56 protein-coding genes, 1 tRNA gene, 1 pseudogene and 1 riboswitch (1 of these 59 cut by a window edge) are annotated in these 54,958 nt (G+C 74.6%); of the genes and pseudogenes, 25 read left to right on the top strand and 33 right to left on the bottom strand.

The features are described 5' to 3' along the window. Window positions 1–347, top strand: the 3' portion of a protein-coding gene (locus ACWENR_RS05385; protein WP_452275824.1) for an STAS domain-containing protein. 16 nt of this gene lie to the left of the window's left edge; the window shows 347 of its 363 coding nt (coding positions 17–363); the start codon falls outside the window, past its left edge; it ends in the stop codon at window positions 345–347. A 142-nt stretch (window positions 348–489) separates the two neighbouring features. Here the strand turns inward: ACWENR_RS05385 and surE are convergent, their stop codons facing one another. Next, a complete protein-coding gene (gene surE, locus ACWENR_RS05380) occupies window positions 490–1,314 on the bottom strand; it encodes a 5'/3'-nucleotidase SurE (RefSeq protein WP_452275823.1) in 825 nt (274 codons plus the stop codon). Further along, window positions 1,311–2,288 carry a 1-phosphofructokinase family hexose kinase gene (locus ACWENR_RS05375; RefSeq protein WP_452275822.1) on the bottom strand — a complete coding sequence of 326 codons (978 nt, stop codon included), beginning with the start codon at window positions 2,286–2,288 and terminating at the stop codon, window positions 1,311–1,313. Before ACWENR_RS05375 ends, surE begins: the two co-directional genes overlap by 4 nt. A 176-nt stretch (window positions 2,289–2,464) precedes the next feature. On the opposite strand from ACWENR_RS05375, the gene ACWENR_RS05370 reads away from it, so the two are divergent. Beyond that, window positions 2,465–2,923, top strand: coding sequence for an SRPBCC family protein (locus tag ACWENR_RS05370; RefSeq protein WP_452275821.1), 459 nt, complete (start codon window positions 2,465–2,467; stop codon window positions 2,921–2,923). Window positions 2,924–3,052: 129 nt separating this feature from the next. Here ACWENR_RS05370 and ACWENR_RS05365 read toward each other — a convergent pair whose 3' ends face one another. From ACWENR_RS05365 to ACWENR_RS05350, 4 genes are all read right to left on the bottom strand, one after another. Next, window positions 3,053–4,129, bottom strand: coding sequence for a coiled-coil domain-containing protein (locus ACWENR_RS05365; protein ID WP_452275820.1), 1,077 nt, complete (start codon window positions 4,127–4,129; stop codon window positions 3,053–3,055). A 13-nt stretch (window positions 4,130–4,142) separates the two neighbouring features. After that, window positions 4,143–4,274: riboswitch (cyclic di-AMP (ydaO/yuaA leader) on the bottom strand. A gap of 153 nt (window positions 4,275–4,427) precedes the next feature. Beyond that, window positions 4,428–5,345 carry a cation diffusion facilitator family transporter gene (locus ACWENR_RS05360; protein ID WP_452275819.1) on the bottom strand — a complete coding sequence of 306 codons (918 nt, stop codon included), beginning with the start codon at window positions 5,343–5,345 and terminating at the stop codon, window positions 4,428–4,430. A gap of 87 nt (window positions 5,346–5,432) precedes the next feature. Beyond that, entirely contained in the window at window positions 5,433–7,550 is a 2,118-nt protein-coding gene (locus ACWENR_RS05355) for a HelD family protein (protein WP_452275818.1), read from the bottom strand. A gap of 197 nt (window positions 7,551–7,747) precedes the next feature. After that, the gene (locus ACWENR_RS05350) at window positions 7,748–8,671 is read right to left on the bottom strand and encodes an alpha/beta fold hydrolase (protein ID WP_452275817.1); all 924 of its coding nucleotides are present in this window, start codon (window positions 8,669–8,671) and stop codon (window positions 7,748–7,750) included. Between the two features lie 147 nt (window positions 8,672–8,818). Here ACWENR_RS05350 and ACWENR_RS05345 point away from each other — a divergent pair, with 147 nt between their 5' ends. Beyond that, window positions 8,819–9,448, top strand: coding sequence for a carbonic anhydrase (locus tag ACWENR_RS05345; RefSeq protein ID WP_452275816.1), 630 nt, complete (start codon window positions 8,819–8,821; stop codon window positions 9,446–9,448). 86 nt (window positions 9,449–9,534) lie between these two features. Here the strand turns inward: ACWENR_RS05345 and ACWENR_RS05340 are convergent, their stop codons facing one another. Continuing rightward, entirely contained in the window at window positions 9,535–9,864 is a 330-nt protein-coding gene (locus ACWENR_RS05340; protein WP_452275815.1) for a hypothetical protein, read from the bottom strand. A gap of 306 nt (window positions 9,865–10,170) precedes the next feature. Here ACWENR_RS05340 and ACWENR_RS05335 point away from each other — a divergent pair, with 306 nt between their 5' ends. Then, on the top strand, window positions 10,171–10,662 hold the full coding sequence (locus ACWENR_RS05335; protein WP_452275814.1) for a DUF3145 domain-containing protein: 492 nt from the start codon (window positions 10,171–10,173) through the stop codon (window positions 10,660–10,662). 116 nt (window positions 10,663–10,778) lie between these two features. Continuing rightward, the gene (locus ACWENR_RS05330; protein ID WP_452275813.1) at window positions 10,779–12,515 is read left to right on the top strand and encodes a glycoside hydrolase family 3 protein; all 1,737 of its coding nucleotides are present in this window, start codon (window positions 10,779–10,781) and stop codon (window positions 12,513–12,515) included. Window positions 12,516–12,520: 5 nt separating this feature from the next. Here ACWENR_RS05330 and ACWENR_RS05325 read toward each other — a convergent pair whose 3' ends face one another. Next, on the bottom strand, window positions 12,521–13,162 hold the full coding sequence (locus tag ACWENR_RS05325; RefSeq protein WP_452275812.1) for a lipoprotein: 642 nt from the start codon (window positions 13,160–13,162) through the stop codon (window positions 12,521–12,523). Window positions 13,163–13,236: 74 nt separating this feature from the next. Continuing rightward, a complete protein-coding gene (locus ACWENR_RS05320; RefSeq protein ID WP_452275811.1) occupies window positions 13,237–14,142 on the bottom strand; it encodes a helix-turn-helix domain-containing protein in 906 nt (301 codons plus the stop codon). A gap of 88 nt (window positions 14,143–14,230) precedes the next feature. Here ACWENR_RS05320 and ACWENR_RS05315 point away from each other — a divergent pair, with 88 nt between their 5' ends. Beyond that, complete coding sequence (locus ACWENR_RS05315) at window positions 14,231–14,449, top strand: hypothetical protein (protein WP_393001792.1); 219 nt, start codon at window positions 14,231–14,233, stop codon at window positions 14,447–14,449. Window positions 14,450–14,502: 53 nt separating this feature from the next. On the opposite strand, the gene ACWENR_RS05310 is transcribed toward ACWENR_RS05315, so the two are convergent. The 8 genes from ACWENR_RS05310 to ACWENR_RS05275 form a co-directional block, all read right to left on the bottom strand. Then, window positions 14,503–15,888 carry an acyl-CoA carboxylase subunit beta gene (locus ACWENR_RS05310; RefSeq protein ID WP_452275837.1) on the bottom strand — a complete coding sequence of 462 codons (1,386 nt, stop codon included), beginning with the start codon at window positions 15,886–15,888 and terminating at the stop codon, window positions 14,503–14,505. A gap of 61 nt (window positions 15,889–15,949) precedes the next feature. After that, window positions 15,950–17,176 (bottom strand): beta-ketoacyl-ACP synthase II, encoded by a 1,227-nt coding sequence (gene fabF, locus ACWENR_RS05305; RefSeq protein ID WP_452275810.1) that lies wholly within the window; start codon window positions 17,174–17,176, stop codon window positions 15,950–15,952. 2 nt (window positions 17,177–17,178) lie between these two features. After that, on the bottom strand, window positions 17,179–17,418 hold the full coding sequence (locus ACWENR_RS05300; protein WP_007072348.1) for an acyl carrier protein: 240 nt from the start codon (window positions 17,416–17,418) through the stop codon (window positions 17,179–17,181). Between the two features lie 83 nt (window positions 17,419–17,501). After that, window positions 17,502–18,446 carry a beta-ketoacyl-ACP synthase III gene (locus ACWENR_RS05295; protein WP_452275809.1) on the bottom strand — a complete coding sequence of 315 codons (945 nt, stop codon included), beginning with the start codon at window positions 18,444–18,446 and terminating at the stop codon, window positions 17,502–17,504. Then, on the bottom strand, window positions 18,443–19,612 hold the full coding sequence (locus ACWENR_RS05290) for an acyltransferase domain-containing protein (RefSeq protein WP_452275808.1): 1,170 nt from the start codon (window positions 19,610–19,612) through the stop codon (window positions 18,443–18,445). Before ACWENR_RS05290 ends, ACWENR_RS05295 begins: the two co-directional genes overlap by 4 nt. 78 nt (window positions 19,613–19,690) lie before the next feature. Continuing rightward, on the bottom strand, window positions 19,691–20,947 hold the full coding sequence (locus ACWENR_RS05285; RefSeq protein ID WP_452275807.1) for a PucR family transcriptional regulator: 1,257 nt from the start codon (window positions 20,945–20,947) through the stop codon (window positions 19,691–19,693). Between the two features lie 130 nt (window positions 20,948–21,077). Further along, window positions 21,078–21,746, bottom strand: coding sequence for a response regulator (locus tag ACWENR_RS05280; protein ID WP_452275806.1), 669 nt, complete (start codon window positions 21,744–21,746; stop codon window positions 21,078–21,080). A 16-nt stretch (window positions 21,747–21,762) separates the two neighbouring features. Next, window positions 21,763–22,953 (bottom strand): sensor histidine kinase, encoded by a 1,191-nt coding sequence (locus ACWENR_RS05275; RefSeq protein ID WP_452275805.1) that lies wholly within the window; start codon window positions 22,951–22,953, stop codon window positions 21,763–21,765. A gap of 385 nt (window positions 22,954–23,338) precedes the next feature. Here ACWENR_RS05275 and ACWENR_RS05270 point away from each other — a divergent pair, with 385 nt between their 5' ends. Together ACWENR_RS05270 and ACWENR_RS05265 are read left to right on the top strand one after the other, a co-directional pair. Next, window positions 23,339–23,680 (top strand): hypothetical protein, encoded by a 342-nt coding sequence (locus ACWENR_RS05270; protein ID WP_452275804.1) that lies wholly within the window; start codon window positions 23,339–23,341, stop codon window positions 23,678–23,680. A 36-nt stretch (window positions 23,681–23,716) separates the two neighbouring features. Further along, complete coding sequence (locus tag ACWENR_RS05265; RefSeq protein WP_452275803.1) at window positions 23,717–24,643, top strand: NADP-dependent oxidoreductase; 927 nt, start codon at window positions 23,717–23,719, stop codon at window positions 24,641–24,643. A 76-nt stretch (window positions 24,644–24,719) separates the two neighbouring features. Here ACWENR_RS05265 and ACWENR_RS05260 read toward each other — a convergent pair whose 3' ends face one another. Then, entirely contained in the window at window positions 24,720–25,367 is a 648-nt protein-coding gene (locus tag ACWENR_RS05260) for a hypothetical protein (protein ID WP_452275802.1), read from the bottom strand. A gap of 246 nt (window positions 25,368–25,613) precedes the next feature. Between ACWENR_RS05260 and ACWENR_RS05255 the strand changes: the two genes are divergently transcribed. Next, the gene (locus tag ACWENR_RS05255) at window positions 25,614–26,213 is read left to right on the top strand and encodes a copper resistance CopC family protein (protein ID WP_452275801.1); all 600 of its coding nucleotides are present in this window, start codon (window positions 25,614–25,616) and stop codon (window positions 26,211–26,213) included. Between the two features lie 69 nt (window positions 26,214–26,282). On the opposite strand, the gene gltX is transcribed toward ACWENR_RS05255, so the two are convergent. The 3 genes from gltX to ACWENR_RS05240 are packed head-to-tail and all read right to left on the bottom strand — an operon-like array spanning window position 26,283 to window position 30,348. Next, window positions 26,283–27,692 carry a glutamate--tRNA ligase gene (gltX, locus tag ACWENR_RS05250; protein ID WP_452275800.1) on the bottom strand — a complete coding sequence of 470 codons (1,410 nt, stop codon included), beginning with the start codon at window positions 27,690–27,692 and terminating at the stop codon, window positions 26,283–26,285. A gap of 50 nt (window positions 27,693–27,742) precedes the next feature. Beyond that, complete coding sequence (locus ACWENR_RS05245) at window positions 27,743–29,020, bottom strand: MFS transporter (protein ID WP_452275799.1); 1,278 nt, start codon at window positions 29,018–29,020, stop codon at window positions 27,743–27,745. Continuing rightward, a complete protein-coding gene (locus ACWENR_RS05240; protein ID WP_452275798.1) occupies window positions 29,017–30,348 on the bottom strand; it encodes a GH1 family beta-glucosidase in 1,332 nt (443 codons plus the stop codon). Before ACWENR_RS05240 ends, ACWENR_RS05245 begins: the two co-directional genes overlap by 4 nt. 186 nt (window positions 30,349–30,534) lie before the next feature. Between ACWENR_RS05240 and ACWENR_RS05235 the strand changes: the two genes are divergently transcribed. Then, a complete protein-coding gene (locus ACWENR_RS05235) occupies window positions 30,535–30,981 on the top strand; it encodes an SRPBCC family protein (RefSeq protein WP_250795157.1) in 447 nt (148 codons plus the stop codon). A gap of 142 nt (window positions 30,982–31,123) precedes the next feature. Here ACWENR_RS05235 and aceE read toward each other — a convergent pair whose 3' ends face one another. Then, window positions 31,124–33,868, bottom strand: a complete 2,745-nt coding sequence (gene aceE, locus ACWENR_RS05230) for a pyruvate dehydrogenase (acetyl-transferring), homodimeric type (protein ID WP_452275797.1) — start codon at window positions 33,866–33,868, stop codon at window positions 31,124–31,126. Window positions 33,869–34,070: 202 nt separating this feature from the next. Here aceE and ACWENR_RS05225 point away from each other — a divergent pair, with 202 nt between their 5' ends. Both ACWENR_RS05225 and ACWENR_RS05220 read left to right on the top strand, forming a co-directional pair. Next, window positions 34,071–34,460, top strand: coding sequence for a hypothetical protein (locus tag ACWENR_RS05225; protein ID WP_452275796.1), 390 nt, complete (start codon window positions 34,071–34,073; stop codon window positions 34,458–34,460). 23 nt (window positions 34,461–34,483) lie between these two features. Continuing rightward, window positions 34,484–34,888, top strand: coding sequence for a YjbQ family protein (locus tag ACWENR_RS05220; protein WP_452275795.1), 405 nt, complete (start codon window positions 34,484–34,486; stop codon window positions 34,886–34,888). A gap of 214 nt (window positions 34,889–35,102) precedes the next feature. Here the strand turns inward: ACWENR_RS05220 and ACWENR_RS05215 are convergent, their stop codons facing one another. The 4 genes from ACWENR_RS05215 to ACWENR_RS05200 form a co-directional block, all read right to left on the bottom strand. After that, window positions 35,103–35,900, bottom strand: a complete 798-nt coding sequence (locus ACWENR_RS05215; protein WP_452275794.1) for an ABC transporter permease subunit — start codon at window positions 35,898–35,900, stop codon at window positions 35,103–35,105. After that, on the bottom strand, window positions 35,887–36,798 hold the full coding sequence (locus ACWENR_RS05210; protein ID WP_452275793.1) for an ABC transporter ATP-binding protein: 912 nt from the start codon (window positions 36,796–36,798) through the stop codon (window positions 35,887–35,889). The genes ACWENR_RS05215 and ACWENR_RS05210 overlap by 14 nt, the downstream gene beginning before the upstream one ends. Beyond that, entirely contained in the window at window positions 36,791–37,270 is a 480-nt protein-coding gene (locus tag ACWENR_RS05205) for a GbsR/MarR family transcriptional regulator (RefSeq protein WP_452275792.1), read from the bottom strand. The genes ACWENR_RS05210 and ACWENR_RS05205 overlap by 8 nt, the downstream gene beginning before the upstream one ends. A gap of 182 nt (window positions 37,271–37,452) precedes the next feature. Then, entirely contained in the window at window positions 37,453–38,040 is a 588-nt protein-coding gene (locus ACWENR_RS05200; RefSeq protein ID WP_452275791.1) for an NADPH-dependent FMN reductase, read from the bottom strand. A 126-nt stretch (window positions 38,041–38,166) separates the two neighbouring features. Here ACWENR_RS05200 and ACWENR_RS05195 point away from each other — a divergent pair, with 126 nt between their 5' ends. The 5 genes from ACWENR_RS05195 to ACWENR_RS05175 all read left to right on the top strand — a co-directional run bounded on the left by ACWENR_RS05195 (window position 38,167) and on the right by ACWENR_RS05175 (window position 42,529). Continuing rightward, on the top strand, window positions 38,167–38,649 hold the full coding sequence (locus ACWENR_RS05195; RefSeq protein ID WP_452275790.1) for a MarR family winged helix-turn-helix transcriptional regulator: 483 nt from the start codon (window positions 38,167–38,169) through the stop codon (window positions 38,647–38,649). Window positions 38,650–38,700: 51 nt separating this feature from the next. Next, on the top strand, window positions 38,701–41,280 hold the full coding sequence (locus tag ACWENR_RS05190) for a transketolase C-terminal domain-containing protein (protein ID WP_452275789.1): 2,580 nt from the start codon (window positions 38,701–38,703) through the stop codon (window positions 41,278–41,280). Window positions 41,281–41,390: 110 nt separating this feature from the next. Continuing rightward, on the top strand, window positions 41,391–41,828 hold the full coding sequence (locus ACWENR_RS05185) for a DUF3052 domain-containing protein (protein WP_357450928.1): 438 nt from the start codon (window positions 41,391–41,393) through the stop codon (window positions 41,826–41,828). Window positions 41,829–41,911: 83 nt separating this feature from the next. Beyond that, window positions 41,912–42,379, top strand: coding sequence for a peroxiredoxin (locus tag ACWENR_RS05180; protein ID WP_091104391.1), 468 nt, complete (start codon window positions 41,912–41,914; stop codon window positions 42,377–42,379). 78 nt (window positions 42,380–42,457) lie between these two features. Beyond that, window positions 42,458–42,529: transfer RNA gene (locus ACWENR_RS05175), tRNA-Val, on the top strand. 155 nt (window positions 42,530–42,684) lie between these two features. Here ACWENR_RS05175 and ACWENR_RS05170 read toward each other — a convergent pair. Continuing rightward, entirely contained in the window at window positions 42,685–43,011 is a 327-nt protein-coding gene (locus ACWENR_RS05170; protein WP_452275788.1) for a hypothetical protein, read from the bottom strand. Between the two features lie 478 nt (window positions 43,012–43,489). Continuing rightward, window positions 43,490–43,948, bottom strand: coding sequence for an Lrp/AsnC family transcriptional regulator (locus tag ACWENR_RS05165; protein WP_452275787.1), 459 nt, complete (start codon window positions 43,946–43,948; stop codon window positions 43,490–43,492). A 110-nt stretch (window positions 43,949–44,058) separates the two neighbouring features. Between ACWENR_RS05165 and ACWENR_RS05160 the strand changes: the two genes are divergently transcribed. From ACWENR_RS05160 to ACWENR_RS05150, 3 genes and pseudogenes are all read left to right on the top strand, one after another. Beyond that, window positions 44,059–45,117 (top strand): Glu/Leu/Phe/Val dehydrogenase dimerization domain-containing protein, encoded by a 1,059-nt coding sequence (locus ACWENR_RS05160; protein ID WP_452275786.1) that lies wholly within the window; start codon window positions 44,059–44,061, stop codon window positions 45,115–45,117. Between the two features lie 44 nt (window positions 45,118–45,161). After that, window positions 45,162–45,557: pseudogene (locus ACWENR_RS05155) on the top strand (DUF2000 domain-containing protein); the annotation flags it as partial. A 138-nt stretch (window positions 45,558–45,695) separates the two neighbouring features. Further along, window positions 45,696–46,145, top strand: a complete 450-nt coding sequence (locus ACWENR_RS05150; RefSeq protein ID WP_452275836.1) for a DinB family protein — start codon at window positions 45,696–45,698, stop codon at window positions 46,143–46,145. Window positions 46,146–46,235: 90 nt separating this feature from the next. On the opposite strand, the gene ACWENR_RS05145 is transcribed toward ACWENR_RS05150, so the two are convergent. Both ACWENR_RS05145 and ACWENR_RS05140 read right to left on the bottom strand, forming a co-directional pair. After that, window positions 46,236–46,805 (bottom strand): DoxX family protein, encoded by a 570-nt coding sequence (locus ACWENR_RS05145; RefSeq protein ID WP_452275785.1) that lies wholly within the window; start codon window positions 46,803–46,805, stop codon window positions 46,236–46,238. Window positions 46,806–47,123: 318 nt separating this feature from the next. Further along, window positions 47,124–47,996 carry a hypothetical protein gene (locus ACWENR_RS05140; protein ID WP_452275784.1) on the bottom strand — a complete coding sequence of 291 codons (873 nt, stop codon included), beginning with the start codon at window positions 47,994–47,996 and terminating at the stop codon, window positions 47,124–47,126. 134 nt (window positions 47,997–48,130) lie between these two features. Between ACWENR_RS05140 and ACWENR_RS05135 the strand changes: the two genes are divergently transcribed. From ACWENR_RS05135 to ACWENR_RS05125, 3 genes are all read left to right on the top strand, one after another. Continuing rightward, window positions 48,131–50,098 carry a sigma-70 family RNA polymerase sigma factor gene (locus ACWENR_RS05135; protein ID WP_452275783.1) on the top strand — a complete coding sequence of 656 codons (1,968 nt, stop codon included), beginning with the start codon at window positions 48,131–48,133 and terminating at the stop codon, window positions 50,096–50,098. Window positions 50,099–50,189: 91 nt separating this feature from the next. Next, complete coding sequence (locus ACWENR_RS05130) at window positions 50,190–50,657, top strand: GNAT family N-acetyltransferase (RefSeq protein WP_452275782.1); 468 nt, start codon at window positions 50,190–50,192, stop codon at window positions 50,655–50,657. Between the two features lie 76 nt (window positions 50,658–50,733). Next, entirely contained in the window at window positions 50,734–51,531 is a 798-nt protein-coding gene (locus ACWENR_RS05125) for an alpha/beta fold hydrolase (RefSeq protein ID WP_452275781.1), read from the top strand. Between the two features lie 65 nt (window positions 51,532–51,596). Here ACWENR_RS05125 and ACWENR_RS05120 read toward each other — a convergent pair whose 3' ends face one another. Beyond that, window positions 51,597–52,376 carry a hypothetical protein gene (locus ACWENR_RS05120; RefSeq protein ID WP_452275780.1) on the bottom strand — a complete coding sequence of 260 codons (780 nt, stop codon included), beginning with the start codon at window positions 52,374–52,376 and terminating at the stop codon, window positions 51,597–51,599. Window positions 52,377–52,560: 184 nt separating this feature from the next. On the opposite strand from ACWENR_RS05120, the gene ACWENR_RS05115 reads away from it, so the two are divergent. After that, entirely contained in the window at window positions 52,561–53,706 is a 1,146-nt protein-coding gene (locus ACWENR_RS05115; RefSeq protein WP_452275779.1) for a polysaccharide pyruvyl transferase family protein, read from the top strand. 139 nt (window positions 53,707–53,845) lie between these two features. Here ACWENR_RS05115 and ACWENR_RS05110 read toward each other — a convergent pair whose 3' ends face one another. Then, on the bottom strand, window positions 53,846–54,052 hold the full coding sequence (locus ACWENR_RS05110; RefSeq protein ID WP_091104414.1) for a hypothetical protein: 207 nt from the start codon (window positions 54,050–54,052) through the stop codon (window positions 53,846–53,848). 82 nt (window positions 54,053–54,134) lie between these two features. Here ACWENR_RS05110 and ACWENR_RS05105 point away from each other — a divergent pair, with 82 nt between their 5' ends. Next, on the top strand, window positions 54,135–54,656 hold the full coding sequence (locus tag ACWENR_RS05105; RefSeq protein WP_452275778.1) for a DinB family protein: 522 nt from the start codon (window positions 54,135–54,137) through the stop codon (window positions 54,654–54,656). Between the two features lie 47 nt (window positions 54,657–54,703). On the opposite strand, the gene ACWENR_RS05100 is transcribed toward ACWENR_RS05105, so the two are convergent. Further along, window positions 54,704–54,958: PfkB family carbohydrate kinase (locus ACWENR_RS05100; RefSeq protein WP_452275777.1), on the bottom strand; the 255-nt coding region annotated here is incomplete at its 5' end.

Below are 54,958 nucleotides of genomic sequence, written 5' to 3'. Positions count from 1 at the left end.
TGAAGTCGGTCCTGCCCGGAGGTGTCATCGAGATCGCCCCCCGGGGCGAGATCGACGTCGACACCGCGTACGAGGTGCGTGAGGCGATCGCCGAGGTCCTGGCCAAGGGGCGCCCCAGCCGGATCGAGCTCAACATGAGGCTGGTCACCTTCATCGACTCGGTCGGCATCAGCGCGATGGTCGCCGGCTTCCAGACCGCCGAGGTGAGCGGCGTCAAGCTCGTCGTCACCGAGCCGAGCCGGTTCGTGCACCGGCAGCTCTGGGTGACCGGCCTGCTCGGCCTCTTCGGCGCCCCCGAGCCCTACTACGCCGGGGCGCCGACCCCGGAGGTGCTCCCCGGCGCCTGACCGGAGGCGCTCCCCGGGCGCCTGACCGGCCGTCGGCGAGGGGCCTCGGTCGCCGCCTGACCGGCCGTCGGCGAGATGCCGCAGTCACTGGTCGCCGGCGAAGGGCCCCGGGCGTCGGCTGGCCGCCGTCGGCGAGGTGCCTTCAGTCGCCGCCGAGGCCCGACAGGTCGACGTCCGCCACCTCGGTGACCGCGCGGATGGCCGTCACCGAGGCGTACCCGTCGGCCAGCAGGGCCAGGTCGGTGCCGGGCTGCACCGCCTGCCCGGGCTCCTCCAGGGACGTGCGCACGAAGCCGTGCCCCGACTCCGCCACCGTCATCTGCACCTGGCCGAAGCTGGCCAGCGTGCCCCGGCGCACCCCGCGCAGCCGGCCGTGCGGCAGGTCCGGCGCGTTGACGTTGAGCACGCTCTCCGCCGGCCCGGCGGTGAGCCGGGGCAGCAGGTCCAGGGCGACCCGGGCCGCCGTCGACCAGTGCCGCTCGGCGTCGCGTACCCGGGCGGCGGCGGCCACCGCGGCGCCCCCGCTGGCGGCCGTCGCCTCCCCGGCCGAGAGCACGTCGAGGGAGACGGCCATCGCCCGGCAGCCGTTCGCCGCAGCGGTGAAGGCGGCGCCGACGGTGCCGGAGTGCAGCACGGCGCGGCCGGCGTTCGCGCCCCGGTTGATGCCGGAGAGCACCACGGTCGGCGGCGCCCCGAACGCGCCGTGCACCGCGATCAGCGCGATGAAGCCGGGCGAGCCCCCCACCCCGAACGCGGGCACCCCCGGTAGCTCCGGCAGCGGGTGCTCGTGGACCACCACGTGCCCGTTCCGCTCCACGGCGGTCATCGCGGCGCTGGTGCCGCTCGCCTCCTCCAGGGGAGCGGCGACTACCACGTCGAGACCCCGGTCCGCCGCCGCCCGGGCCAGCGCCTGGATGCCCGGCGCGGCGATCCCGTCGTCGTTGGTGACCAGTACGCGCAGCGTCATCGCTCGCCCGCCCGGTCGGCCAGCTCGTCGGGGGTGGTGCGCTCCTGCGGGCGGCTGCCGGCCGGCACGAGCCGCACCCGGTCGACCAGGCCGGTGATCGAGTCGAGCCGGCCGGTGCCCAGGCCGTGCCGCGTCACGTTCAGCGCGCCGGCCGCCGCCCCGGTCCGGATCGCGGTGCGCACGTCCCCGCCCCGGGCGACCACGGCGGCCACCCCGGCCGTCATCGAGTCGCCGGCCCCGCGCGGGTCGGCGGCCTGCAGGCGGGGCATCTCCACCTCGAACACCTCGCCGTCGACCAGGGCCAGGGCCGGCTCGTCGGCCCGGCTCACCACGACGTTCTCGGCGCCGCCCGCGTGCAGGTCGTACATCGCCCGGGTGAGCTGCTCCTCGTCGTCGCCGCCGGCCCGGCCGTCGGCGATGAGTTCCTCGTGGCTGACCTTGAGGAAGAAGACGCCGCTGTCCAGCACCGCGGTGAGGTGCTCGCCGGCCAGGTCGACCACCACCCGGCCGCCGTTGGCGCCGAGGTCGGCGGCGAAGCGCCGGTAGAGGTCGGCCGGCACCAGCGAGGGCTCGTTCGGCCCGCTCAGCACGCTGACCGTCGCGCGCAGCCCCTCGCCGAGCGCCAGGTTGTAGAGCTCGTCCAGCTCGTGCCGGCTGAGCGGTTGGCCCGGCACGTCCACGATCTCCCGTCGGGACCCCTCGCGCCGGTCGTGCACGTACCCGCCGCTGCCCGAGTCCCGCAGCACCACCTTGAGGTCGACCCCCTCGCTGACCAGCAGCGGCTCCAGCACCTGGCCGATCTCGCCGCCGAGGGCGGTGCAGAGCACCACGTCGACGCCGAGCGACATCACCATCCGGGCCTGCCAGACGCCCTGGCCGCCGGGGTGCAGGTGCAGCTCCGGGGCGTCGCTGGGCTGGTCGACGGTCACCGTCAGCCGGGGCGTGGGCGCGAAGACCATCACGTGCCCGCTCATCCGTCGTACCCGTTCATGCTCCGCCCTCCGTCGACCGACACACGTCGTGACCTGCCAGAAGCCGACGGTAGTCGCAGAGGTGGGCGGGTGGTCGACATCCGTACGGGGACCGGCGCGCCGTTGCCTCGGTGCCGCGGGTGCGCGACGATCGGGCGACGCGACGGTGGGGAGGCCGGATGCTCAGGCGAGGTTCCTTCAGCTACACCGTCCAGGCGCGCTGCTCGCCGGCCGAGGCCGCCGGCCTGCTCGCCGACCCGGCCCGGCAGGAGGAGCTGCACCCGCTGATCGTCCGGGTCCGCCGGGTGACGCCGTCCCGACCCGGCGCGCGGGCGAGCTATCTCATCACCGACCGGCTGGCCGCGGGGCCGCTGCGCCTGCCGGTCACCTACCGGGCCGACGTCCTGGCCGACGGGCCGGACGAGGTCGTCACCGTGGCGCGGCAGTGGCCGGCCACCACCGTGCGCAACCGGACCCGGCTGCGTGCCGAGCCGGACGGCGTCGTCCGGATAGAGGTCGAGATCACCCTCGCGGCGCCCGCGCCGCTCTTCGGTTACGCCTTCCGCCAGGCGCGCGCCGCCCACCTGGGGCTGGCCGCCCGGCTCGGCGCCGCCCTGGACCGCCGCCCGCCCGGCTGACGGCACGCCAGGGCCGCCCGGCCGGGACGGTCCGGCACCCGGCGCGGGATGCGGTCCCATGGGCCGAGCGGCCGTACGCACGGCGCGGCCCCGGCGACCCGACGGGCGGGTCACCGGGGCCGTGGGGCGTCAGTAGACCGACAGGTGCACGTGGTTGGTGTGGTCGCTGGACGGGTCGCCGTTGGCGCCGCTGTACGACTTCCACCCGCTGCTCGGCAGCCAGATCTGCCTGTACCAGATCACGTAGAGCACGGCGAGCCGGTCGGCGTTCTTGACGAAGTACGTCGCCAGGTTGTTGCCGTACGTCCGGTCGCCGCCCGTGGCGTCGCCGCCGAAGCCGCCCTTCTGCGCGGCGAAGTCGCAGGCCCGGCCCTTCGGGTGCTCCCCGGAGCCGCCGGGGCGGTAGCAGGAGACGTAGCGGGTGAAGCCGGCCGCCTTGGCCTGGTTGAGCGCGTGCAGGGTGCGCGGGGTGATGCAGCCGTTGGCGGGGGTGGGGTCGTTGACGCTGCACGACTCGGACGGCCAGGAGCCGTCGGAGTTGCGCGGCGCCGGCTTCGCCGTCGCGGTCGAGGTGCCGCGCGGCGCGCTGCCGCTCCCGGCGGACTGCTGTTGCTGCTTCCGGTTGGCCACCGTCAGCGCCCGCTCGGCCTGCTCCTTGCGCTTGGCCATCAGCGTGACCTGCTTGCGCTGTTCGCGGATCTCGCCGTCGAGCGCGAGCTTGGTGCGGACGGCCGCGTCGCGGGTCTCCTGGAGGTCGCGCAGCGCGCGGTCCTCGTTGGCGGCCACCGCGTCGAGGGCGGCGGCCCGGTCCATGAAGCCGTCCGGCGAGTTGCTGTTGAGCAGCGCGGACGCGGCGCCGAGCCGGCCGGTGCGGTAGGCCACCCCGGCGATCTCGCCGACCTTGGCCGCCCGTTCGGCGAGCTCGGTCTCGGTCGTCTTGAGCTGCGCGGCGAGCTGCCGCTGCCGCTTGACCGAGGTGTCGAGGGCCCGCTTGGCGTCGAGGTAGCCCTTGCTGGCGGCCTCCAGTTGGGCCCGCAGGGCGGGGGTGCCGCCCTCCGCGTCCTGTCCGGGTGCCGCGGCCGGCAGGCCGGCGCGGGGGGCGGCCGTCGCCGGGGCGGCGGTGACCGGGGCGACCGCGGCGCCGAGGGCGAGCGTCGCGGCGATCATGGCCGCCATCCGGGCGGCGCGTCGTCGTACAGGTGCCATCACTGGCATACACGTGTCCTTCCGTCAGCCGCCGACCGGGTTAGCTGACGGGTTCGGGACGGAAGATCCCTACCGCTGACGCGGATGCACCCCACGAACATGGTTCCCCGGTTCGCCCCGCCGGGCGATTAGGCGGCGGCCGTCGCCGGCACCGGTGGGTGCCGCCTGGCGAGGGCCGGGTCCGAGCCTACCGGTGCCGGTGTGACTGATGCAGCGGGTGTGACTGAGGGTGCCTGTCCGCTTACCGTCAAATCCGACATAAGTCGACAATACTCTCCCAGATTTAAGGTTGTGCTCATTACCACTCAACCGACCCGCAGACCCCGGGGGACGCTCCCGGCTCGACCTGCAACGTGGCGTGCTCGATCTGGAAGTCGTCGTGCAGGGCCGTCCGGGCCGCGCTGAGCACCGCGCCCACCTCCGCGTCCGGCTCGGTCGTCAGGTGCGCCGAGGCCACCTCCATCCCGGAGGTCAACGTCCAGACGTGCAGGTCGTGCACCTCGGCGACGCCGGGCACGGCGGCCAGGCGGTCGTGCACCCTGGTGACCTCGAGGTGCTCCGGGGCCGCCTGCACCAGGATGCGCAGCGCGGCGCGGCCGAGGCGCCAGGTGCGGGGCAGGATGAACGCCCCGATCGCCACGGCGACCACCGGGTCGGCCCACCACCAGTCGGTGGCGGTGATCAGCAGGGCCGCGCCGATCACGCCGAGTGACCCCAGCAGGTCCCCCAGCACCTCCAGGTACGCGCCCCGCAGGTTGATGCTCTCCTTGGCGCCGGAGCGCAGCAGGGCGAAGGCGCCCACGTTGGCGAGCAGGCCGAGCACGGCGACGGCGAGCATCGGGCCGGCGAGCACCTCCGGCGGGTCGCCGAACCGGCGTACCGCCTCGACGACCACGTAGACCGCGACGCCGGAGAGCAGCACGGCGTTGGCGAGGGCCGCCAGCACCTCCAGCCGGTAGAGGCCGAAGGTGCGCTGCGGGTCCGCGCCGGCCCGCCGGGTGGCGGTGATCGCGGCGAGCGCCATGCCGATGCCGAGCACGTCGGTGAACATGTGCCCGGCGTCGCTGAGCAGGGCCAGCGAGCCGGTGCGGAAGGCGGCTGCCGCCTCCACCACCATCAGGGCGGCGAGCAGCGCGAACGCGGCCCAGAGCCGACCCCGGTGGCGGTGCGCGGCGTTCGCGACCGACCCGTGGTGGTGGTCATGACCTGCGCCCACGCGTCCACCTCCGTCACCCGTCCGGACCCGCGTCCAAGCTATGTTCACATCGCAATATGTGCAAGTGACCGCCCGGCGGCCGGGGGCTCAGCCGACCGGGTCGACGGTGGTCAGCCGCTGGGTGGCCCGGGACAGCGCGACGTAGAGCGTCCGCACCCCCGAGCCCGGGTCCGCCCGGATCTCGCCCGGCGCGACCAGGACCACCCCGTCGTACTCCATGCCCTTGGCCTCCAGGCTGGTCACCACCTGCAGGCGCGGCGCCCCCAGCCCGCCCAGCCACCCCGCCACCTCGTCCCGGCGGGGCACCGGCGTGATCACGCCGACCGTCCCCTCCACCTCGGCGAGCAGCGCGGTGGCCGCCTCCACCACCGCGGTCTCCAGCCCCGCCGGCGGCACCACCAGCTCGACCGGGTGGACGCCGGTGGAGCGCACGGCGACGGGCAGCGGCAGGTCGGGGTGCAGCCGGCGGATCTCGGCCGCCGCCACCGCGAAGATCTCCGCCGAGTTGCGGTAGTTGGTGGTCAGGGTGAAGTGGTGCCGCCTACGCCGGCCCAGCGCCTGGTCCCGGGCCCGGGCCAGCTCGTCGGGGTCCCCGGTCCACGCCGTCTGCGCCGGATCGCCCACCACCGTCCACGAGGCCAGCCGCCCGCGCCGGCCCACCATGCGCCACTGCATCGGCGAGACGTCCTGCGACTCGTCGACCACGACGTGCGCGTACTCCCGGTAGTCCTCCGGGCGCTGCCGCGCCGCCTCGCGGGCGGCGCGCTGCCGGTCGGCGTGCGTGCTCAGCTCGCGGACCCCGCCGGCCAGCTGGAACGGGTCGCGCCTCGGCCGGGCCGGCTTCACCGGCTTGCCGAGCAGCGCGTCCAGCTCGTCGAGCAGCGCGATGTCGGCGACCGTCAGCCCCGCGGAGTCCAGGCTCCGGTACGCGTCGCCCAGCAGCCGGATCTCCGCCCCGGAGAGGATCCCGCCGGCGTACCGGCGCAGCCGCTCCGGGCGGGCCAGCCAGCCGAGTACGTGCCGTGGGTGCAGCCGCGGCCACCACGCCTTGAGGAACTCCCGGAACTCCGGCCGCTCGATGATCTCGTCCTCGAACGCGCGCTGCTCCGGCAGCCGGCCGATGCCCAGCCGGCGGGCCTGCGCCCAGAGCGCGGCGAGGACCCCGTCGAAGCCGGCGCGGCGCACCTCGTTGCGGCGGGCGCCCCGGGGCATCGCCCGGTCCCGGACGGCGTCCAGCTCCCGGCGGTCCAGCCGGAGCAGCGTGCCCCGGTAGAGCAGGCGCAGCTCGCCCGGCCCGCCCGGCACCGCGTCCCGGGCGGCCCGCTCCAGCACCCGGCGCATCCGCAGCGAGCCCTTGACCGCCGCCACGGCCGGCGGGTCCGTGCGGGTCGCGCTCATCCCCGGGAAGAGGGTGCCCAGCGAGTGCAGGGTGGCGGTGTCCTCGCCGAGCGAGGGCAGCACCGAGGCGATGTACTCGACGAACACCGAGGACGGGCCGACCACGAGGATGCCCCCGCCGGCGTACCGGCTGCGGTCGGAATAGAGCAGGTAGGCGGCCCGGTGCAGGGCCACCGCCGTCTTGCCGGTGCCCGGCCCGCCCGACACGATCGTCACGCCCGAGCCGGGGGAGCGGATCGCCTCGTCCTGCTCCCGCTGGATGGTGGCGACGATGTCCCGCATGCCCCGGCCGGTGGCCTTCGAGAGCGTGGCGAGCAGCGCGCCGTCGCCCACCACCGCCATGTCGGCGGGCGCCGCACCCGGGTCCAGCAGGTCGTCCTCGATCCGGGTGACCCGTTCGCCGGAGGACTGGATCGTCCGCCGCCGCACCACGCCCAGCGGCTGCGCCGGGGTGGCCTGGTAGAAGGCGGCGGCGGCCGGCGCCCGCCAGTCGACCACCAGGGTCGTCGCGTCCTCGTCCCGGATGCCGAGCCGCCCGACGTGCAGCACCTGCCGGTCGCGCAGGTCCAGCCGCCCGAACACCAGCCCCTCGTGCTCGGCGTCCAGCACGTGCCGCCGCTGCGCGGCGTGGAACACCATCGCGTCCCGCTCGACCAGCGCCCCGAAGGTGCCCACCCGGGCGAGCCGGTAGCCCTCCTTCTCGGCGCGCACCGCCGACCGGCGCAGCTCGGCCAGCCGGGCGTACACCCGGTCGAGGTGCCGCTGCTCGACGGCGGTCTCCTGCGCCAGGGTGGTCTGGTCGCTCAACGGTCGCTCCTCCCGACGTCGGCGGCGGGCGACGCGAACCGCGCGAACCGCGCCAGGCCAACCGCAAGAGGGTACGGCTCCCGCGCAACCTGCGGCGCCTGAGGTGCGGGAAAGGATCGCGCGTCACCCGCGGGACGGGTCCGCGCCGGCGCTCCGGCGGCAGTCGGCAGGGCGCGCCGGGACGGCAGGCGGCGGGGTCAGCCCTGCGGGGCGGGCGCCGGGGCCCCGGCGAGCACCCGGCCGAGGACGCCGCCGAGCGCCGCGTTGACCTCGTCGGGGCGCTCCATCATCAGCATGTGCCCGGCGCCCGGGCAGACGGTCAGCTCGGTCGCCGGCAGCGCGGCGGCGATCGACTCGGCGCAGGGCGGCGGGGTGAGCCGGTCCCGGTCGCCGACCAGCGCGGCGGCCGGCAGGTGGGCGAGCCGGGCGAGGGTGTCCAGGCGGTGCTGCGTCCCGATCGAGGCGCGGAAGCCGCCGATCGAGCGCAGCGAGGCGCGGGCCACCGCCGAGGTGACCAGCCGGATGTCGTGCGGGTCGCAGCGGTCGCCGAAGAGCATCCAGCGGATGCTGGGGCGCAGGGCGCGCAGCAGCGCCCGGGGCGGTCGCCAGGACCCGCACCGGGCCAGCACGCCGGCCCCGGTGGTCTCGGCCAGCCGGATCAGGCGGGCGATCCGGGGCGAGAGGCCGTACGCGGTGTGCGTGTGCCCCTCGGCGGTCGTGGAGACGAAGACCAACCCGGCGGCCCGGGCCGCGAAGTGCTCGGGGTGCCGGTGCGCGTACTCCATGATCGTCATGCCGCCCATCGAGTGGCCGGCGAGCACCACCCGGCCGGTCGGGGCCACCTCGTCGAGCACCGCGGCGAGGTCGTCGCCGAGCTGGGCGAGGGTGGCGGTGGGCAGCGCCATGCAGCTCGACCTGCCGTGCCCCCGGGCGTCGTACGCCACCACCCGCACCGCGCCGCCGAAGCGTTCCCGCAGGTCGGCGAGCTGTTTGTGCCAGGCCCGCCCGTCGAGCGTCCAGCCGTGCAGCAGCACCACGGTGACCTCGGCCTCCGCCGGCCCGGTCGCCTCGACGTGCAGGCGTACGTCGTCGGGAAGACGTACCTCGACGTGCTCCGGCATCGCCACCTCCCCAGGCCGCGCTGGTCCGCAACACCGGGGAAACCCGGCGGTAACACCGGCTACCCCCCATGAGACCACGCCAACCGTGCCGGTGAGAAGATTCGCAACCCGCGTCCGGGCGCGGCCCCGGGCCGCCAAGCTGGGGGCATGGGGTCGCCGCAGGCACCACCGCCCGGCCGCGCCGCCGGCGGCACGCCCCGCGCCGCGCTGGCGGAGCTGCTCGCCGGCAACCGCCGGTTCGTCAGCGGCCAGCCGGTCCACGGCCACGACGTCACCGCCGCCGCGGCGGCGGCCTCCGGCGACCAACAGCCGTACGCGGTGCTGCTGGGCTGCATCGACTCGCGGGTGCCGCTGGAGGCGATCTTCGACCAGACCTTCGGCTCGATCTGCGTGATCCGCACCGGCGGGCACGTGCTCGACCGGGCGGTCCTCGGCTCCATCGAGTACGTGGTCGGCGAGCTGGGCGTGCCGCTGGCGATGGTGCTCGGGCACGAGCGGTGCGGCGCGGTCGCCTCGGCGGTGGACGCGCTGCGCGGCGGCCGGACGCCGGGCGGCGCGCTGGCGCACCTGGTCGACCAGATCGCCCCGGCGGTGACCGAGGCCGGCGTCAACGACCCCCGGGCGCACCCGGTGGCGATCCGGCGGCACGTGCTGCGGACCGTGGCCGCGCTGCGCGGCGACGAGGCGCTCGCCGGACCGGTCGCCGCCGGCCGGCTGGCGGTGGTCGGCGCCCTCTACGACCTGACCACCGGCGAGGTCACCCTGCTGGCGGGCTGAACTGCCCGGGAGGGGCCCGCACGCGAAAGAGGACCGCCCGCCGGGATGATCCCGACGGGCGGTCCAGGTGTCGCGTGGGGAAGGGCTCAGCCCTCGAAGACGCCGGCCTCGACCAGGCGCTTCTCGGTGGCGTCCCAGCCGTCGCCCGGGTGGGCGGCGTTCAGGGTGCTGAGCTCGGCCCGGATCTTGGCGGCGTGGCCGGCGGCGGCCAGCACCCGGATCTCCTCGACGAACGCCTCGGAGTCGGTGCGCAGGTGCGCGGTCTTGCCGTTGGTCAGGTTCCGCACGTAGGCGTGCTTGCCGCCGTTGAGCGGGATGACGTACTTGAACTCGCCCAGCACGCTGAGGGCGCCACCCTGGCCAGCCTGGCCGGCCCGGACTGACGCGCGCGCGGTCTTAGAGGTGTTGCTCGCCACGGAGGTACTCCTTGCAAGACGTACGGGAGGACGGAACGTCCGGGGGCTGTGCGGACGGCACCTGGTGGAGTGGGCCCGCGGAAGATGTGCGCGGCACAGGCCGCCGATGGAACTGTACACGACCACGATCCCTGGCTGGTCATCGCGTCCGTGGGGCTCAACGGCTGTCACCCGTCCGACTATTCCGCCGGCGAATTTTCCGATTCCCTGGCGCACCATCCGTCACACCAGTCATCATGTGTTGCAGAACCGCCTGGTTGACCGAGGTCGTAGGGGAAGACGCACCTCGCTCTCCGGGAGGTCACCGTGCCAACGCGTGGCGTCGTATACGTCCACTCGACCCCGCTCGCCGTGTGCTCACACGTCGAGTGGGCGATCGCGCGCGTCCTCGCCGCGCCGGTCAACCTGCAGTGGACGGCTCAGCCCGTCGACCCCGGCGCCCGCCGGGCCGAGTGCGGGTGGACCGGTCGCCTGGGGACGGGCGCCGAGCTGGCTGCTGCCCTCCGGCAGTGGCCGATGATCCGTTTCGAGGTCACCGAGGAGCCGAGCCCCGGCGCCGACGGCGAGCGCTTCATGTACGTCCCGGGTCGCGGCCTGTTCCGGGCGACCGTGGGCGCGGCCGGCGACATCCAGCTCGGCGAGGACCGGCTGCGTAGCCTGATGGCGGGCGCGCGGGCGCCGGAGGCCCTCGCGCACGCGCTCGACAAGGCGCTCGGCACCGCCTGGGACGCCGAGCTGGAGCCCTACCGGTTCGCCGGCGACGGCGCGCCGGTGACCCTGCTCACCCGCGTCGGCTGACGCCCGGGCCGGGCGCCCCCGACGCCCGGGCCGGGCGCCCCCGACGCCCGGGTCGGACGCTCCCGCCCCGGCACGGGCAGAGGTCAAGTTGCCCCGATAAGGGGTGAACTGGTGGGATGGGCCCCGTGTCGACTACCCCGCGACGTGCCGGCGTCGCGCTCGCCGTCCTGACCGCGCTGCTCGTCTCCGGCTGCTCCGGGCCGGCCGAGCGCCGCCCCGACCCCGCGCCGACGAGTCCCGCCGCGCCGGCCGGCGCGACGCCGGGCGCGAGCGCCCCCGCCGCCGAGCCGGCCGCGCGGGCCGCCGCCCTGGTCGGCACGCTCGCCGACGAGGACCTGGTCGGTCAGGTGCTGATGCCCTACGCCTACGGCGACGCGGCCACCCGCGTCTCGGCCGGCTCGAAGGCCGGCAACCAGGCACTGGGCGGGGTGGACACCCCCGCCGAGATGATCGCGAAGTACCGGCTCGGCGGGCTGATCCTGGTCGGCTTCAGCGCCGACGACCCCACCAAGGGCAACCAGGAGACGACGAACGTCGACAACCCGAAGCAGGTCCGCGAGCTCACCACCGGCCTGCGGGAGGCCGCCGGCCGGCTGCCCGCCGGCCAGGCGCCGTTCCTGATCGGCACCGACCAGGAGTACGGCGTGGTCACCCGGATCACCGACGGGGTGACGCTGCTGCCCAGCGCCCTCGCCGCCGGCGCGGCCGGGAAGCCCGAGCTCACCGAGGCCGCGTGGCGGGCGGCCGGCGCCGAACTCGCCGCCATGGGCGTCAACCTCGACTTCGCCCCGGTCGCCGACGTGCTCGCCACCCGCAGCACCGTGATCGGCTCCCGGTCGTACGGCGCCGACCCGAAGGCGACGGCCGCGCAGGTGGCCGGCGCGGTCCGCGGGTTGCAGGCGGCGGGCGTCGCCGCCACCGTCAAGCACTTCCCCGGCCACGGGCACAGCGCCGCCGACTCGCACAAGGACCTGCCGGTGCTCGACCAGCCCCGCAAGACGCTGGAGACCGGCGCCTGGCCGCCCTTCTCGGCCGGCATCGACGCCGGCGCGATGGCCGTCATGTCCGCCCACCTCGACGCGCGGGCGGTGGACCCGGGCACCGCGGCGACCTTCTCGCAGAAGCTGCTCACCGACGTGCTGCGCGGTCAGCTCGGCTTCCAGGGCGTGGTGATCACCGACGGGATGAACATGCCGCCGGCGAAGCGCTGGTCGCCGGGGGAGGCGGCGGTGCGCGCCCTGAAGGCCGGCAACGACCTGATCCTGATGCCGCCGCACGTCGGCCAGGCGTACGACGGGCTGCTCGCCGCGCTCCGCGACGGCTCGCTGCCCCGGGCCCGCCTCGTCGACGCCGCGACCCGGGTGCTGACGATGAAGTTCAAGCTCGCCGACCGGCCCGCGCCCGAGCTGTCCACGCTGGGCGACCCGGCGCACCGCAAGGCGGCGGAGGACCTGGCCGCGGCGGCCGTGACCGTGCTCCGGGGCAGCTGCGGCGGCGCGGTCCGGGGCCCGGTGACCGTCACGTCCTCCGGCGGGCGGGACCACACCCGGGCGGCGCTGACCGAGGCGCTCACCGCGGCCGGGGTGAGGGTGGTGCCCAGCGGCGGAACGGTGGTGCACCTGGTCGGGTACGGCGACGGGGCCGGGGACCTGCGCGCCGACGCCGCCGTCACCGTCGCGATGGACACCCCGTACGTGCTGGCGAAGGCGAAGTCGCCGACCCTGCTGGCGACGTACTCCTCCAGCCGGGCGTCGATGACCGCCCTCGCCGGGGTGCTGGCCGGCAAGGCGCGGCCGGGCGGCCGGTCCCCGGTGCCGGTGCCCGGCCTGCCCGCCACGACCTGCGCCGACTGACCGGATCAGTCGCGGTTGATCCGGGCCGACTGCTTCGCCAACTGGTACGCCGGCAGCAGGTCCGCCGGATCCGAGGTGTCGAGGCTCAGCACGACCGGGCCGTAGAGCGAGGAGAGCGCGACGGCCCGGTCGGTGTCGCCGTCCACCGTGTAGGTCGCCTCCACGGCGTCCACGGTGCCGGCGCGCAGCCGTCGGTACTGCGCGCCCGACGCCTTCGGCGCGTACGCCCCGACGAAGTGCTTCAGGTGCTCCTCGGCGCCGCCGGCGACCCCGTCGACGCGCCACACGCGGATGAATCCGAGGTCGCCGGTGGGTCGGGCGTTGAGCTCGCACAGCAGGGTGGCCTTGCCGACGGTGGGCTCGCCGAACTCGGTCGAGCCCCGCACCGCCTCCACCTTCCACCTCTCCGGCAGGGAGAAGGTGACCGGCAGCGCGCAGGGGGACCCCTTCTTCCCGACGGTGGTGCCGGCGGGCGCCGCCGCCACCTCGTCGTGCCAGGGCGGCCCCGGGGTCACCGGCGAGGCGGTGGGGCTCGGCGCGGCCGACGGCGAGCCGCCGGCCGTGGGGGTCTCCCGCTCCGGGTCGGCGCAGCCGCCAGCCAGCGTGAGGGTCAGCGCCGCGAGCACGGCGCGGGTACGTCGTCGCATGTGTCCATTTCCCGTTGACGATGAACAGCCGGCCCATCAAAGCGGGGCGGCCGGCCGACGTCAACCCGGTTGACCTAGGCGGCCGCGCGCAGGGCGGCGACCAGCCACTCCACCGCCGGCACGGCGGGCGGGAACGGTGGCCGCCGGTTGAGTACGCCGATGAGCTGCCAGTACCGCTCCACCCGTCGGTCGGTGAACGCCTCGATGTCGTCCGCGAGGGCCAGCCGTTCGCGGCGGGACAGCGCCGGATCGACCATCCCGTCGAGCACGGCCCGCGCCCGCGCCGAGTCCGGCGCGATGCCGGCGTCGAGCGCGGCGCGCGCCGACTCGATCGAGGACATCGGCTGCGGGGGCGGGGTGGCGGCGCCCTCGGCGCCGGCGACCGCCATCGCGCGGACCCGCCGGCGGAAGGCCGGATCGGCGACCAGTTCGGCCAGCTCGACCCAGGCGTCCACCTCCTCGTCGGTGGGCTCGTCCGGCAGGTCGGCCGGGAGCGTCCGCATCGCCCGGGCCAGCCCCTCGCCCTCGGGGCCGGGCTCGACGCCGGCGAACACCTCGGCGACGAAGTCGTCGATGATCTGCTGCCGCTCCCGGGCGGAGAGGCGGGCCAGGTCGTTCATCAGTCTCAACTCCTCGGTCGTGCTGCCACGTCGGGCGACCGACCGCAGCACCGCCCGGCGCAGGCGCAGCGTCCGGATCTCCGCGTCCAGGGCGCTGGCGTGCGCCTGCGCCACCTCCCGGACGCTCGTCCGCCGGTGCAGGACGCGGCGGACGTCGTCCAGGCCGATGCCCAGCTCCCGCAGGCTGCGTACGAGGTCCAGCCGGGCCACGGCCGCCGCGTCGTAGAGCCGGTAGCCGCCGGCGGACCGGGCGGTGGGCGGCAGCAGGTCGAGGTCGGACCAGAAGCGGATGGTCCGGACCGACAGGCCGGTCCGGCGGGCGAGCTGCCCGATGGTGAACAGTTCGGTGCGGTCGTCCACGCCGAGAGCCTCCCGTCTCCAGCCGCTGGAGAGTCAACCCGCAAAACCGGCTGGCGTCCGCCCGCCGCGCCTGGCACCCTCTGCGGGCATGGGGACGGCAGAGGGCTTCGCGTACGTCGAGCGGTCGGACGGCACCGTGGTGATCACCCATCGGGGGCGGGCGGCGGGCACGCTGCGCGGCGGCCGGGCGGCGGAGTTCCTCGCCGAGGTCGACGACGACCCGCAGCTCGTGATGGCGCGGTGGACCGGCAACTACCGCCGGGGCAACGAGCGGGCCGCCCGCCAGCACCCGCGCAACCGGGGCTGAGCGACGCGAGGGGCCCGCGCCGGCGAGCGCGGGCCCCTCGACGGTACGTGCGGCTACAGCGGGATGTTGCCGTGCGCGCCCCGGGCCGCCGGTGCGGCGGCGAGCGCCTCGGCGATCCGGCGACGGGTCTCCGCCGGCGTGATCACGTCGTCCACCACGCCGATCTCCAGGGCGCGGTTGACGCCGCCCGCGACGCGGGTCTGCTCCTCGATCAACTGGGCGCGCAGCGCCTCCCGCTCCTCGGGCGGTGCGGCGGCGAGCTTCCTGCGGTGCAGGATGTTGACCGCCGCGCTGGCGCCCATCACCGCGACCTCCGCGTTCGGCCAGGCGAACACGGCGGTGGCGCCGAGCGAGCGCGAGTTCATGGCGATGTACGCCCCGCCGTAGGCCTTGCGGGTCACCAGGGTCACCCGCGGCACCACCGCCTCGGCGAAGGCGTGCAGCAGCTTCGCGCCGCGGCGTACCACGCCGTCCCACTCCTGGCCGAGGCCGGGGAGGTAGCCGGGCACGTCGACCAGCACGATCAGCGGCACGCCGAGGGAGTCGCACATCCGCACGAACCGGGCCGCCTTCTCGGCGCTGGAGGCGTCCAGGCAGCCGCCCAGGCGCAGCGGGTTGTTGGCGATCACCCCGACCGTACGGCCGGCGAAGCGGCCCAGCGTGGTCACCACGTTCGGCGCCCACTTGGCGTGCAGCTCCACCCCGGGGGCGTCCAGCAGCGCCTTGACCACCGGCCTGACGTCGTAGGCCCGGTTGGGCTCGGCGGGCATCTTCGCGGCCGGGTCGTGCCCGCCGTCGCCGTCGGTCACGTCGTCCGGCGAGAGCCTGCCCTGCCGGCCCAGCAGCGCGGCGAGCCGGCGGGACTCGGCCAGGGCCGACTCGTCGTCGGGGCAGGTCACGTGGACCACGCCGGAGCGGCGGCCGTGCGGCTCCGGCCCGCCCAGCCGCTCCATGTCCACCTGCTCGCCGGTGACGCTGCGCACCACCTCCGGGCCGGTGACGAAGATCCGGCCCGCCCCGCTCATCACCACGACGTCGGTCAGCGCCGGCCCGTACGCCGCGCCGCCGGCCGCCGGGCCCAGGACCACCGAGATCTGCGGCACCCGCCCCGACGCGCGCACCATCGCGGCGAACACCTGGCCCACCGCGTCGAGGGCCACCACACCCTCGGCCAGCCGGGCGCCGCCGGAGTGCCACAGGCCCAGCACCGGCACCCGCTCGCGCACGGCGGTGTCGATCGCGTCGACGACGTGCCGGCACCCCTCGGTGCCCATCGCCCCGCCCATCCTGGTGGCGTCGGTGGCGTACGCGATCGCCGGCGTGCCGTCGATCTCGCCCCGCGCCCACAGGACGCCGGACGTGTCCCGCGGCGCCATCAACCGCAACGAACCGGTGTCGAACAGGGCCCGCAGCCGCGACTCCGGATCCCGGTGGTCCACGGCGGGTGGTGTGTCCACGCCAACGGTGGTGGTGGTCACGTGAGCCTCCAAGGCTGTGGTCTCAGGCCCGCGTGAAGACGAGAGCCACGTTGTGCCCGCCGAAGCCGAACGAGTTGTTCAGCGCGGCGGGGATCTCCATGTGGCGCGCCTTGTTGGCGGCCACGTCCAGGGTCAGTTCGTCGTCCGGCTCGTCGAGGTTGATCGTCGGGGGCACGACGCCGTCGCGGATCGCCAGGATGGTGGCGATCGACTCCAGCGCGCCCGCGGCGCCCAGCAGGTGGCCGGACATCGACTTGGTGGAGGTCAGCACCGGGTGGTCGCCGAGCGCCTCGTGCAGCGCCTTGATCTCCGCGACGTCACCGACCGGGGTCGACGTGGCGTGCGCGTTGACGTGCGTGATGTCGGTCCGGGCGACGTCCGCGTCGGCGATCGCCTTGGCGATGGCCCGGATCGCGCCCGCCCCCTCCGGGTGCGGCTGCACGATGTCGTAGCCGTCGCTGGTGATGCCGGCGCCGGCCAGCCGGGCGTAGACCCGGGCGCCCCGCGCGGCGGCGTGCTCGGCGCGCTCCAGCACCAGCACGCCCGCGCCCTCGCCGAGCACGAAGCCGTCGCGGCCCCGGTCCCACGGCCGGGAGGCCCGCTCCGGGTCGTCGTTGCGGGTCGACATCGCCCGCATCGAGCTGAAGCCGGCGATCGGCAGCGGGTGGATGACCGCCTCGGTGCCGCCGGCCACCACCACGTCGGCGCGGCCCGCCCGGATCATGTCCAGGCCGAGCGCGATCGCCTCGGCGCCGGTCGCGCAGGCGCTGGCCACCGAGTGCACCCCCGCCCGCGCGCCGAGCTCCAGGCCCACCCAGGCGGCGGGGCCGTTCGGCATCAGCATCGGGATGGTGTGCGGCGAGACCCGCCGCGGCCCGGACGCCTCCAGGATGTCGTCCTGGGCGAGCAGGGTCAGGGCGCCGCCGATGCCCGAGCCGACGCTGACGCCCAGCCGGTCCGGGTCCGGCCCGGAGTCGGCCAGGCCGGCGTCCGCCCAGGCCTGCCGCGCCGCGATGATGGCGATCGCCTCGGAACGGTCCAGCCGGCGCAGCTTGACCCTGTCGAGCAGGCCGGCCGGATCGACCGCGAGCTGGGCGGCGATCCGGACCGGCAACTGCTCCGCCCACTCCTGGGTGAGGGCGCTCACCCCGGAGCGGCCGGCGACCATGGCCTCCCAGGTCGACGCGACGTCCCCGCCCAGTGGGGTGGTCGCGCCGAGCCCGGTGACGACGACGTCGATGCGACTCATGATCAGGACTGCGCCTCGATGTAGCTGACGGCGTCCCCGACGGTCTTCAGGTTCTGCACCTCGTTGTCCGGGATCTTGACGCCGAACTTCTCCTCGGCCGCCACCACGACCTCCACCATGGAGAGCGAGTCGACGTCCAGGTCGTCGGTGAAGGACTTCCCCTCGGCCACGTCGTCCGGGTTCACCCCGGCAACCTCTTCGAGGATCTCGGCGAGGCCGGCGGTGATCTCGTCACGGGTCATTGCGGTTGGGTTCCTCTCATCGGTTTCACTCGACGGCCGACGACGCCGGCCGTCACTCCCCGGCGCCGCGCGCCGGAGGGGCTTCAGGGGCAGCGGACGACCTGACCGGCGTACGTCAGGCCGCCGCCGAAGCCGAAGAGCAGCACGGGGGCGCCGGAGGGCACCTCCCGCCGCTCGACCAGCTTGGACAGGGCCAGCGGCACGCTCGCCGCCGAGGTGTTGCCGGACTCGACGATGTCCTTCGCGATGATCGCGTCCGGGATGCCGAGCCGCTTGACGATGCCGTCGATGATCCGGGTGTTGGCCTGGTGCGGCACGAAGGCGGCCAGCTCCGACGGGTCCACCCCGGCGCGCTCGCACGCCTGCCGGGCCAGCGGCGCCAGCTCGGTGGTGGCCCAGCGGAAGACCGACTGCCCCTCCTGCTGGATGTACGGCTGCCAGCCCTCGATGCGTACCGCGTCGCTCTTCTCCGGGGCCGAGCCCCAGACCACCGGGCCGATGCCGGCGGGCTCGCCCTCGGCGGTGGCCGTCACCACGGCGGCGCCCGCGCCGTCGGCGAAGATGATGCAGGTGGAGCGGTCCGTCCAGTCGACGATGTCGGAGAGCTTCTCCGCGCCGATCACCAGGGCGTTGCGCGAGGCGCCGGCCCGGACGGCGTGGTCCACGGTGCCCAACGCGTAGGCGAAGCCGGAGCAGGCCGTGTTGATGTCGTACGCCCCGGGCGCGGTGATGCCGAGCTTGGCCGCGACCCGGCAGGCGACGTTGGGGCTGCGGTCCGCGGAGCTGCAGGTGGCGACCACGACCAGGTCGATGTCGGCGGCGGTGAGGCCGGAGTTGGCCAGCGCCTTGCCGGCGGCGGCGGCGGCCATGTCGGCGACCGACTCGCCGTCGGCGATCCGCCGGGTGACGATGCCGACCCGGTCGCGGATCCACTCGTCGCTGGTCTCCACCAGCTGGGCGATCTCGTCGTTGGTCACCACCCGGGAGGGCTGGTAGTGCCCCAGGGCGAGGATGCGGCTGCCGGTCATGCGTGACCTCCGATGCGGACGAGCGGTTGGCCCGGCGCGACCGGGTCGTCGTGGTGGGCGAGCCATTCGGTGAGCACCCCGCTGCCGTGCGCGGTCACCTCGACCGGGCCCTGCCGGGTGGCGACGTGCCCGACGACCTGCCCGACGTCGAGGGTGTCGCCCTCGGCGAGGCCGGGCGCCGGCTCGAAGGTGCCGGCCGACGGGGCCACCACCACGCGGAACTGCATCGTCGGCTCGTGGCTCGGCGCCATCCCGTGGCGGGCGATCAGGTCCCGCGCGGCGGGCAGGTCGTCCGGGGTGTTGAGGGTGACGATCTCCGGGAGGCCGCTCCCCTTGAGCTCCCGCTTGACCAGGCCGGCCAGGGTGCCCGCCGGGGGCAGCTCGATCACGCCGGTCACCCCCAGGTCGGCCAGCGTGCGCATGCACAGGTCCCAGCGCACCGGCGCGGTCACCTGCCGGACCAGGCGCCGCAGCATGTCCCGCCCGTGGCCGACAGCGGCCCCGTCGAGGTTGGACAGCAGGATGCGGGTCGGGTCGGCGGGGGTGATCCCGGCGGCGACGGCGGCGAGCGCCGCCTCGGCGGGGGCCATGTACGGGGTGTGGAAGGCGCCGGCCACCTTGAGGCGGATCACCCGGGCCTTCGCGGGCGGCTCGGCGGCGAGCTTCTCCAGCCCGGCCACCGCGCCGGCGGCGACGAACTGGCCGGCGCCGTTGCGGTTGGCCGGGTGCAGTCCGTGCGCGGCGATCGTGGCGAGCACCTCGTCGGGGTCGCCGCCCAGCACGGCGGCCATCCCGGTCGGCTCCAGCGCGCAGGCGGCGGCCATCTCCCGGCCGCGTACGCCGGCGAGGGTGATCGCCGCCTCCGCCGGGAGCACCCCGGCGAGCGCGGCGGCGCCCAGCTCGCCGACGCTGTGGCCGGCGGTGAGCGTGACGTCGTGCATGGGCAGGTGCTCGGCGGCGAGCAGCGCCGCCGCGACCAGCAGCGGCTGGGTGCGGGCGGTGTCCTTGATCTCGTCGGCGTCGGCCGCGGTGCCGAGGTGCACCAGGTCGACCCCGGCCAGCGCCGACCACCAGCGCAGGCGCGCCTCGGCGCCGGTCAGGTCGAGCCAGGGAGTCAGGAAGCCGGGTTTCTGGGAACCCTGGCCGGGAGAGAGTACGGCGAGCACGCCTATGACTCTCCCGGATACGCGCGGGTAGCGCTGTGCGGCGCCCGACCAAACCGCACTAGAACCTTTGTAGGGTTCCTACAAAGATCGGTGGTGATCGTCACCTGACTGTGATGTTTTCCGGGCGGCTGGGGGCATTGTCTGGGTTGGGACCACCGGGACCACCGGGTCGAGCCGGCCGACGGTGAGCGCGACCTGGAGCGCGAACGCGTCCCGCGCGGCGAGCGGCGAGAGGCCGGTCACGTCCGCGACCCGCCGCAGCCGATAGCGCACCGTGTTCGGGTGCACGAAGAGGGCGCGCGCGGCGCTCTCCAGCGTGCCGCCGGCGGCGAAGAACGCGTCCAGGGTCTCCAGCAGCTCCCCGCCGGCCCGCACCAGCGCGGTGTAGACGTCGTGCCGCAGCCGCCGGCGCGCCTCCGCGTCACCGGCCAGCGCCCGCTCGGGCAACAGGTCGCCCGCCGGCACCGGCCGGGGCGCGGTCGGCCAGGCGGGCGCGGCGCGGAAGCCGGCGAGCGCCGCCCGCGCCGACTCGGTCGCCTCGTCCAGGCTCGGCACGGCCGGGCCCACCACCACCGGCCCCTCCCCGAACGCGCCGAGCAGCTTGCCGGTGGCCGCGACGGGGTCGGCGGCGCCCCCGAGCACGATGACCAGCCGGTCGCCGTGCACCCCGCCGATCACCTCCGTGCCGATCCGCCGGGCCTGCCGGTGCACGGTGTGCAGCACGGCGGAGACCTCGCCGCCGGGGGAGCGGCCGACCGCCACCGCCACCGGCGGGGCGTCCGCCCAGCCGAGCGCCGCCGCCCGGCTGGCCAGCACGTCCGGCGAGTCGCCCCGCAGCAGGGCGTCCACCAGCAGCGCCTGCAACCGGGCGTCCCACGAGCCGCGGGACTCGGCGGCGCGGGCGTACACCCGGGCGGCGGCGAAGGCGATCTCCCGGGAGAACCGCAGCACCGCCTCGCGCAGCTGCTGCTCCTCGCCGGGCGCGGCCAGGTGCGAGACCTGCTCCTCGACGACGTCGATCATCACCTTGATCAGCGCCACCGTCTGCTGGAGGCTGATCGAGCGGGCCAGCGCCTGCGGCGCGGTGGCGAAGACCTCGTCGGAGACCTCCTGGGTGCTGTCGGCCGTGCCGCCGCCGTCGCGCAGCCACTGCACCAGCGACCGGGCGCCGGCCTGGGCCACCAGCATCACCCACGAGCGGTGGTCGGCCGGCAGGTCGCGGAACCAGGGCAGGGCCTCGTCCATCCGGGCCACGCTGGCGGTGGCCAGCGCCCCCGCCGCCCGCTCGATCCGGCGCAGCGTGGCCGACAGCTCCGTACCGCCCGGTTCGCTCACCGTCCCAGCCTGACACGTCCCGACCTGCTGCTTCCCGTCGGGCGGGCACCCGCCGGCCGGGCCGTCGCCCGTCGCCGCCGGGGCGGGGCGGGCCGCCGGTCAGGCCGGTCCGTCGGGGCGTCGCCGCCGGTCAGGCCGGCGGGGGAGCGGGCAGGCCCAGCTCCTGGGCCAGGATGGCGGCCTGCACCCGGCTGCGCAGATCCAGCTTGGCGAGGATCCGGCTGACGTGCGTCTTGGTGGTGCTCTCCGCCAGCGCCAGCCGGTCGGCGACCTGCTGGTTGGACAGCCCGAGCCCGAGACAGGCCAGCACGTCCCGCTCCCGCGGGGTCAGCGCGTCCACCGCCGCCCGGGTCGCGCCGGAGGCGGCCGGCGCGGTCGCCGCGAACGCGGTGATCAGGCGGCGGGTCACCGCCGGGGCGATGAACCCCTCGCCCCGGGCGACCGTCCGCACCGCCGCCACCAGCCCCTCGGCGTCGGTGTCCTTGAGCACGAAGCCGGCCGCGCCGGCGCGCAGCGCCCCGAAGACGTACTCGTCGAGGTCGAAGGTGGTGAGCACCAGCACGTCGGCGAGCCGGTCGGCGACGATCTCCCGGGTCGCCGAGATGCCGTCCAGCCGGGGCATCCGCACGTCCACGACCGCCACGTCGGGACGCAGCTCGCGGCAGAGCCGCACGGCCGCCACGCCGTCCTCGGCCTCGCCCACCACGGCCACGCCGGGGGCGCCGGCCAGGATCAGCGCCAGCCCCGCCCGCACCGCCGGCTGGTCGTCGGCGAGCAGCACCCGGATCACCTCGGTCATGCCCCGCCCCGTCCCCTCACGCCGCCGCCCCCGTCGGCAGCTCCACCCGTACCCGCCAGCGGCCCCGCGCCGGCCCGGCCGAGAACCGGCCGTCGAGCAGCACCGCCCGTTCCCGCATTCCGATCAGGCCGGCGCCCGCGCCGGTCGGCGCGCCACCGCCGGCACCTACCGGATTGTCCACGTCCACCACCACCCCCGCCGGCTCGTACGCGACCAGCAGGTCGGCCTCGCCGGCGCCGTGCTTGAGGGCGTTGGTCAGCGACTCCTGCACGATCCGGTACGCGGCCAGGTCCACCCCGACCGGCAGGGGCCGGGGCTCGCCGCGCCGGGTCACCCGGACCGCCAGCCCGGCGGCGCGGGCCCGGTCGACCAGCCCGTCCACCTCGCTCAGTCGTGCCCGGGTCGACTCGTCCGTCGCGTCCACGGCCCGCCCGGGCTCCGCCGGTTCCCGGAGCAGGCCGATCATCTGCCGCATCTCCGCCAGCCCCTGCACGCTGTTCTCCCGGATCACCCGCAGCGCCGACCGGACCTGGGTCGGGTCGAGGCCCGGCACGGAGAGCGCGGCCGTGGCGTGGATCGCCACCGCGCTCAGGTGGTTGGCGATCACGTCGTGCAGCTCCCGGGCCATCCGGGCCCGTTCCGCGCTCACCGCCTGCCGCCGGTCCAGCTCCACCAGCCGGGCCGTCTGCTCGGCCCGGGCCCGCTCCGCCGCCGCCTGGTCCCGGTACTGCCGCACGCTGATCCCGGTGAGCACCGGCAGCACCCCGGCCAGCACCGCCGGCATCCCGAAGCCGACGCCCCGCCAGTCGCCGACGAGCAGCACCCCCACCGCCGTACCGAGCACGCTCAGCCCGGCCGTCACCCGCAGCAGCCACCGCCAGGTCCGCGCCGAACCGAACACGCACGCGTCGTAGAGCACCTGCGTGTAGACCAGGACCGTGGCCAGCGAGCCGCCCATCGCGAGGTCGGCGACCACCGCCACCGTGCCGAGCGCCAGGCTGGTCCGGGTGGCCACCCGGCGCAGGCCCACCGCCGCGCAGGTCACCGCCAGCGGCAGCAGGAACAGCGGCTCGGGCGTCCCCGGCTGCCAGGACAGCTGCGGCTGCGTGCCCAGGCCGTACATGACCGCGCCGCCGGCCAGGGACGCGGCGGCGAGCAGCAGGTCCCGGCCGGCCGTGCCGGACCCGAGCCACGTCGGCGCTCGCATGGCCCCGATCCCATCACATCCGCCGGCGGGCGGGCTCCGACCCGGGGACGACCCCGCGCCGCCCCACCCCCGCCGAAAGATGTACGCCGGCCCGCCGCGCCCGCCCCAGGCCCTCCGCGCCCGCCCCCGGCCCGCCGCGCGACCTGGGCGGGGCGGTGAGGTCCCGGCGGAGGGGGACGGGGATGTTCGGCGGCGCGGACGAACCGGATCGGCCGCTCACCCTCGCGTTCGGCACCCGGTCGGTCGCCCTCCGCTCCGAGCGACGATCTTCAGCGCGGGGCACCGCGCTGAGCCGGGTCCGGCTGCACGGCCCGTCGGTGCCGGCCAGTACGGTGTCAGGGCGCGTCGGGCGACCCCGGCGGGCGGGCGAACGTGAGGAGACCGGATGGCGCACGGGGAGGCCGAGCACGGCTGCGCCCAGGGTGAGCCCTGCCGGACGGGCCACCAGGAGCAGCAGGCGGCCGCCAAGCACCACCGTCGACTGCCCGGCGGGTTCCCGGCGCACCCGCCGGAGGCCCCCGGCCGCGTGCCGGAGCGCGCCGACGAGGACGCCCCGGTGCCCCGGCAGCGCGCCGCCGAGGCGGCCCTGCCCGGCGAGCCCGAGCCGGCCGTGGCGCGCGGCTGCCGCAGCGACCTGCCCGGCTGGGCGGGCGCGCACCGGCACGGCCCGGTCCGCCCCCGGCAGCGCGCCGTGCGCCGGGAGCGACCGCCACGCCGCTGGTGCTGACCACGGGGAGCCCGCCCGGCCGCTAGCGTGGTCCGGGTGAAGGCGATCGCGATCGACGCGTACGGCCCGGCCGACCTGCTGACCCTGCGGGAGCTTCCCGCCCCGCCCGTCGGCCCGGACACGGTGCTCGTGCGGGTCCGGGCGGCCGGGGTCAACCCGGTCGACTGGAAGGTGCGCGAGGGGCACCTGTCCGGTGCGATCCCAGGGCACTTCCCGCTCGTCCCCGGCTGGGACGCGGCCGGGGTGGTGGCGGCGGTCGGGCCGGCGGTGACCGGGTTCGTCGTCGGCGACGAGGTCGTCGGGTACGTCCGGCGCGATCACATCCAGCACGGCACGTACGCCGAACTCGTGCCGGCGCCCGAGCGGGCCCTGGCGGGCAAGCCGGTCCGGGCGTCCTGGGCGGAGGCGGCCGGCCTGCCGCTGGCCGGGCTGACGGCCTACCAGGCGCTCCAGTTGGCCCGTACGGGCGCCGGCGACACGGTGCTGGTGCACGGCGCGTCCGGCGGGGTGGGCCACCTGGCCGTCCAGATCGCCCGCGCGCTCGGCGCCGACCGGGTGATCGGCACGGCCGGCCCCGACAACCACGACTTCGTCCGCTCGCTGGGCGCCGAGCCGGTCGCGTACGGCGAGGGCCTGGCCGACCGGATCCGCGCGCTCGCGCCGGACGGGGTGGACGTGGCGCTCGACCTGTTCGGCGGCGAGGCGCTCGACGTCTCGGCCGGGCTGCTCGCCCGGCCCGCCCGGCTGATCTCCACAGCCGACCCGGAGCACGTCGCGCGGCTGGGCGGCAGCTACGTCTTCGTCAAGCCGTCGACCGCGGACCTGAGCGTGCTCAGCGGCCTGGTCGACGCCGGCCGGCTGACCGTCCACGTGGCACGGACGTTCCCGCTGGCGCAGGCCGCCGACGCGCAGCGCCTGGTGGAGGCGGGGCACGTCCGGGGCAAGGTCGTCCTGGAGGTCTGACCGGCCGGCCCGGCCCGCCGCCCGGCCCAGGGTCGCGGGCGCGGGCGCGGCGCGCGCGGCGGGCGGTGTCGGCGCGTCAGCGGGTGCGGCGGCGGACCAGCAGGGCGATTCCGGCGAGGCCGGACGTGATGACCAGCACCACCGCCCCGTTGAGCAGCAGCAGCCGTTGCAGCTCGCCGAGGGCCTCGTCGATGTCCCTCGCCGGGTTGAGCGCGTCCTCCGGGATGACCCGCTCGCCCCCGCCGACGCCGCCGCTGACCGTGTCGACCTGCCGCTCCAGCGGCACCCCGGCGGTGCGCAGCGTCTCCGACATGCTGAGCCGGCCGAGGAACCACCCCGCGGTGGTCTTGCGGGAATCCGGCTGCTTGGCCGGCCGGTAGACCCGCGGCCCGCCGACCGCCTTCGGGTAGAGGTCGTACGTCTGCTTCGGCACGTCCCCGGCGTAGACCACGACCGTGTACTTCGGACCGAGGTCGGCCGCCTTCGGGCCGCTGGCCTGCCCGGTGCGGCCCAGGAAGTTGACCTGGTCGATGATCGCCACCACGTGGGTCGGCTGGGTGTCGGCGCCCAGCCGCAGGGGCTCGGCGAGACCCTCGCCGGTGATCTCCACCCCGGCCGGCGGCGTCGGCGCCGCCTGCACCGCCGTGGCGAGGCCGAGCGACAGCACAGTCGCCGCGAGCCCACCTACCAGCCCCGCGACCAGTCGCCGCATCGTCCGGACCATCGCCGCCTCCTCGCCCCGTTCGATGGATGGCTTGCTGCAGGTCACGCGTTGACTGGCCGACGGAGTGACCGAACCCGCACGCGACGGGTGCCACTCTCAAGACTCCGCAGAACGTCGATCCGTTGCAGCTCGTGGAACAGTAATTGGAACTATCTGCGATCCCGACCCGACTAATGAGCGGCAGCCGTTGATCAGCGGGCGGATCGTACCTTTACGGAGGGGTTCATGGGGGGCAGGGTCCCACGCGTGGCGCGTACCTGGCCAGTGGTGGTCGGCGTGGCGCTCGGTGTGTCGTTGCTGCCGGCCACGCCGGCGGCCGCGCACAACTCGCTGACCGGCAGCGATCCGCGCAACGGCGCCCGGGTGGCGCAGGCGCCGACCCGGATCGAGCTCCGCTTCCTGGCGAAGCCGGATCCGGGCACGACGAAGATCACAGTCACCGGGCCGGACGACGTGGTCGCCCTCGGCGGCGCGCCGACCTTCGCCGGCTCCCGGGTGAGCGTCCCGTTCAAGCCGGGCCCGGCGGGGCTGTACGTCGTCGGCTACCGGCTGGCGTCCAGCGACGGGCACCCGGTCTCCGGCGAGGTGCGCTTCACCCTCACCACCGGCACCCCCGCCGACCCCTCGGCGTCGGCCAGCGCCCCGGCCGCGGTCGTACCGTCGGGGTCGCCGTCGGTGGGAGCGACGGCCGCGCCGAGCGCGAGCCCCAGCGACTCCGCGGTGCCGGCGGCCGGGGAGCGCGCGGCGTCGGGCGGCCGGGGCTGGCTCTGGGCGCTCGGCGGCGGCGCGCTGCTCGCCGCCCTCACCGCCGGTCTCCTGCTGCGCCGTCGCTCCGCCCGCGGCTGACCCGGCAGCCGTCGGTCCCCCTGCCCCGCCGCGTGCGTGCGCCGTGGCGGGGCAGGGGGCCGGGCGGGGTCAGACCAGGCGCACCCGGGCGGCGCGCAGCCGGCTGAGGGTGCGCTCGCGGCCGAGCACCTCCAGCGACTCGAACAGCGGCAGCCCGACGGTGCGGCCGGTGACCGCGACGCGCACCGGCGCCTGGGCCTTGCCGAGCTTCAGGCCGCGCTCGGCGCCCACCGCCTCCAGCGTCGACTTCAGCGTCTCCGCGTCCCACGACTCCAGCGCCTCGAATGCGGCAGTGGCGGCGTCCAGCAGCTCCGCCGAGCCCTCCTTCATCGCCTTGGCCCAGGCGGCCTCGTCGATCAGCGGCGAGGCGAGGAAGAGGAAGTCGACGTTCGGCACGATCTCGCTGAGCAGCGCGATCCGGGTCTGCGCCAGCGGGGCCACGGCCGCGAAGGCGTCCGCGTCGAACTCCTCCGGCTGCCACGGCGGCGGGGCGATGGTGCCGGTGCCCGTCAGCCACGGCCGGCAGGCCTCGACGAACTCCTCCACCGGCAGGGCCCGGATGTACTCCCCGTTGAACGCGCGCAGCTTCTTCTCGTCGAAGAACGCCGGCGAGGGGTTGACCTCCGCCAGCCGGAACTCCTCCTCGATCACCGACCAGGGCACGATCTCGCGGTCGCCGGAGGGGGCCCAGCCGAGCAGCATCAGGTAGTTGCGCATCGCGTCGGCCAGGTAGCCCTCGTCCCGGAACGCCTCCAGGGCCACCTTGTCGCGGCGCTTGGAGAGCTTCTGCCGCTTCTCGTTGACCACCACCGGCACGTGCGCCCAGATCGGCGGCTTGACGCCGAGGGCGTCCCAGAGGAGCTGCTGCTTGGGGGTGTTGGGCAGGTGCTCCTCGGCGCGGATCACGTGGGTGATCCCCATGGTCATGTCGTCGACCACGTTGGCCAGCAGGAAGACCGGCGAGCCGTCGCCCCGGGCGATGACGAAGTCCTCGATCAGCTTGTTCTCGAACGTCGGCTCGCCGCGGATCAGGTCGACCACCACGGTCTCGCCCTCGTCGGGCGTGCGGAAGCGCAGGGCGCGACCCTCGCCGGCCGGCAGGCCCCGGTCCCGGCAGAAGCCGTCGTAGCCCTGGTACTGCGAGCCGGTGCGGGCCTGCACGGCCTCCCGGGTGCAGTCGCAGTAGTAGGCGCGGCCGGACGCGTGCAGCCGCGCGGCGGCGGCCCGGTGCTCGCCGGCGTACTCCGACTGGAAGTACGGGCCCTCGTAGCTGCCGCGCTCGATGCCGATCCAGTCGAGCGCCGAGAGGATGCCCTCGGTCCACTCCGGCTTGTTGCGGGCCGCGTCGGTGTCCTCGATGCGGAGCACGAACACTCCGCCCTGCTGCTTGGCGTAGATCCAGTTCTGCAGCGCCGAGCGGGCACCGCCGACGTGGAACATCCCGGTCGGGGAGGGGGCGAAGCGCACACGTACCGTCACGTCCCCCAGCCTACGGCGGCGCGCGACCGGATTCGGCCAGGGGTGGGACCTCACGGCACGGAGCGGATCTTCAGCACCAGGACGCTGCCGAGCACGGTGACCGCCGCGGTGGCCGCGTAGAGCGCGGGATAGCCGCCGAGGTGCACCACGAGCGGGGCGGAGATCGCCGGGCCGAGCACCTGCGGGGCCGAGTTGGCGATGTTGATCACGCCGAGGTCCTTGGCCCGGTCGGCGGCGGCCGGCAGCACCTGGGTGATCAGCGCGGCGTCCACCGACAGGTAGACGCCGTAGCCGGCGCCGAGCAGCAGCGCGGCGGCCACGGCCACCGGCCAGACCGGCGCGACGGCGAGCAGCAGCGCGGCGACCGTCATGATCCCGCCGGCGGTGATCACGAAGACCTTCCGCCGGCCGGTGCGGTCCGACAGTCGCCCGGCGACCACCGTGGTGGCCGCCAGGCCGGCCGTGTAGAGCAGGATCAGCACCAGCAGGCCCCCCTCGGGGTCGGCGTGGCGCACCTCGTCGGTCAGGAAGTAGAGCAGGTAGAGCGTGCCGAGCGCGTTGCCGAGCTGCACCAGGAACCGGGTGATCCAGGCCCAGCCGAAGTCGGGGTGGCGGCGGGGCGAGACCCACATCGAGGCGAGCAGCGCGCGGGGGCGCAGCGCCGGCCGGTGCGCCCGGGGCAGCGGGTCGTCGGCGGTGAGCGCCACGAACGGCAGCGCCAGCAGCAGCACCACGGCCGCCACGGCCAGGTAGCCGGCGGTGGTGCCGCTGACCAGGGCGGTGACCAGCAGCACCCCGAGCACCAGCCCCAGCGCCTGGGGGATGCCCACCCAGCCGGAGACGCCGCCGCGCTGGGCGACCGGCACCCGGTCCGGCACGGCGGCGGCCAGGCTGGCCAGCATCGCGTTGAAGCAGACCTGCGCGGCGACCCAGCCGAGCGCGACCCCGGCGACGGTGCGCTGCTGGGCCAGCAGCGCCAGCGCCGCCGCGCCGAGCACCGCCCCGCCGGCGGTCCAGAGGTGCCGGCGGCCGAACTCGCGCCCGGCCAGCCGCACGCAGGTGCGGTCCGACAGGGCCCCGGCGAGGGGGTTGGCGAGCACCGCGGCGAGCGCGCCCAGGCCGGTGACCACGGCGAGCGCGGCCTCCTTGTCGGCCGGCGCGATCCGTTCCAGCTGCTGCGGCAGCAGCACCTGGATCGGCGTGAAGAACGCCATCCAGACCCCGAGGTTCGCGGCGGAGAGCAGCGCGACCCAGCCCCGCCGGACCGGCGCGGTCGGCTCGGCGAGCGCCGCCGGCAGCGACGCGGGCGTCGGGTCGACGGTGGTCACGGCCGGGAGATCAGGTCACGGAACCAGGCGTACGAGGACTTGGGCGTACGGGCCTGCGTGGCGAAGTCGACGTGCACCAGGCCGAAGCGCTTGGTGAACCCCTCCGCCCACTCCCAGTTGTCAAGCAGCGACCAGACGAAGTAGCCGGTGACGTCCACGCCGTCGGCGATGGCGGCCCGCACGGCGCGCAGGTGCCCGTCGAGGTACGCGATCCGCTCCGGGTCGTGCACCCGGCCGTCGGCGTCGGGGGCGTCGTCGTACGCGCAGCCGCTCTCGGTGACCTGGATCGGCGGCAGGTCGTCGGCGTACGTGCGGCGCAGCCAGCCGAGCAGTTCGCGCAGCCCGTCCGGGGCGACCGGCCAGTCGAAGGCGGTGCGCGGGTAGCCGTCCAGCGGCACGAACTCGAACGGCAGCGGCGAGCCCTCGGCCGGGGCGCGTACGCCGGTCGGGTTGTAGTAGTTGACCCCCAGCACGTCGATCGGGGCGGCGATCACGTCGAGGTCGCCGGGGCGCACCACGGCGGTGTCGAAGCCCAGCTCGGCGGGGTAGCCCCGGCCGAGCAGCGGGTCCGTGAAGAGGCGGTTGTGCAGCGCCTCGTACGCCGCGGCGGCGGCCCGGTCGGCGTCGGTGTCCCCGGCCGGCCGCACCGGTGAGTAGTTGTTGGCGATGGCGACGGGGCTGGCGGTGCGCGCCCGCAGCGCCGCGACGGCCAGACCGTGGGCGAGGAGCTGGTGGTGGGCGACGGGGAACGCGTCGAAGAGCAGCGTGCGGCCGGGGGCGTGTTCGCCCGTGCCGTGGCCGAGGCTCATGTGGATGAACGGCTCGTTGAGGGTGATCCAGAGCTTCACCCGGTCGCCGAGCCGGGCGGCGGTGGCGTCGGCGTACTCGGCGAAGCGGTGGGCGGTGTCCCGGGCCAGCCAGCCGCCGGCGTCCTCCAGCGGCTGGGGCAGGTCCCAGTGGAACAGCGTGGCGACGGGGTCGACGCCGTGGGCGAGCAGGTCGTCGACGAGCCGGTCGTAGAAGTCGAGCCCGGCGGCGTTGACCGGGCCGTCGCCGGTGGGCCGCACCCGGGGCCAGGCGATCGAGAAGCGGTACGCCGAGACGCCGAGCCCGGCCAGCAGCGCGACGTCCTCGGCGTGCCGGTGGTAGTGGTCGCAGGCCACGTCGCCGGTGCTGCCGTCGGCGATCCGGCCGAGGGAGTGGGCGAAGGTGTCCCAGATGGACGGGCCCCGACCGTCGGCGTCGGCGCCGCCCTCGATCTGGTAGGCGGAGGTGGACACTCCCCAGCGGAATCCGGCGGGGAACTCGGGCATCGCTGCGGTCGACATGCGCCCTCCCGGCGTACGCGAATCGTGCTCGCGACTCTAGAGCGCCGTCGATCGATGCGCCATAGGCCGTACGAGGCGGCGGCGCAATGGATTTCGGCGTGTCTTTTCCAAACCCGTCCAGGTAAGTCCGAATTTGCGCATAGAGTGCCGATATCGTGGGATGTCCTCACTGGAGGAAAGACGGAAATGATCCTCGTGGAACGCAGTGCGCACGTGATGGCGCCGGTGGAAGCGGTCTGGGACGTCGTGCAGCGGGCCGAGCAGTTGCCGGCCTGGCTGGCGGGGGTCCGCGCGGCCGAGGTGCTCTCGGGAGAGGGCTTCGGGCGGCGGCAGCTGGTCCAGGCCGGACGTGGCGCGGCGCATGAGGCCGAGGTGATCGCCTACCAGGAGCCGACCCTGATCGGCTGGCGCGAACGCGCCAAGGGCGCCGGTGCCCGGGCGGAGGCGCGCACCGAGATCTACGTCCAGCTCACCGCCGACGAGGAGGAGGGCGGAACGATCGTGCGGCTCATCGTCGTGCGCTGGCCCGCCGGGCCGGTCAAGGCCGCCCTGCTCCGCCTCGGCCTGCGCAGGGTCGGCGCCGACCTGGAGGATTCGCTCGCCCGGCTGACCGATCTGGCCGCCGTCGGCTGACCGGGCCGGTCCCTGGCGTCGCCCGCGCGACGATGGTGGCCCGGTGTCCCCGCCAGGGACTCCGGGCCACCACCGTCCACCCGGTGCCCGACATGCCGAGGGGCCCGGCGCGGGATGCGCCGGGCCCCTCGTCGCGTGCGTCCTAGCTGTCGCCGCCGGTCTCGCCGACCGGGGCGGCGTTGACGTCCTCGATGGCGTACTTCTTGGCCGCCTCGGCGGGGACGTTCGCCGGCACCGTGCCGCGCAGGGCGAGCTGCCGCAGCGTCGCCACCACCACCGACTCGGCGTCGACGTGGAAGTGCCGGCGCAGGGCGTGCCGGGTGTCGGACATGCCGAACCCGTCCGTGCCGAGCGAGGTGTAGTCGCCGGGCACCCAGCGGGCGATCAGGTCCGGCACCGCGCGCATCCAGTCGCTGACCGCGACCTTCGGCCCCTCGGCGTCGGCCAGCTTCTGCTGGACGTACGGCACCCGCTGCTCCGCGCCCGGGTTGAGCAGGTTGTGCTCCTCGCACTCCACCGCGTCGCGGCGCAGCTCCGTCCAGGAGGTCACCGACCAGACGTCGGCGGCCACGCCCCAGTCCTGGGCGAGCAGCTGCTGCGCCTTGAGCGCCCACTGCATGCCGGTGCCCGAGGCGAGCACGTTGGCCTTCGGGGCGTCGTCGCCCACCGACGGGGCGGGGGAGTAGCGGTAGATGCCCTTGAGTAGCCCCTCCACGTCCACGTCCGCCGGCTCGGCCGGCTGCAGGATCGGCTCGTTGTAGACCGTCAGGTAGTAGAAGACGTTCTCCTGCGCGTCCCCGTACATCCGGTGCAGGCCGTTCTCGAGGATGTGCGCGATCTCGAAGGCGAACGCCGGGTCGTAGGCGACCACCGCCGGGTTGGTGGCGGCGATCAGGAGCGAGTGGCCGTCCTCGTGCTGCAGGCCCTCGCCGTTGAGCGTGGTGCGGCCGGCGGTGGCGCCCAGCAGGAAGCCCCGGGCCATCTGGTCGGCGGCGGCCCACAGCCCGTCGGCGGTGCGCTGGAACCCGAACATCGAGTAGAAGATGTACATCGGGATCATCGGCTCGTCGTGCGTGGCGTACGCCGAGCCCGCCGCGGTGAACGAGGCGACCGAGCCGGCCTCGTTGATGCCCTCGTGCAGGATCTGCCCGCCGACGGCCTCCTTGTACGACAGGAACAGCTCCCGGTCGACGGAGGTGTAGCGCTGGCCGTGCGGCGAGTAGATCTTCTGCGTCGGGAAGAGCGAGTCCATGCCGAAGGTGCGGGCCTCGTCCGGGATGATCGGCACCCAGCGCTTGCCGAACTCCTTGTCCTTCATCACGTCCTTGAGCAGGCGGACGAAGGCCATGGTGGTGGCCACCTTCTGCTTGCCGGATCCGCGCTTGACGTCGGCGAAGCGCTCCGGGCCGGGGATCGCCAGCCGCTTGCTGCCCGGCCGGCGCGACGGCAGGTAGCCGCCGAGCTGCTGGCGCCGCTCGCGCAGGTAGGCGATCTCGTCGGACTTCTCGCCCGGGGTGTAGTACGGCGGCAGGTAGGGGTTGTCCTCCAGCGCCTTGTCCGGGATGTCCAGGTAGAGCCGGTCGCGGAAGGTCTTCAGGTCCTCCAGCGTCAGCTTCTTCATCTGGTGCGTGGCGTTGCGGCCCTCGAAGTGCGAGCCCAGCGTCCAGCCCTTGATCGTCTTGGCCAGGATCACGGTCGGCTGGCCGGTGTGCTCCATGGCCGCCTTGTAGGCCGCGTAGAGCTTGCGGTAGTCGTGCCCGCCCCGCTTGAGGTTCCAGATCTCGTCGTCGCTGAGGTGCTCGACCATCTTGCGGGTCCGCGGGTCGCGGCCGAAGAAGTGCTCCCGGACGTACGCGCCGGACTCCGCCTTGTAGGTCTGGTAGTCGCCGTCGGGCGTGGTGTTCATGAGGTTGACCAGCGCGCCGTCGGTGTCCGCCGCCAGCAGCGGGTCCCACTCGCGGCCCCAGACCACCTTGATGACGTTCCAGCCGGCGCCCCGGAAGAACGCCTCCAGCTCCTGCATGACCTTGCCGTTGCCGCGCACCGGCCCGTCGAGCCGCTGGAGGTTGCAGTTGATCACGAAGGTGAGGTTGTCCAGCTCCTCGCGGGCGGCCACCCCGATCGCGCCGAGCGTCTCCGGCTCGTCCATCTCGCCGTCGCCCAGGTAGGCCCACACGTGCTGGTCCGAGGTGTCCTTGATGCCCCGGTGGTGCAGGTAGCGGTTGAACCGCGCCTGGTAGATCGCGTTGAGCCCGCCCAGGCCCATGGAGACCGTCGGGAACTCCCAGAACTCCGGCATCAGCCGCGGGTGCGGGTACGACGGCAGGCCGCCGCCCGGGTGGGACAGCTCCTGGCGGAACCCGTCGAGCTGGTGCTCGGTCAGCCGGCCCTCGAGGAACGCCCGCGCGTACATGCCGGGGGAGGCGTGGCCCTGGTAGAAGATGTGGTCGCCGCCGCCCGGGTGGTCCTTGCCCCGGAAGAAGTGGTTGAAGCCCACCTCGTAGAGCGAGGCCGAGCTGGCGAAGGTGGAGATGTGCCCACCGACGCCGATCTCGGGGCGCTGCGCCCGGTGCACCAGCATGGCCGCGTTCCACCGGACGTACGCCCGGATCCGCCGCTCCACGTGCTCGTCACCCGGGAACCATGGCTCGCGCTCCGGCGGGATGGTGTTGATGTAGTCGGTGGTGGTCAGGGACGGCACCCCGACCTGGCGCTCGCGGGCCCGCTCCAGCAGGCGCAGCATGACGTAGCGGGCGCGCTTGTTCCCGCGCTCGTCGATGACACCGTCGAGCGACTCGACCCATTCGCTGGTCTCTTCAGGGTCGATGTCCGGAAGCTGGCTCGGCAGACCAGCGGTGATCACCGGGCGCTTGCGTTCCGTAGCCACAGGCGTTCCCTCGGTTCTGTGTGGGATAGGTCTCTAGCGCCATCCTGCCCCCTGGTGGCACCCCCCGTCACGCCCACCGCCCCGAGACGCGACGCTCAACACAGGTACCCGTCGGTAACTTCCGCGACCGGCGATCCGGGCCCGCCCGCCGGCCTGCGGCGGGCGTCCGCCTCCCCTTGCCCCGCCCTTCTATGGTGCCGCCATGGACAGGCGGATGGCGTCGCTGGGCGCGGTCATGGTGGTGGCCGGAGTCACCGCCGCGGTCTGCGGCGTGCTGGGGATGCGGGAGGGGCGCCCGGCCCTTCTCATGATCGTGCTCTCCGGGGCCCTGCTGGCCGCGCTCGGCGGTGGGGTGCTGATCGGCGCCCGGCAGTCGGCGGTCCTCGGTCGGTCACGGAGGGTGAGCGGCCGGCGCGCGGGGGCGGAGGGGACGACGGCGGGAGCCACCGGCGACGTCGGGGCCGACCACGGCGCCCGCGACCACGGCTCGGACACCGAGCGCTCCGGCTGGTGGGGCGGCGGGGACTCCGGCGGCGGCTGGTCCGGCGGGGACTCCGGCGGTGGCGGCGGAGACTCCGGCGGCGGCTTCTGACCCGCTCGGGCAGAATGCGTCGTATGCGCAGTGAGGTGATCACGGTCCAGACCGGCGCCCGGCCGACCGTCCGGGACATCACCGCCGAGGCCGAGCGGTTCGTCGCCGGGCAGGGCGACGGCCTGCTGCACGTCTTCGTCCCGCACGCCACGGCCGGGCTGGCGATCATCGAGACCGGTTCCGGCTCCGACGACGACCTGCTCGCCGCGCTCGACGACCTGCTGCCGACCGACGACCGCTGGCGGCACCGGCACGGCTCGCCCGGGCACGGGCGCGACCACGTGCTGCCGGCGTTCGTGCCTCCCTATGCGACGCTGCCCGTGCTGGACGGGCGGCTGGCGCTGGGCACCTGGCAGTCGCTCTGCCTGGTCGACACCAACGGCGACAACCCGACCCGCAAGGTCCGGTTCTCCTTCCTGTCCGGCTGACCGGCCCCGAAAGGTATGTCGGGACAGGGTCACGAAATCCTCCCGGGAGTCCGGCTTCTCCGCTCGACTCCGGGAGCGTCCCGACCCCGGGTGACGGGCGGGTGACGTCGAGGGCCCGTGCCCGCCCCGTCCAGCGGAACACGGGCCCTCGACGACGCCTCGGACGGCGATGTCGTGCGACGCGACGCCTCGGACGGCGATGTCGTGCGACGCCTCAGACGGCGATGTCGCGGCGGGCGAAGGCGGCGGCGCCGGCGGCGACGAGCAGCGCGGTGGCGCCGGCCAGCAGGAGCACGCCGACCGGCTGCACCCCGTCGACCAGCGGCGACCCGCCCAGGTACCAGTGGAACGGCGAGAGCTCGCGGGTCCAGGTCAGCCCCTGCGCCTGTGGGAAGACCGAGTTCGCCAGGTAGCCGAGGACCGCGACCCCGGCACCGGCGCCGACCGCGGCGGCCCGCCGCCCGGTGGCCGCCCCGACGGCGAAGGCGAGCGCGGCGAACGTCAGCCCGAACAGGATCAGGTGCAGGGTCATCGCGGCGAACCCGCCCGCGCCGATCCCGTCGAACTCGGCGGGGCCGCTGAGCGCGACCATCGCCACGCCCAGCAGGGCGGCGACCCCCACGATGCCGACCGCCAGCGCGGCGAAGCGGAGCAGGACGAGCCGGATCCGGCCGACCGGGTGGGCGAGCACCAGGTCGAGGGTGCCGGCCTCCTCGTCCCCGGCCACGGCCCGGGCGCCGGCCGCGATCGCGAAGACCGCGACCAGCAGCGGCACCAGCAGGCCGTAGACGGCGCTGCCGAGGTAGCCGGCCGCGGTGGTGAGGTCGCTGTAGTTGAACGCCTCCAGCAGCCCCTCCGGGTACGCCGCCAGGGCCTCCTTCATCTCCGGGGTCTGCACCGTCGGCCAGAACGAGGCGTACATGGCGCCGACGGCCACGATCGCCACCGTCCAGCCGAGCAGCGACCGGCGGGCGTCGTGCAGCGCCTTGGTGAACGGGTCACGCAGCAACACGGGTGTCCTCCTCGCGGGAGTAGTAGCCGAAGAAGAGCTCCTCCAGATCCGGCTCCTCGGAGAGCAGCCCGACCACGGTGTGCCCGGCGGCCGCCTTGACCAGCCCGTCGGCCCGGCCGTCCAGCCGGCAGCGCAGGGTGGTCCCGGTGACGGCGACCTCGCTGACCCCGGCCAGGCCGCTGAACTCGGCCTCGGTGACCGGCTCGTCGAAGTGGATCTCGACTCGGCGGACGGCCCGCTCGCGCAGTTCCTCCACCCGGGCCACGGTGACCAGCCGGCCCTCGCGGATGATGCCGACCCGGTCGGCGGTCTGCTGCACCTCGCTCATCACGTGCGAGGACATGAAGACCGTCCGCCCGGCGGCCCGGGCCTCGCGGACCATGGCGAGGAACTCCTGCTGGAGGAACGGGTCCAGCCCGCTGGTCGGCTCGTCGAGGATCAGCAGCTCCGGGTCGTGCATGAAGGCCTGGATCACGCCGACCTTCTGCCGGTTGCCCTTGCTCAGCCCCCTGATCCGGCGGCCCAGGTCCAGGTCGAGCCGGGCGGCCAGCTCCTCGATCCGCCCCCGGGGCACGCCGCCGCGCAGGTTGCCCAGGTAGGTCAGCAGCTCGCGGGCGGTCTGCCGGCCGTCGACCACGAAGTCGCCGGCCAGGTAGCCGGTCCGGCGGCGTAGCGCCACCCCGTCGCGGCGGGGATCGAGGCCGAGGACGCTGAGGCGCCCGCCGGTGGGCCTGATCAGGTCGAGCAGCAGGCGGATGGTGGTGGACTTGCCGGCCCCGTTGGGGCCGAGGAAGCCGTACACCTCGCCGGGCTCGACCCGCAGGTCCAGCCCCGTCAGGCCGCGGTTGCGACCGTACGTCTTGACCAGTTCCGCGGTGTGGATGGCGGGCTCAGCCATCGACGTCTCCCTTCTCCGCGTATTCGGCCTCGAAGCGTTCGACGAGCTTGGGCACCTCGCGTTCGACGAACGCGTAGAAGTCGCGCATCACCCGCAACCGATCGGCGCCCGGAACGTCCTCACCGCCCACGACGGTCAGCCCGCGCTCCATCAGCTCCCGGAACGCCCGGAACTTCGTGGCGTCGGCGGCGATCCGGATGATCGCGTCGGGTCTGACCTCGTACGCGTGACCACGGTGCCCCGGCACCGGGACCCGGCGGGCCAGGCCGCTGGTCTCCAGCAGCCGCATGCCGGTGCTGACGGAGCCCTTGGAGAGCCCCAGCGCCTCGGCGAGCTGCGCGCTGGTCTGCCACGGCGGATCGCAGATCAGCAGCCAGCCGAGCAGCTTGCCGTACGCCGGGGGCAGGCCGAGCCCGCCGAGCACGACGGCGGCGTCCTCGGCGTAGTGGCGTTGGTCGGAGAGTTCCGTCATCGCGTACCTCGTTCGGAACGTTCAAGAAGTTCTGAACGAACAGTACGCCCCTCGGCGTGCCGACGGAAGCCCCCGTCGGCCGCCTTCCCGCCTTGTCGCCGGCCCGCTCCCAAGGCCGGCCGGCAACCCGTCGACCGTGCTGGCGGGTCGCCGGGCGGCCGGCCGACTGTGCGGCGGGCGGGTCAGGCGGCGGCGGTGGCGAGCCGGGTGACGCGGGTGCGCGTGACCAGGGCGTCGAGCAGCCCGCGCAGCAGGGCCTCGATGGTCTCGTCCCGGATCGTGCCGTCCGGGCCGAGCTTCTCGTGCGCGTTCGTCACGATGATCTCCGGCTTGCTGACCACTGCCGAGTCGGTCCAGAGGAAGAGCTGCCGGAGCTGGAGCTGGGCCCGTACCGTCCCCATGCCGGTGGGAGCCGCGCCCATGATGGCCACCGGCTTGTGCGCCAGGGGCGACACCCACGAGGTGATCGGGAAGCTCGGCCGGGACGCCCAGTCGAGCGCGTTCTTCAACACGCCCGGCACGCCGTAGTTGTACTCCGGGGTGGCGATCAGCAGCGCGTCCGCCGCCCCGATCCGCTCCCGCAGGTCCGTCACGGGCGCCGGCGGCTCGGCCTCGACGTCCTCGTTGAACGGCGGGATCGCCCCGAGGCCCTCGTAGCGCTGGATGGTCATGCCCTTGGGGGCCAGGCGCTCGGCGGCGCGGATCAGCGAGGTGTTGAAGGACGTCTGGCGCAGGCTGCCCGAGAGGGCGAGGACCGAGATGTCGGACATGTGGATCTCCTCCGTGGGGTGCTGGTCGCGCGATCCGCGCGAACGACGAATAGCGAAGCTGCTAAACAGTTGAGCTGCACGATAGTTAACCTGCTCAACTATCGGGCCGCAAGTACGATGTGAGACATGCCCCAGCTCAGCGCCCCCTCCGCCCGTCCGACTCCCGGCGACGGCTCGGAGCTGGCCGGCGACGTGGTGCGCCGGATCATGCACGTCGCCTCGGCGATGCGGCACGACCAGGCCGTGGAGATCGGCGCGCTGGGCCTCACCCCGGCCGCCGCCCGGGCGCTGCACGAGCTGGACCCGGACCGGCCGCTGCCCGCCCGGGACCTCGCCACGGTGCTGGGCTGCGACCGCTCCAACGTGACCGCGCTGGTCGACAAGCTGGAGCAGGCCGGGCTGGTCGAGCGACGGGTCGACCCGGCCGACCGGCGGCAGAAGACGCTGCTGGTCACCGACGAGGGCCGCCGGGTGCGGGCCCGGGTGCGCGAGGTCATGTCGGACTCCCGACTGCTCGCCGGGCTGACCGCGGGCGAGCTGGCGACCCTGCGCGAGCTGGTGTGGAAGGTCTCCGACGGGGGCTGCCCCGAGTCGTGCGGCGACGACTGACCCACCCCGCGCGGTTCGTGTCCGAGTGGGCGAGGCGGGCGCTCGTCGGTAATGCTGTCCGACGTGACCACCCCGCAAGATCTCGACGACCGGTTCCGGGAGGCGCTGGCCGCGCTGGCCGCGCCGCAGCAGCGGCGTGACCCGGCACGGCCGGTCACCGACGGCGCGGCGCTGACCGGCGCGCGGGCGCTGGACCTCTTCGACGCCCAGGTGACCAGCCGGCAGCTCGACCTGGCCGCGCGCTGGCTGCGCAGCTTCGGCGAGGGGTTCTACACGATCGGCTCCGCCGGCCACGAGGGCAACGCGGCGGTCGCCGCCGCCCTGCGCGCAGGCGACCCGGCGCTGCTGCACTACCGCTCGGGCGCCTTCTACTGCGTCCGGGCCGGCCAGGCGGCCGAGGCCACCCACGCCGACCAGGCCGCCGACGCCGACCAGGCCGCCCCCGCCGACGCCGACCACGCCGCCCCCGCCGGCGCCGACCAGGCCGCCCCCACCGACCACACCGCCCCGCCCGACCAGGCCGGGCCGCCCGACCAGCCCGACGGCGCCGGAGCGGCCGGCGGCCCGGCCGCTGCCGGCGACGCCGCCGGGGCGCACGACCCCGGCCCGGACGAGTCGACCGGCGCGCCCGCCGCGGACCGGCCGCTTCCCCCCGGGTACGCCGAGGCGGCCCGCGACGTGCTGCGCGGGATGGTCGCCTCCAGCCGGGAGCCGATCGCCGGCGGGCGGCACAAGGTCTTCGGCCGGGCGGACCTGGCCGTCGTCCCCACCACCTCCACGATCGCCTCGCACCTGCCCCGCGCGGTCGGGATGGGTCTGGCGGTGGAGCGGCTGCGCCGGCTCGACCCGGCCGGCCGGGGGCGGGCCGGGGACGCGCCGGGGGTCGCCGGCGGCGGGGAGGCGACACCCGCGCCCTGGCCGCCGGACGCGATCGTCGTCTGCTCGTTCGGCGACGCCTCGGTCAACCACGCCAGCGCCACCGCCGCGTTCAACACCGCCGGCTGGTACGACCACACCGGCCTGCGCATCCCGGTGCTCTTCGTCTGCGAGGACAACGGCCTGGGCATCAGCGTCCGCTCCCCGCAGGGGTGGGTGGCGACCACGCTGCGGTCGAAGCCGGGGATCCGCTACTTCGCCGCCGACGGCGGCGACCTGGTGCGGGCGTACGAGGTGGCGGCCGAGGCGGCGGCCTGGGTGCGGCGGCACCGGCGGCCCGCCGTGCTGCACCTGTCGACCGTGCGGCTGATGGGCCACGCCGGCGCGGACGCCGAGACCGCCTACCGCAGCGCAGCGGAGATCGCCGCCGACCTCGACCGGGATCCGCTGGTCGGCACCGCGCGGCTGCTGGTCGGCGCCGGCGTGGCCACCGGCGGAGAGCTGCTGGCCCGCTACGACGAGATCGGCTGGCAGGTGCGCCGCATCGCGGAGGAGGTGCTCGACGAGCCGAAGCTGGCGGCGCCGGCCGAGGTGGTGGCGCCGCTGGCCCCGCGCCGGCCGGCGCGGGTCGCCCGGGCGGTCGCCGACGCGGCGGCGCGGGCCGGCGGACCCGGCGCGGCCGCCCGGACGGAGGCGTTCGGCGGCAAGCCGCCCGAGCTGGCCGGCCCGCTCACCCTGGCGCAGAGCATCAACGCCGCGCTCGCCGACGGGATGCTCGACCACCCGCAGATGGCCGTGTTCGGCGAGGACGTCGGGGTCAAGGGCGGCGTCTACGGGGTGACCAAGGGGCTGCGGGACCGCTTCGGCCCCGCCCGGGTCTTCGACACGCTGCTCGACGAGACGTCGATCCTCGGGCTCGGGCTCGGCGCCGGGCTGGCCGGGATGCTGCCCGTGCCGGAGATCCAGTACCTGGCGTACCTGCACAACGCCGAGGACCAGCTGCGCGGCGAGGCGGCCACCATGCGGTTCTTCTCCCAGGGGGCGTACCGCAACCCGATGGTGGTGCGGATCGCGGGGCTGGCCTACCAGGAGGGCTTCGGCGGGCACTTCCACAACGACAACTCGGTGGCCGTACTCCGGGACGTGCCCGGCCTGGTGATCGCGGTGCCGGCGCGGCCGGACGACGCCGCGCCCATGCTGCGCACCTGCCTGGCCAGCGCGGCGGTGGACGGCAGCGTCTGCGTCTTCCTGGAGCCGATCGCGCTCTACCACACCCGCGACCTCTACGCGGACGGCGACGGCGAGTGGCTGGCCGACTACGCCGAGCCCGGCGCGTGGACCGGCGGGCACGTGCCGGTCGGCCGGGCCCGCGTCTACGGAGTCGGCTCCGCCGAAGACGTCACGATAATCACGTTCGGTAACGGGGTGCGGATGTCGTTGCGGGCCGCCGCGGCCCTCGCCGACGAGGGGATCGGCACCCGCGTGGTGGACCTGCGCTGGCTCGCCCCGCTGCCCGTGGCCGACATCATCCGCGAGGCCGCCGCCACCGGCCGGGTGCTGGTGGTGGACGAGACCCGCAGGTCGGGCGGGGTGGGCGAGGGCGTCATCGCCGCCCTGGTCGACGCCGGCTACGTGGGCGCGGCGCGGCGAGTGGCCGGAGTTGACTCGTTTGTACCATTAGGTCCGGCGGCGCGTCAGGTTCTGGTCTCCGAGGAAGCAATTACCCAGGGTGCCCGTACGCTCCTGGCACGGTAAATTCCGTTCCACCCGGTGCGCCACTTGCGCGGGGAGCCACAACTGTGTGGACTTGCCTGACGGCGTCGCACGACGTCGCCAGCAGGGATGAGATGAGGAGGCACGCGACAGTGAGCGCGACCGCTGGTCAGGCCGCCGACGGGGTACGCAGCCTGGCGGACCGGTTCGGGATCGAGCCGGGGATGGTCGTCATGGAGATGGGGTACGACGACGACGTCGACCAGGATCTCCGGGACGCCCTGACCGACCGCTGTGGAGAGCTGGTCGACGAGGACACCGACGAGGTGGTCGACGCGGTGCTGGTCTGGTACCGCGACGGCGACGGTGATCTCTTCGAGCTCCTCGTCGACGCCCTCGGCCCGCTGGCCGACAACGGCGTCGTGTGGCTGCTCACGCCCAAGGCCGGGCGCGAGGGGCACGTGGAGCCGAGCGAGATCGCCGAGTCCGCGCCCACCGCCGGCCTCCAGCAGACCTCGACGGTGAACGCCGGCCGGGACTGGAGCGGAGCCCGCCTCGTCCTGCGTCGCGGGGCCAAGGGCAAGAAGTAGTCCCGTCGGCGGCGATCACCCGACGGCGGTCGCCGCCGGGTGTGGCAGGCTGATGCCACCTGACCCCATCCTGAGGAGCTCGCATGCCGATCGAGGTTGGCGCCGAGGCGCCGGACTTCGTGCTCAAGGACCAGAACAACCAGGAGGTCCGGCTCTCGGACTTCCGCGGCAAGCGCACCGTGCTGCTGGTCTTCTATCCCCTCGCCTTCACCGGCATCTGCCAGGGTGAGCTGTGCGAGGTGCGGGACAACCTCAACGAGTACGTCAACGACGACGTCCAGGTGCTCACCGTCAGCGTCGACTCGGTCTACGCCCACAAGATCTGGGCCGACCGGGAGGGCTACCAGTTCCCGCTGCTGGCCGACTTCTGGCCGCACGGCGCGGTCGCCCAGGCGTACGGCGTCTTCAACGACGTCGCAGGCATCGCCAACCGGGGCACCTTCGTGATCGACAAGGCGGGCGTGGTGCGCTTCGCCGAGATGAACATGCCGGGGGAGGCCCGCGACCAGCAGGGCTGGCGCAAGGCGCTGGCCGAGGCCGTCGCGGCCTGACAACCGGGCACGCCGTACGACCGGGCCGGTGGCGGCAGGGTAAGCTTGCCAACCTCCGGCCCGCCGTACGGGCGTTCCGGGCGCGTAGCTCAGTGGGAGAGCACTCGCCTTACAAGCGAGGGGTCGCAGGTTCGAAACCTGCCGCGCCCACACTCTGACCAGCAACGAAGACGGGCCGCCGATCATCGGCGGCCCGTCTCGTCTCGGTCAGCGTTCCAGGGCGACCCGGCTACCTGTCCGGCGATGCCGTCGACGAGCCGCGGCGCGAGGTGCTGACACCTCGTCGTATTTCCTGCCCTTGCAGCTTATTCCTGCAAGCGGTAGAAAGCCCCGTCGAAACCGGAGAGTCTGTATATGTAGTTGTGGCCCTCGTCGCCATCTACGGAGTAGATTCTGAAGGTGACATCATCGCCACGAACAACTCCCAGGAAGTCTCCCTTGTCCGAGCTGGAGTAGTCGTTCGCAAAATTCATCACGTAGGTTCTGTCGTCTATCGTTATGTATTCGTATTCTGGCCCGCTGGCGGTTCCGATTACTTCCGCGCCTATCGTATGCCGGTAGACGACAACGAGCAGGAGGGCGATTACGAGTACAGTCGACCCCAGGATTATCGGCTTGCGCATTCTCTTCATGTCGCACCTTCTTGCTCTTGATCTGTGCCACCAAGGTGTGGGTGGTCTTCGTGGGTCAGCGGATCGTGGCGATCAGGCGTAGCAGGGCGGCGCGGGCGGGTGGGGGCCAGGCGGGCTTGCCGCCGGCCGGCCGTGGCCGTCGGCGTCGCCGAGGGATGCCGCCGAGGACGCGTGCCATCGCCCAGCCGCGGTGATCTCAATCCCGAGTCATGCGGAGCAACAGTAGTCCCACTGCGCGCGGAACGGGGGGCGGGAAGTCCGGACCTGTGCGACCGCCGGAAGCGTCGTCTCATTCACCGGCGTTCCGACCAGTTCCGGGCGGACCTCGCGGTCATGGTGGCCAGGGTAAATGAACACGGACGAACCCGGCAGTACGCAAGTTCGTCGAACTTGCGAGCGGGAGTCGCAGGTTCGAAACCTGCCGCGCCCGCCACCACCCGAACAGGCGAGATCCGCTGGCCGGGCTGCGCTTCCTCACTCACGGATCGAGTGGCTCGATGACCTGTTTCCGGGCGTGTTGATAGATCACCGAGCTGCGGAAGCCGACGATCTCGCGGCGTCCACTGAACTTGTCCATGAGGAAGGCGTGCAGGCTGTCCACGCCGGGGACGGCGACGTGGACGAGGAAGTCGTCGCCGCCCGCCACGACGAATACCGACAGCACCTCGGGCAGCCCCATCGCGTACTTCTTGAAGCCGTCGATGACGGCGCGGCTCAACGGACGGACCTGCACGTGCAGTAGCGCCTGAACGCCGCGGTTGAGGGCGGTCAGGCTGATCTCGGCGTGGTAGCCGGTGATCACACCCCGCTCCCTCAGCGCCCGCACGCGTTCGAGGCAGGTCGACGGCGCGACGCCGACGGCGCGGGCCAGTTCGCGGTTGGTCTGCCGCGCATGTGTCTGCAGATGCCGGATGATCGCCGTATCAAGTTCGTCCACGAATCAAGATCCTGCCATTTTCCCGAACGACGTTCGATGAAGGCCGGTCGACCCCGATCATGTGCCTAGTCTCGGTCCCGTTCGGACGGACGAGCAAGGGGGAGGCCACCATGGTCGCGACCGACATCGACACCGAGTCCACGCACGAGCACGTCGTCCTCAGGCGGGGCGCGCGATCCGGCCTGCCGATCGTCGTCGCGGTGCACTCCACCGCGCTCGGCCAGGCCATCGGCGGCTGTCGGCTGGCGCACTACCCGCACTGGCGCGACGGCCTGGACGACGCGCTACGGCTCTCGGCCGCGATGTCGGACAAGTGCGCGTTGGCCGGGCTGCCCAACGGCGGCGGCAAGACCGTCGTGGCCCTGCCCACCGGCGTGACACTGGACGGCGCCGCCCGGCGGGCGGTACTGCACGACGTCGGCGACGTCATCGCCGGTCTGAGCGGCACCTACGCGACCGGCCCGGACGTGGGCACCGGCCCCGACGACATGGTCACGATCGCCGAGCGGACCCCGTACGCGTTCTGCCGACCGGTCGGCGCCGGCGGCAGCGGCGACTCCTCCGAGCACACCGCCGTCGGCGTCCTCGCCGCACTGCGCGCGCTGTGCGCCGAGCGGTTCGGGTCGTCCGACCTGTCCGCGCGCAGCTTCGCCGTGCTCGGCCTCGGCCGCGTCGGCGGCCACGTGCTGCGGATGCTCGCCGACGCCCGCGCGACGGTGGTGGCGAGCGACGTCGACGACAGCCGACGCGCGCTCGCCGGCGCCGCCGGCGCGGCCTGGGCCAGCCCGCAGGACTGCCTGACCGCCGACGTCGACGTGCTCGTCCCCGCCGCCCTCGGTGGCCTGTTCACCCCGCACACGGTGCCGAAGCTGCGCTGCGCCGCGATCGCCGGACCGGCCAACAACCAGCTCGACACCCCGGCCACCGCCGACCTGCTGCACCAGCGCGGCATCCTCTGGGCCCCGGACATCGTCGTGAGCGCAGGCGGCATCATCCACGCCACCGCCGTCGAACTGCACCAGGAGACCTCCACCCAGGCCACCGTCCGGGTCCGCGGCATCGCCGACACCCTGACCGAGATCCTGCGGACCGCCCGCGCCACCGGCACGACCCCGGCCGACGCTGCCCGCTCCCACGCCCGCCGGCGCATCTCGGGCGCCCACCACTGACCACAGCCACCACCACACCTCCGACCACCCTGGAGCACCCCCACATGTCCCCGGCAACCAAACTCGTGATCGTCATCCGTGCCGACCTGCCTGCCGCGTGGGCGGCCAACGCCGCGGCGGTGCTCGCGTTGAGCCTCGGCGGCCGGCTGCCCCATCCCCCGGCGGGCGACGCCAAGGACGGCTCCGGCGAGCCGCACGCGGGGCTGAACCCCCATCCGGTGCCCATCCTGAGCGCCACCGCCGACCAGCTGCGCGACCTGCATCGAAGGGCGCGGGCCGACGGCGACCTGGTCACCGTGGCGTTCAACGAGGTCGCCCGACGGGCCCGCACGTACGACGACTACCTGGCCGCGCTCGCCGCCACACCCGCGGACGAGATCCACTATGTCGCCGTCGCGGCGTACGGCCCACGCAACCGGATCACCGCCCTGACGAAGCGATTCCCCCTCTACGGCGCCGACGCGCCGGTCACCGCACGGCCGGACGCCAGCCACAGGAGAGCCGGGCTGTTCCCCACCGTCGACGACCGCCGGTTCAGTACCCCCGCCAACGGCGGTGAACGGCAACTGCTGCACGACATGCTGCGCGCCCAGCGCAACACGCTGAGGTTGAAGTGCTCGGACGTCGAGAGCGACCTGGCTCGCCGAACGGTGCCGCCATCCACGCTGTCGCTGCTGGGTCTGATCCGGCACCTCGCCGACGTGGAACGCCGCTGGTTCCGCCAGGTCCTGGCCGGGCAGCGCGCGCCCCCACTGTTCTCGTCCCCGGCCCACCCCGACGGCGACTTCGACGACGCCGTACCCGATCCCGCCGTCGTCGCGGCGGCCCGCCGAGCCTGGCACGACGAGATCACGTTCGCCGACACCTTCATCGCCGACGCCGACAGTCTCGACGTCGAGGGCCACGACAGATGGCGCGGCACCGTCTCGCTGCGCTGGGTCCTCGTCCACATGATCGAGGAGTACGCCCGCCACAACGGGCATGCCGACCTGCTCCGCGAACGCATCGACGGAACCGTCGGCATGTGACCTTCCGTGGCCGGATCCGCCGGGGTGAGGTCGGCTCGAACTCGGCAGCCGAGCCGACCGCCTCGTCCGTCGGCCCGCGGGCCCGGGCGGTCAGAACCGCACGTTCGTCATCGTGTACCAGGTCGGCGCGAACACCGTGACGGCCAGCACGCCGAGGACCGCCGCCGACGCGAGCGCACCCGAGGTGGTGAGCGGCGCGGGTGCCACGGGCCTGCGGTTCCACCGCCCGACCGCGACGAACGCCGCGACCCCGCCCAGCACGAGATTGGCGGGCATCAGCGCGTACTCGCCACGGGTGAGGTGGAAGCCGGCGGCGAGGACCATCGTCAGCGCCAGGCCAGCGGCGGCGAGCGGCGTCAGCTTCGGCTTGACCCGGGTCATCGCCGGCAGGATCAGGCCGACGCCGCCGAGGACCTCGCAGGCTCCGACGAGGACGATGAGCGCCTGCGGCACCGCCGCGTACCACGCCACGGCCCGGGGCGCCGCCGCGTACAGGGCCTCGTCGTACATCAGCACCTTGCCGAAACCGCTGCCGGCGAAGAAGAAGCCCGCCAGCACCTGGAGCAGCCAGAGGGCGCCGTTGAGGGTGAATCTCGCCCCACGAGCCTTCGCCCGCCGCTCGCTCCGCTCGATCAGGTTGACCTCGGTGTGGGAGTTCATGTCCGGCGACCGCCTTTCCTCGGGTGGACCGTGCTGCTGACGGGAGTCAGTCGACCACCGGGGCGCCGGGGCGCGCGTCGTGCCTGGGACACCGTGGGACACGCGAGACGCGACACACCAGCGCAAACGCGCTTCCGTTCCGTGGTGGCGGGCTGGGACGGGCCAGGCGTCCGATCCTGTCCGTGGCCCACTTCCGCCGCCGACACGAGCGGTCCACACCGCCACGGGGCGGAGCGGGACGGGCACGCGCCGGCGGGCGCCGGATAGTCCGGCGCCCGCCGCGTCCGCGTCCGTCGTACCGTCGGCCGGGTCGGTGGGTCAGCTCGCGCAGACGGCGTACGCGCGCACCTTCCAGTTGCTGCTGAAGCCGTCCTCGTCCTCCGCCGCCGAGACGGTGACGGTCGTCGACGTGGTGGCCCGCATCTGGGTCAGGCGCACCTGCCCGTCGCCGCCGAGGATCTCGCCGCCCACGCCGTGCACGCGGGTGCCGGGCGGGCAGGTGGCGACGACCGACCGGGTGGCGGCGGAGGTGTAGTCGCTGTCGTTGGTGACGCGCTGCTCGCCGGGAAGCGGGTCGGCGCAGATCGCGGTGGCGTCGAGCCACCAGCTGTCGTCGAAGCCGGTGCCGTCCTCGGCGCCCGCCACCACGACGCTGCTCTGGTGGATCCGCAGATCCTCCAGGACGACCTCGCTGTTCGGCGCCCCGACGACCGCGCCGCCGACCCCGATGGCGTGCTTGCCGGGCGGGCAGGACTTCTCGAACCAGTTCGAGGTGCTGAGGCTGGGCCCCGAGCTGCCGGAGACCATCACCAGGCCGGCGGGCGGCGGGGCGCAGATCGCGTTCGCCGTGACCGCCCAGTTGCCGCCGACCCCGGTCTCGTCCTCGCGGCCGGTCACCGAGTAAGCGTCCCCGCCGACCAGCGGCCGCATGATGTCCATGCCGACCTGCCCGAGGCCGCTACCGGTGATCGCGCCGCCGCCGCCGATGACCTTGGTGCCCGGCGGGCAGGGCGCGTTCTGCGACTTCGCGACGCTGTTGCTGGAGCCGGTCGTCGTCTGGATGCTCAGGCCGGGCACCGCCGCCACCGGCCCGGCGAGGGCAAGCTGGCCGAGCACGAGCGCGCTCAGCGTGGCCCCGCCCACGGCGGCCGTCCGACGCGACCAACGGGTGCGCTTCGATCCTTCTCGCATGGTGTCTTCCCCTCCGGGGTTGTTCGTTGCGATGACACCGGTAGGAGCGCGATCGGGTCGGGATGCCAACAGAAACCTCGGAGAAAAATGTTCCGCCGTTTTACTGGACCGGTCGACGAGCAGCGAGGGACACGATGGACACGGCGGCACAGGACGACTCCACACTGGTCGAGGCGCTGCGGCGCGGCGAGCGGGCCGGGCTGGAGGGCATGTACCGGCGCTACGCCGACCGGCTGTACACGTACGCCCGCACGATGCTGCGCGAGCCGGAGGCCGCCGCGGACGCCGTCCACGACGCGTTCCTCGCGGCGAGCCAGCGCATCGGGCAGCTCCGCGAGCCCGACCGGCTGCGCTCCTGGTTGTACGCGATCGTGCGCAACGAGTGCCTCCGGCAGCTGCGGGACCGGGCCCGTGCCCTGCCGCTGGAGGAGGCGGGCGAGCCGGCGGCCGACGTGGCCGACCCGGGCAGCGGCGTCAACGCCGAGCAGGTGCGCGACCTGGTGCACACGGCGGTCGCCGCGCTCAACCCCGGCGACCGTGAGGTGGTCCACCTGGCCATCCGGCACGACCTGTCGTCCGCCGACATCGGCACGGCCCTCGGGGTGCCCACGAACCACGCGCACGCCCGGCTGTCGCGCGCCCGCTCGCAGCTCGAACGGGCGCTGGGGGCGCTGCTGGTGGCCCGCACCGGGGCCCGGGACTGCCCGACCCTCGCCGACCTGATCGACGGCTGGCAGGGCCGGCTCACCCCGACCCTGCGCAAGCGGGTCTCCCGGCACATCGAGAGCTGCGCGGTGTGCGGGCTGCTCCGGCGGGAACAGCTCAGCCCGGCGGCGCTGCTGTCGGCGTACACGGCGCCGGCCTTCCTGGTCGTCGCCGACGCGGTGTGGCCGCGACTGGCCGACGCCTGCGCGACCGGCGTCCTGGCCGATCCGGCACCCGGCACGGAGGCCGATCCGGCGGACGCGGCCACGGCCACGGCCGACCCTGTGCCGGCCGACCCGGCGCCGTCCGTCGACCCGGTGCCGTCCGTCGACCCGGTGCTGTCGGCCGACCCGGTGCTGTCGGTCGACCCGGTGCCGTCGGTCGACCCGGTGCTGTCGGCTGACCCGGTGCCGTCGGCCGAGGCGCTGCCCGGAACGGGGGACGCCGGGCGGGCGCGGGGAGCGGCTGACGGACCCGTGCCCGCGACGGATGGAGCGGTCGACGGACCCGCGCCGGCGGTGAACGGGCCGGTGGCCCCGGACGACGCGGCGGCGACGCCCTCGGACGGTGTGGCAACGTCGCCGGGTGGTTTGGCGACGTCGCCGGGTGGTGCGTCGTCGGGTGGTGCGGCGGCGGCTCCGGCCGGCGCGGTGGCGGCGCGCGGTCCGGCGCATGCCGTGCGGGCGACCTCGCCTGCGAACCGCGACCGGCGCCGCCGGCGGGTGGCCGCGACCGTGGTCCTGCTGATCCTCCTCGCCGCGCTCGGGACCTGGGCGCTGGGACCCGGGCGTCCGACCGCCGCGCGGGACGCCTCCGACCAGCCGGTATCGGAGACGCGCGGACCGGCGGCCGGCGATCCGGTGACGGCCGCCTCCGCGCCGCCGTCGGGCACGGCCCCGGCAAGCGGCACGCGGGCCGCCGAACCGCCGCCGGCCGGGGCCGTCGGTCCGACACCCGACCCCGTGGCCGCGCCGACGGACGGTGCCGGCGGCGCCCGGACCGACGCGCCCGGCGCCGTGCCGGGCGGTCCCGCGCCGTCGTCGACCGGGGCGCCGTCCCGGACTCCGGCCGCGCCCCGGCCGACCGCCACACCGCAGTTGGCCGCGGCGTTCACGGTCTCCGCCACCGCTCACGTGCGGTGCGGCTCGGACACGTACACGCTCGTGGTGCAGGCCACCGGCAGCGCCGCGCTCGGCGGCGCCGAGGTGCGCTGGACACCCGGCGGGGGAAGGGCGTCGACCCGGGCGATGACGGTGGACGGGTCGGCCGCGCGGGCGAGCGTCGGGCAGCTGCGCGTACCGACGCTGACCTGGTCGGTACGCGCGACCGCCGAGGACGGCCGCACGGCGCAGAGCGCGACCCGCACGGTCACCGACCCGTGCGTCCGACCGGGCTAGCCGGGACGGCCGTGGAGCGGGGGCGACCGTCGACCGTCCTGTTTGTCCTTTGCGAACCGTCCGGCCCGGACGGCTGAAATACGGTGTCGGGGTGACGCTGAGACTTGAGTCGATGACCGCCGAGCAGTACCTCCGGTACCGGCAGCGGGCGGAGGCGAGCTACGCGCGGAACATCGCCGACTCCGGCGCGATGCCGGCGCCGGAGGCCGAGGCGAAGGCGCAGGAGGACTACGCGAAGCTGCTGCCGGACGGTCTGGCGACGTCGGGGCACCACTTCTGGACGGCCTACGACGGCGACGACGAGGTCGGGATGCTCTGGCTGCACGTCGAACACAAGTCGGACGGCCCGCATGCCTTCGGCTACGACTTCGAGGTGCGACCGGACCTGCGGCGCAGGGGCTACGGGCGGGCCATGTTGCAGGCCGTGGAGCGGCAGTGCCGGGAGTGGGGGGTCCGCTCGATCGGCCTGAGCGTCTTCGGCTTCAACGTGCCCGCGCGGACGCTATACGAGCAGCTGGGCTTCGAGGCGACCGCCATCCAGATGCGCAAGCGCCTGTAGCGCGCGGGGGCGTCACCACGGGGGCGAAGCGCCCCGACGGCCCCCGCACGGCGTACGGGCGCGGTTGGATGGGGCGGTGAGCTACGCGGAGGTCCACGGGCTGCGCCTGTGGTACGAGGAGCACGGCACCGGCCGCCCGCTGCTGTTGCTGCACGGCGGCTTCGGGTCGGTGGAGACGTTCGGGGCCGTCCTGCCGGCGCTGGCCGCGCGTCGCCGGGTGATCGCGGTCGACCTCCAGGGCCACGGGCGCACCGCCGACGTCGACCGTCCGCTGCGCCACGAGTCGATGGCCGACGACGTGGCCGCGTTGACCGACCAGCTCGGCCTGGTCGAGGCCGACGTGATGGGCTACTCCCTCGGCGGCGGCGTGGCGTTGCGTACGGCGATCCAGCACCCGGCCCGGGTGCGCCGGCTGGTCGTCGTCTCCGCGTCGTGCAGACGTCAGGGCTGGTATCCCGAGGTGCTGGCGGGCATGCCGGAGCCCGACGAGGCGGCGGGCGAGCGGATGCGCGGCACCCCGCCCTACGAGCTCTACGCCCGGATCGCGCCCCGGCCGGGAGACTGGCCGAGGCTCTGGGCGAAGACGGGGGAGCTGCTGCGGCGCGACTACGACTGGTCGGCCGAGGTGGCCGCCCTCACCGTGCCCACCCTGCTCGTCTTCGCCGACGGCGACTCGGTCAGCACCGCGCACATCGTGGAGTTCTTCGGCCTGCTCGGCGGCGGCCACCGGGACGCGGGCTGGGACGGCGCCGACCGGCCGGCCGCCCGGCTGGCCGTGCTGCCCGGGCTCACCCACTACGACATCGTCGCCTCGCCGGCGCTGCCGGCCGCGGTGCTGCCCTTCCTGACCCACCCGGCCCGGCCGCCCGGGTGACGGGAGGCGGCCCGGCCGGGCACGGCGGTACGGGGGACCGCTGCCGTGCCCGGCGGGGACGTCCGTCAGAGGAAGGCGTACGCCTCGGCGTCGGCGTCCTCGGTCTCGCCGGCGGGCGGAGCGGCCACCGACACCGGCTCGCCGAAGCCGCTCATCCGCATCTCGGTGACGAGATCACCCAGGGTTTTTGTGGCGATGGTGTAGGACAGCTCGGTGACCCGACCCTCGGCGTCGACCGTCGCCTCGAACGGGATCGCCTTCGGGTCCTTCGCCAGCTTGGCGGACGACTTGATGCCGTCACGCATGCCGCTCTCGGTGCTGGCGGCCTCGGCCGCCTTCTCCAGGTCGGTGATGCCCCGGTAGCGACCCTCACCCACGCGCTCGGCGGAGACGATGCCCCCGATGACCCCGGTCTGCGACTTGAAGTCGAAGGACTGGCGTAGCGTGCTGCCCGGCCGGAGCTTGGTCAGGTCGATCTTCATCCACGCCTTGCCGCCCTCCGAGGGGTCGGACTTGATGTAGGCGGCGTCGCCGATCAGCCGGGCCTCGATCGGTTCCGGGGCGTTGCCGGTGATGTGGAGCGCGCGTGCCGCCGGGTCGACCTTGCCCTGGAGCTTGATCGAGGCGGGGCCCGCCTTCACCGAGGCATCCATGGTGAGCGTGCCGGAGAGGCTCCGGTCCATGCCCTGCCGGATGACGGCGACCGGGTCGGCCGCCGACGTGGCGGGGGCGGGGGAGTTCGCGGCGGAGCCGTCGGTGCTCGCGGCGGAGCCGTCGGAGCCGGTGCCGCAGCCGGTGGCGAGCACGGCGAGGGCTGCCGCGAGGGCGGGAATCAGTCGACGCATGGTTGCGACCCTAACGGGCGGCGCCACCCGTTTTCGGCTGCCCCGGAGGCCCCTGTCCGGATGTCGCCCGACCCTGCGCCGGAGCCGACCGCCGCGCCGCCACCGGCCGGGGCGGGCCGCGGCCAGGAGTGTTCCCCGGCGCAGCGGGAAACCGCCCCCCGACGCACCTGGGGAGGAGCGACGGATGACGCATGGCGGCGGACTGACGATCGGCGTGCTCGGCTCGTACGGGGGGCGCAACCTCGGCGACGAGGCGATCCTGACCGGCCTCCTGGCCGACCTGCGGGAGCAGGAGCCGAACGGGCGGATCATCGTCTTCTCCCGCAACCCGGAGCACACCCGGGTCGCCCACCCGGACGTGGAGGCGGTGCCCTGGGAGGGCGTCAGCCGCACCGACTCCGCCCTGGTGCTGGCGCAGCTCGACGTGCTGATCCTGGGCGGCGGCGGCATCCTCTACGACCGGGAGGCCCGCCGCTACCTGCGGGTGGTCCGGGTCGCCCAGGAACGAGGGCTGCCGCTGCTGACGTACGCGGTGGGGGTGGGGCCGCTCAGCGAGGGCGTGGACACCGGCATGGTGCGGGAGACCCTGGCCAGCGCCGCCCAGGTGACCGTGCGGGACCAGGAGTCCCGGATGGTGCTGGAGGAGGCGGGGCTGCTGAACCCGATCACGGTCACCGCGGACCCGGCGTTCCTGCTCGAACCCGAGGACTTCCCGGCGGAACTGCTCCGCGAGGAGGGGGTGCCGGCCGGGAAGCGACTGGTCGGGATGAGCGTACGGGAGCCGGGCCGGGCCGCCGAGCGGCTCGACGTCGACGGCTACCACCGCCTGCTGGCCCAGATCGGCGACTTCCTCGTGCACCGGATCGACGCGTACGTGCTCTTCGTCCCGATGGAGCGCGACGACATCCGGCACTCGCACGGCGTGCTGTCGCACATGATCGCCGCCGAGCGGGGGCGCATCCTGCACGGCACCTACTCGCCCGAGCAGGTGCTCGGGCTGATGCGCCACTTCGACCTGGCCGTCGGGATGCGGCTGCACTTCCTGATCTTCGCCGCGATGGTCGGCACGCCGTTCCTGCCGCTGCCGTACGCCGGCAAGGTCTTCGACCTGGCCCAGCGGCTCGGCGTGCCGGCGCTGCGCGGCGTGGAGCGGGAGGTCGAGGGCCCCCTGCTCGCCGAGGTCGACCGGCTCTGGGACGAGCGGGCCGAGCGGGCCGAGGCCACCGCCCGGCGGGTGGCCGACGTGTGCGAGCAGGCCCGGGGGACCTCGCAGGTCACCCGGGCGGTGTTGGAGAGCCTCCGCGCCCGCACCCTGAGCCGGGCGGGCTGAGCCCGCTCAGAAGCCCGGGCGGGCCGGGCACGCTCAAGAGGCCGGGCGGGCTGGCCACGCTCAGAGGCCGGGCGGGCTGGGCACGCTCAGAGGCCGGGCGGGCCGGGCGTGCTCAGAAGCCGGGCGGGCCGGGCCCGGCTCAGACGGCCGGCCCGCGCCAGCAGTAGCGCCACCCGTCCGCCCCGGCATCCACGGACTCCAGCTCGTAGATCTCCGCCTCGGCCAGCCCTTCGGGGCCGAGGTGGTGGTGGGTCAGCGGCGGGCGGCCGTTCGGGTCCAGCTCGACGGTGACCGTCTCGCCGTCGGCCGCGCCACCCACGAGCGGGATTTCTGCCGATGATGCCATGCGCCCATCCTGCCCCGGCCGGCCCGGCCCCGCAGCGGATAGCGGGGCAGCGGGCGGAGCATCCGGCGACTACCGTCGGCGGATGGCGGAGATTGCGATCGACCCCGCGCTCGGGCCCGTGCTGGCCCGCACGGGCGACGAGCGGGCCGTGCTCGAATCGTTCCTCGACTTCCACCGGGGCGTGCTGCTGCGCAAGCTGCGCGGCCTGTCCGACGCCGACGCGGCGCGCCGGCTGGTGCCCTCGGTCACCACCGTCGCCGGGCTCGTCAAGCACCTGACGCTTGTGGAGCGGAACTGGTTCCCCTGCCTGCTCGCGCCCGGCCCCGGCGACGTCTACCTCACCACCGAGGAGGACGCCGTGGCCAGCTTCGTGCTCACCGAGGAGGACACCGTCGAGCGGCTCGCCGGGGCGTACGAGCGCGCCTGCGCCCGGTCCCGGGAGGTCGCCGGGCGGTTCGACCTCGACCACGTCGTCCCGCACCCGCAGCTCGGCGAGGTCTCGCTGCGCTGGATCCTGGTGCACATGATCGAGGAGACGGCCCGGCACGCGGGTCACGCCGACATCCTGCGCGAGCTGACCGACGGTTCCACCGGCGCCGTCTGACCGGACTTCCGCGACGGCGCGGCGGCGGGCGGGGCATCTCCGCCCGGTCAGGGGCGCGGCAGCAGGCCGGCCGGATACTCCATCCCGTCGTGGGTGCAGGCCGCCGCGGCGACCCGGGCCGCGTACGCCGCCGCGTCGGCCGGCGGCGCGTCGCGCAGCCGAGCGGCGATCACCCCGGCCGCGAACGCGTCCCCGGCGCCGTTCGTGTCGACGACCGGCGCGGGCGCCTCGGCGGCGGCCACCCGGCGCGGCCCGCCCCCGCCGGTGTGCAGGTCGGCGCCCTTCGCCCCGTGGGTCACCAG

The sequence above is a fragment of the Micromonospora sp. NPDC004336 genome (genome assembly GCF_053602615.1).
This window is presented reverse-complemented; position numbering and strand designations above follow the sequence as displayed.

Bases quoted from the DNA above. Each gene is read 5' to 3' on its own strand.
- ACWENR_RS05220 (WP_452275795.1), top strand. From the start codon at position 34,484: ATGCGCAGTGAGGTGATCACGGTCCAGACCGGCGCCCGGCCGACCGTC.
- ACWENR_RS05145 (WP_452275785.1), bottom strand. From the start codon at position 46,805: ATGAACTCCCACACCGAGGTCAACCTGATCGAGCGGAGCGAGCGGCGG.
- ACWENR_RS05315 (WP_393001792.1), top strand. From the start codon at position 14,231: ATGGGGACGGCAGAGGGCTTCGCGTACGTCGAGCGGTCGGACGGCACC.
- ACWENR_RS05240 (WP_452275798.1), bottom strand. From the start codon at position 30,348: ATGTCGACCGCAGCGATGCCCGAGTTCCCCGCCGGATTCCGCTGGGGA.
- ACWENR_RS05375 (WP_452275822.1), bottom strand. From the start codon at position 2,288: ATGAGCGGGCACGTGATGGTCTTCGCGCCCACGCCCCGGCTGACGGTG.
- ACWENR_RS05115 (WP_452275779.1), top strand. From the start codon at position 52,561: ATGACGCATGGCGGCGGACTGACGATCGGCGTGCTCGGCTCGTACGGG.
- ACWENR_RS05120 (WP_452275780.1), bottom strand. From the start codon at position 52,376: ATGCGTCGACTGATTCCCGCCCTCGCGGCAGCCCTCGCCGTGCTCGCC.
- ACWENR_RS05195 (WP_452275790.1), top strand. From the start codon at position 38,167: ATGCCCCAGCTCAGCGCCCCCTCCGCCCGTCCGACTCCCGGCGACGGC.
- ACWENR_RS05275 (WP_452275805.1), bottom strand. From the start codon at position 22,953: ATGCGAGCGCCGACGTGGCTCGGGTCCGGCACGGCCGGCCGGGACCTG.
- ACWENR_RS05200 (WP_452275791.1), bottom strand. From the start codon at position 38,040: ATGTCCGACATCTCGGTCCTCGCCCTCTCGGGCAGCCTGCGCCAGACG.
- ACWENR_RS05260 (WP_452275802.1), bottom strand. From the start codon at position 25,367: ATGGTCCGGACGATGCGGCGACTGGTCGCGGGGCTGGTAGGTGGGCTC.
- ACWENR_RS05180 (WP_091104391.1), top strand. From the start codon at position 41,912: ATGCCGATCGAGGTTGGCGCCGAGGCGCCGGACTTCGTGCTCAAGGAC.
- ACWENR_RS05270 (WP_452275804.1), top strand. From the start codon at position 23,339: ATGGCGCACGGGGAGGCCGAGCACGGCTGCGCCCAGGGTGAGCCCTGC.
- ACWENR_RS05205 (WP_452275792.1), bottom strand. From the start codon at position 37,270: ATGACGGAACTCTCCGACCAACGCCACTACGCCGAGGACGCCGCCGTC.
- ACWENR_RS05300 (WP_007072348.1), bottom strand. From the start codon at position 17,418: ATGACCCGTGACGAGATCACCGCCGGCCTCGCCGAGATCCTCGAAGAG.
- ACWENR_RS05295 (WP_452275809.1), bottom strand. From the start codon at position 18,446: ATGACCGGCAGCCGCATCCTCGCCCTGGGGCACTACCAGCCCTCCCGG.
- ACWENR_RS05325 (WP_452275812.1), bottom strand. From the start codon at position 13,162: ATGCGACGACGTACCCGCGCCGTGCTCGCGGCGCTGACCCTCACGCTG.
- ACWENR_RS05150 (WP_452275836.1), top strand. From the start codon at position 45,696: ATGCTGCGCGCCCAGCGCAACACGCTGAGGTTGAAGTGCTCGGACGTC.
- ACWENR_RS05140 (WP_452275784.1), bottom strand. From the start codon at position 47,996: ATGCGAGAAGGATCGAAGCGCACCCGTTGGTCGCGTCGGACGGCCGCC.
- ACWENR_RS05170 (WP_452275788.1), bottom strand. From the start codon at position 43,011: ATGAAGAGAATGCGCAAGCCGATAATCCTGGGGTCGACTGTACTCGTA.
- ACWENR_RS05280 (WP_452275806.1), bottom strand. From the start codon at position 21,746: ATGACCGAGGTGATCCGGGTGCTGCTCGCCGACGACCAGCCGGCGGTG.
- ACWENR_RS05105 (WP_452275778.1), top strand. From the start codon at position 54,135: ATGGCGGAGATTGCGATCGACCCCGCGCTCGGGCCCGTGCTGGCCCGC.
- ACWENR_RS05160 (WP_452275786.1), top strand. From the start codon at position 44,059: ATGGTCGCGACCGACATCGACACCGAGTCCACGCACGAGCACGTCGTC.
- surE (WP_452275823.1), bottom strand. From the start codon at position 1,314: ATGACGCTGCGCGTACTGGTCACCAACGACGACGGGATCGCCGCGCCG.
- ACWENR_RS05370 (WP_452275821.1), top strand. From the start codon at position 2,465: ATGCTCAGGCGAGGTTCCTTCAGCTACACCGTCCAGGCGCGCTGCTCG.
- ACWENR_RS05365 (WP_452275820.1), bottom strand. From the start codon at position 4,129: ATGGCACCTGTACGACGACGCGCCGCCCGGATGGCGGCCATGATCGCC.
- ACWENR_RS05210 (WP_452275793.1), bottom strand. From the start codon at position 36,798: ATGGCTGAGCCCGCCATCCACACCGCGGAACTGGTCAAGACGTACGGT.
- ACWENR_RS05135 (WP_452275783.1), top strand. From the start codon at position 48,131: ATGGACACGGCGGCACAGGACGACTCCACACTGGTCGAGGCGCTGCGG.
- ACWENR_RS05225 (WP_452275796.1), top strand. From the start codon at position 34,071: ATGGACAGGCGGATGGCGTCGCTGGGCGCGGTCATGGTGGTGGCCGGA.
- ACWENR_RS05110 (WP_091104414.1), bottom strand. From the start codon at position 54,052: ATGGCATCATCGGCAGAAATCCCGCTCGTGGGTGGCGCGGCCGACGGC.
- ACWENR_RS05345 (WP_452275816.1), top strand. From the start codon at position 8,819: ATGGGGTCGCCGCAGGCACCACCGCCCGGCCGCGCCGCCGGCGGCACG.
- ACWENR_RS05330 (WP_452275813.1), top strand. From the start codon at position 10,779: ATGGGCCCCGTGTCGACTACCCCGCGACGTGCCGGCGTCGCGCTCGCC.
- ACWENR_RS05235 (WP_250795157.1), top strand. From the start codon at position 30,535: ATGATCCTCGTGGAACGCAGTGCGCACGTGATGGCGCCGGTGGAAGCG.
- ACWENR_RS05350 (WP_452275817.1), bottom strand. From the start codon at position 8,671: ATGCCGGAGCACGTCGAGGTACGTCTTCCCGACGACGTACGCCTGCAC.
- ACWENR_RS05190 (WP_452275789.1), top strand. From the start codon at position 38,701: ATGCTGTCCGACGTGACCACCCCGCAAGATCTCGACGACCGGTTCCGG.
- fabF (WP_452275810.1), bottom strand. From the start codon at position 17,176: ATGAGTCGCATCGACGTCGTCGTCACCGGGCTCGGCGCGACCACCCCA.